Annotated in this window: 52 protein-coding genes and 1 pseudogene (1 of these 53 running past the window's edge); 36 read left to right on the top strand and 17 right to left on the bottom strand. The window is 61.4% G+C overall.

The window, feature by feature from the left end; all coding sequences use genetic code 11:
• A pseudogene (locus tag PKKP23_RS30925) lies at positions 1-116 on the top strand (cytochrome c1) (its annotated part extends 15 nt beyond the left edge of the window); the annotation flags it as partial.
• Between the two features lie 189 nt (positions 117-305).
• On the opposite strand, the gene PKKP23_RS30920 reads toward PKKP23_RS30925, so the two are convergent.
• The 3 genes from PKKP23_RS30920 to PKKP23_RS30910 form a co-directional block, all read right to left on the bottom strand.
• Positions 306-1,613 (bottom strand): hypothetical protein, encoded by a 1,308-nt coding sequence (locus PKKP23_RS30920; protein ID WP_126879696.1) that lies wholly within the window; start codon positions 1,611-1,613, stop codon positions 306-308.
• Positions 1,613-1,846 (bottom strand): DUF2249 domain-containing protein, encoded by a 234-nt coding sequence (locus tag PKKP23_RS30915; RefSeq protein ID WP_126879695.1) that lies wholly within the window; start codon positions 1,844-1,846, stop codon positions 1,613-1,615. Before PKKP23_RS30915 ends, PKKP23_RS30920 begins: the two co-directional genes overlap by 1 nt.
• Positions 1,847-2,037: 191 nt before the next feature.
• Positions 2,038-3,009, bottom strand: coding sequence for an AraC family transcriptional regulator (locus tag PKKP23_RS30910; protein ID WP_126879704.1), 972 nt, complete (start codon positions 3,007-3,009; stop codon positions 2,038-2,040).
• A 94-nt stretch (positions 3,010-3,103) separates the two neighbouring features.
• Between PKKP23_RS30910 and PKKP23_RS30905 the strand changes: the two genes are divergently transcribed.
• Entirely contained in the window at positions 3,104-3,937 is an 834-nt protein-coding gene (locus tag PKKP23_RS30905) for an oxidoreductase (RefSeq protein WP_126879694.1), read from the top strand.
• 31 nt (positions 3,938-3,968) lie between these two features.
• On the opposite strand, the gene PKKP23_RS30900 is transcribed toward PKKP23_RS30905, so the two are convergent.
• From PKKP23_RS30900 to PKKP23_RS30875, 6 genes are all read right to left on the bottom strand, one after another.
• Entirely contained in the window at positions 3,969-4,796 is an 828-nt protein-coding gene (locus tag PKKP23_RS30900; protein WP_017777242.1) for an ABC transporter permease, read from the bottom strand.
• Between the two features lie 30 nt (positions 4,797-4,826).
• A complete protein-coding gene (locus tag PKKP23_RS30895; protein ID WP_126879703.1) occupies positions 4,827-6,080 on the bottom strand; it encodes an ABC transporter permease in 1,254 nt (417 codons plus the stop codon).
• A gap of 40 nt (positions 6,081-6,120) precedes the next feature.
• Positions 6,121-7,167, bottom strand: coding sequence for an ABC transporter substrate-binding protein (locus PKKP23_RS30890; protein WP_017777244.1), 1,047 nt, complete (start codon positions 7,165-7,167; stop codon positions 6,121-6,123).
• 1 nt (position 7,168) lies between these two features.
• Positions 7,169-8,350, bottom strand: a complete 1,182-nt coding sequence (locus PKKP23_RS30885; protein WP_126879693.1) for an ABC transporter ATP-binding protein — start codon at positions 8,348-8,350, stop codon at positions 7,169-7,171.
• Positions 8,351-8,371: 21 nt separating this feature from the next.
• Positions 8,372-9,508, bottom strand: coding sequence for an SRPBCC family protein (locus PKKP23_RS30880; RefSeq protein WP_126879692.1), 1,137 nt, complete (start codon positions 9,506-9,508; stop codon positions 8,372-8,374).
• 136 nt (positions 9,509-9,644) lie between these two features.
• Positions 9,645-10,571: a LysR family transcriptional regulator gene (locus PKKP23_RS30875; RefSeq protein ID WP_026121940.1), complete on the bottom strand. Its 927-nt coding sequence runs from the start codon at positions 10,569-10,571 to the stop codon at positions 9,645-9,647.
• 166 nt (positions 10,572-10,737) lie between these two features.
• Here PKKP23_RS30875 and PKKP23_RS30870 point away from each other — a divergent pair, with 166 nt between their 5' ends.
• The 16 genes from PKKP23_RS30870 to PKKP23_RS30795 all read left to right on the top strand — a co-directional run bounded on the left by PKKP23_RS30870 (position 10,738) and on the right by PKKP23_RS30795 (position 29,371).
• Positions 10,738-12,048, top strand: a complete 1,311-nt coding sequence (locus PKKP23_RS30870) for a flavin-containing monooxygenase (RefSeq protein WP_126879691.1) — start codon at positions 10,738-10,740, stop codon at positions 12,046-12,048.
• Positions 12,049-12,102: 54 nt separating this feature from the next.
• A complete protein-coding gene (locus PKKP23_RS30865) occupies positions 12,103-12,540 on the top strand; it encodes a RidA family protein (RefSeq protein ID WP_126879690.1) in 438 nt (145 codons plus the stop codon).
• Between the two features lie 10 nt (positions 12,541-12,550).
• Entirely contained in the window at positions 12,551-13,228 is a 678-nt protein-coding gene (locus PKKP23_RS30860; protein WP_126879689.1) for a DUF1028 domain-containing protein, read from the top strand.
• Entirely contained in the window at positions 13,221-14,378 is a 1,158-nt protein-coding gene (gene argE, locus PKKP23_RS30855) for an acetylornithine deacetylase (protein WP_126879688.1), read from the top strand. The genes PKKP23_RS30860 and argE overlap by 8 nt, the downstream gene beginning before the upstream one ends.
• Before the next feature lie 225 nt (positions 14,379-14,603).
• The gene (locus tag PKKP23_RS30850) at positions 14,604-15,875 is read left to right on the top strand and encodes an ABC transporter substrate-binding protein (RefSeq protein WP_017777252.1); all 1,272 of its coding nucleotides are present in this window, start codon (positions 14,604-14,606) and stop codon (positions 15,873-15,875) included.
• Between the two features lie 54 nt (positions 15,876-15,929).
• Entirely contained in the window at positions 15,930-16,808 is an 879-nt protein-coding gene (locus tag PKKP23_RS30845; RefSeq protein WP_126879687.1) for a carbohydrate ABC transporter permease, read from the top strand.
• Positions 16,796-17,608 (top strand): carbohydrate ABC transporter permease, encoded by an 813-nt coding sequence (locus tag PKKP23_RS30840; protein WP_026121941.1) that lies wholly within the window; start codon positions 16,796-16,798, stop codon positions 17,606-17,608. Before PKKP23_RS30845 ends, PKKP23_RS30840 begins: the two co-directional genes overlap by 13 nt.
• A 13-nt stretch (positions 17,609-17,621) precedes the next feature.
• On the top strand, positions 17,622-18,656 hold the full coding sequence (locus tag PKKP23_RS30835) for an NAD(P)-dependent alcohol dehydrogenase (protein WP_017777255.1): 1,035 nt from the start codon (positions 17,622-17,624) through the stop codon (positions 18,654-18,656).
• A 3-nt stretch (positions 18,657-18,659) separates the two neighbouring features.
• Positions 18,660-19,844, top strand: coding sequence for an ABC transporter ATP-binding protein (locus PKKP23_RS30830; protein WP_126879686.1), 1,185 nt, complete (start codon positions 18,660-18,662; stop codon positions 19,842-19,844).
• Between the two features lie 47 nt (positions 19,845-19,891).
• Positions 19,892-20,785, top strand: coding sequence for a helix-turn-helix domain-containing protein (locus PKKP23_RS30825; RefSeq protein WP_126879685.1), 894 nt, complete (start codon positions 19,892-19,894; stop codon positions 20,783-20,785).
• A 66-nt stretch (positions 20,786-20,851) separates the two neighbouring features.
• The gene (gene xylB / locus PKKP23_RS30820) at positions 20,852-22,321 is read left to right on the top strand and encodes a xylulokinase (protein ID WP_126879684.1); all 1,470 of its coding nucleotides are present in this window, start codon (positions 20,852-20,854) and stop codon (positions 22,319-22,321) included.
• A gap of 144 nt (positions 22,322-22,465) precedes the next feature.
• On the top strand, positions 22,466-23,839 hold the full coding sequence (locus tag PKKP23_RS30815; protein WP_126879683.1) for an alpha/beta hydrolase family protein: 1,374 nt from the start codon (positions 22,466-22,468) through the stop codon (positions 23,837-23,839).
• A 275-nt stretch (positions 23,840-24,114) separates the two neighbouring features.
• The gene (locus tag PKKP23_RS30810) at positions 24,115-25,467 is read left to right on the top strand and encodes an MFS transporter (protein ID WP_017777260.1); all 1,353 of its coding nucleotides are present in this window, start codon (positions 24,115-24,117) and stop codon (positions 25,465-25,467) included.
• A 138-nt stretch (positions 25,468-25,605) separates the two neighbouring features.
• Positions 25,606-26,391: an IclR family transcriptional regulator gene (locus PKKP23_RS30805; RefSeq protein WP_126879702.1), complete on the top strand. Its 786-nt coding sequence runs from the start codon at positions 25,606-25,608 to the stop codon at positions 26,389-26,391.
• Positions 26,392-26,449: 58 nt separating this feature from the next.
• Positions 26,450-28,174, top strand: a complete 1,725-nt coding sequence (gene dld, locus PKKP23_RS30800; RefSeq protein WP_126879682.1) for a D-lactate dehydrogenase — start codon at positions 26,450-26,452, stop codon at positions 28,172-28,174.
• A gap of 18 nt (positions 28,175-28,192) precedes the next feature.
• Entirely contained in the window at positions 28,193-29,371 is a 1,179-nt protein-coding gene (locus PKKP23_RS30795) for a fumarylacetoacetate hydrolase family protein (protein WP_126879681.1), read from the top strand.
• Positions 29,372-29,392: 21 nt separating this feature from the next.
• Here PKKP23_RS30795 and PKKP23_RS30790 read toward each other — a convergent pair whose 3' ends face one another.
• The 3 genes from PKKP23_RS30790 to PKKP23_RS30780 form a co-directional block, all read right to left on the bottom strand.
• Entirely contained in the window at positions 29,393-30,814 is a 1,422-nt protein-coding gene (locus PKKP23_RS30790) for a DHA2 family efflux MFS transporter permease subunit (RefSeq protein ID WP_126879701.1), read from the bottom strand.
• Between the two features lie 38 nt (positions 30,815-30,852).
• Positions 30,853-31,416, bottom strand: coding sequence for an isochorismatase family protein (locus PKKP23_RS30785; RefSeq protein WP_126879680.1), 564 nt, complete (start codon positions 31,414-31,416; stop codon positions 30,853-30,855).
• Between the two features lie 85 nt (positions 31,417-31,501).
• The gene (locus tag PKKP23_RS30780; protein ID WP_126879679.1) at positions 31,502-31,969 is read right to left on the bottom strand and encodes a MarR family winged helix-turn-helix transcriptional regulator; all 468 of its coding nucleotides are present in this window, start codon (positions 31,967-31,969) and stop codon (positions 31,502-31,504) included.
• Between the two features lie 307 nt (positions 31,970-32,276).
• Here PKKP23_RS30780 and PKKP23_RS30775 point away from each other — a divergent pair, with 307 nt between their 5' ends.
• Genes PKKP23_RS30775 through PKKP23_RS30735 form a run of 9 tightly spaced genes read left to right on the top strand, consistent with a single transcriptional unit; the run spans position 32,277 to position 42,272 of the window.
• Entirely contained in the window at positions 32,277-32,945 is a 669-nt protein-coding gene (locus PKKP23_RS30775; RefSeq protein WP_338120186.1) for a GntR family transcriptional regulator, read from the top strand.
• A gap of 30 nt (positions 32,946-32,975) precedes the next feature.
• Entirely contained in the window at positions 32,976-33,782 is an 807-nt protein-coding gene (locus tag PKKP23_RS30770; protein WP_126879677.1) for an SDR family oxidoreductase, read from the top strand.
• Positions 33,783-33,802: 20 nt separating this feature from the next.
• Positions 33,803-34,735: a 3,5-dioxohexanoate:acetyl-CoA acetone transferase gene (gene kce / locus PKKP23_RS30765; RefSeq protein WP_126879676.1), complete on the top strand. Its 933-nt coding sequence runs from the start codon at positions 33,803-33,805 to the stop codon at positions 34,733-34,735.
• A gap of 53 nt (positions 34,736-34,788) precedes the next feature.
• Positions 34,789-35,535 (top strand): MBL fold metallo-hydrolase, encoded by a 747-nt coding sequence (locus tag PKKP23_RS30760; protein WP_126879700.1) that lies wholly within the window; start codon positions 34,789-34,791, stop codon positions 35,533-35,535.
• Positions 35,536-35,576: 41 nt separating this feature from the next.
• A complete protein-coding gene (locus PKKP23_RS30755) occupies positions 35,577-36,716 on the top strand; it encodes a sugar ABC transporter substrate-binding protein (protein WP_126879675.1) in 1,140 nt (379 codons plus the stop codon).
• Between the two features lie 26 nt (positions 36,717-36,742).
• Positions 36,743-38,260, top strand: a complete 1,518-nt coding sequence (locus PKKP23_RS30750; RefSeq protein ID WP_126879674.1) for a sugar ABC transporter ATP-binding protein — start codon at positions 36,743-36,745, stop codon at positions 38,258-38,260.
• 10 nt (positions 38,261-38,270) lie between these two features.
• The gene (locus tag PKKP23_RS30745) at positions 38,271-40,370 is read left to right on the top strand and encodes an ABC transporter permease subunit (protein WP_126879673.1); all 2,100 of its coding nucleotides are present in this window, start codon (positions 38,271-38,273) and stop codon (positions 40,368-40,370) included.
• Between the two features lie 30 nt (positions 40,371-40,400).
• A complete protein-coding gene (locus PKKP23_RS30740; protein ID WP_126879672.1) occupies positions 40,401-41,342 on the top strand; it encodes a 3-hydroxyacyl-CoA dehydrogenase in 942 nt (313 codons plus the stop codon).
• Between the two features lie 27 nt (positions 41,343-41,369).
• Positions 41,370-42,272, top strand: coding sequence for an SMP-30/gluconolactonase/LRE family protein (locus PKKP23_RS30735; RefSeq protein ID WP_126879671.1), 903 nt, complete (start codon positions 41,370-41,372; stop codon positions 42,270-42,272).
• Here PKKP23_RS30735 and PKKP23_RS30730 read toward each other — a convergent pair.
• From PKKP23_RS30730 to PKKP23_RS30710, 5 genes are all read right to left on the bottom strand, one after another.
• Positions 42,213-43,166: an MBL fold metallo-hydrolase gene (locus PKKP23_RS30730; RefSeq protein WP_126879670.1), complete on the bottom strand. Its 954-nt coding sequence runs from the start codon at positions 43,164-43,166 to the stop codon at positions 42,213-42,215. The genes PKKP23_RS30735 and PKKP23_RS30730 overlap by 60 nt on opposite strands.
• Before the next feature lie 39 nt (positions 43,167-43,205).
• Positions 43,206-44,582 carry an MFS transporter gene (locus tag PKKP23_RS30725; protein ID WP_240659210.1) on the bottom strand — a complete coding sequence of 459 codons (1,377 nt, stop codon included), beginning with the start codon at positions 44,580-44,582 and terminating at the stop codon, positions 43,206-43,208.
• 65 nt (positions 44,583-44,647) lie between these two features.
• Complete coding sequence (locus PKKP23_RS30720) at positions 44,648-45,658, bottom strand: succinylglutamate desuccinylase/aspartoacylase family protein (RefSeq protein WP_126879669.1); 1,011 nt, start codon at positions 45,656-45,658, stop codon at positions 44,648-44,650.
• Positions 45,659-45,783: 125 nt separating this feature from the next.
• A complete protein-coding gene (locus PKKP23_RS30715) occupies positions 45,784-46,674 on the bottom strand; it encodes a LysR family transcriptional regulator (protein WP_126879668.1) in 891 nt (296 codons plus the stop codon).
• Between the two features lie 18 nt (positions 46,675-46,692).
• On the bottom strand, positions 46,693-47,994 hold the full coding sequence (locus tag PKKP23_RS30710; RefSeq protein ID WP_126879667.1) for an NRAMP family divalent metal transporter: 1,302 nt from the start codon (positions 47,992-47,994) through the stop codon (positions 46,693-46,695).
• Between the two features lie 409 nt (positions 47,995-48,403).
• On the opposite strand from PKKP23_RS30710, the gene PKKP23_RS30700 reads away from it, so the two are divergent.
• The 9 genes from PKKP23_RS30700 to PKKP23_RS30660 all read left to right on the top strand — a co-directional run bounded on the left by PKKP23_RS30700 (position 48,404) and on the right by PKKP23_RS30660 (position 57,191).
• Complete coding sequence (locus tag PKKP23_RS30700; protein WP_126879665.1) at positions 48,404-49,144, top strand: response regulator transcription factor; 741 nt, start codon at positions 48,404-48,406, stop codon at positions 49,142-49,144.
• Positions 49,145-49,912: 768 nt separating this feature from the next.
• Complete coding sequence (locus PKKP23_RS30695) at positions 49,913-50,623, top strand: response regulator transcription factor (protein ID WP_017777282.1); 711 nt, start codon at positions 49,913-49,915, stop codon at positions 50,621-50,623.
• A gap of 529 nt (positions 50,624-51,152) precedes the next feature.
• Complete coding sequence (locus PKKP23_RS35015; RefSeq protein WP_161978170.1) at positions 51,153-51,311, top strand: EAL domain-containing protein; 159 nt, start codon at positions 51,153-51,155, stop codon at positions 51,309-51,311.
• Positions 51,312-51,502: 191 nt separating this feature from the next.
• Positions 51,503-52,273, top strand: coding sequence for a YadA family autotransporter adhesin (locus PKKP23_RS30685; protein ID WP_240659209.1), 771 nt, complete (start codon positions 51,503-51,505; stop codon positions 52,271-52,273).
• 111 nt (positions 52,274-52,384) lie between these two features.
• Positions 52,385-53,533 carry a DUF2827 domain-containing protein gene (locus tag PKKP23_RS30680; protein WP_126879664.1) on the top strand — a complete coding sequence of 383 codons (1,149 nt, stop codon included), beginning with the start codon at positions 52,385-52,387 and terminating at the stop codon, positions 53,531-53,533.
• A 2-nt stretch (positions 53,534-53,535) separates the two neighbouring features.
• Positions 53,536-54,690 carry a DUF2827 domain-containing protein gene (locus PKKP23_RS30675; RefSeq protein WP_126879663.1) on the top strand — a complete coding sequence of 385 codons (1,155 nt, stop codon included), beginning with the start codon at positions 53,536-53,538 and terminating at the stop codon, positions 54,688-54,690.
• 27 nt (positions 54,691-54,717) lie between these two features.
• Positions 54,718-55,020 carry a hypothetical protein gene (locus PKKP23_RS30670; protein WP_126879662.1) on the top strand — a complete coding sequence of 101 codons (303 nt, stop codon included), beginning with the start codon at positions 54,718-54,720 and terminating at the stop codon, positions 55,018-55,020.
• An 88-nt stretch (positions 55,021-55,108) separates the two neighbouring features.
• Positions 55,109-56,236, top strand: coding sequence for a DUF2827 domain-containing protein (locus tag PKKP23_RS30665; RefSeq protein ID WP_126879661.1), 1,128 nt, complete (start codon positions 55,109-55,111; stop codon positions 56,234-56,236).
• Between the two features lie 700 nt (positions 56,237-56,936).
• The gene (locus PKKP23_RS30660; protein ID WP_126879660.1) at positions 56,937-57,191 is read left to right on the top strand and encodes a hypothetical protein; all 255 of its coding nucleotides are present in this window, start codon (positions 56,937-56,939) and stop codon (positions 57,189-57,191) included.
• The last annotated feature ends 480 nt before the right edge of the window (positions 57,192-57,671 follow it).

The following is a 57,671-nucleotide window of genomic DNA, read 5'->3' as shown; positions in this document are numbered from 1 at the left end:
CCGAGCCGCAGCAGAAGGCGCGCCGGCAGATCGGGGTGTGGGTGCTGCTGTTCCTGGGCCTGCTGAGCTTTTTTGCCTGGCGACTGAACGCCGCTTACTGGAAAGAGATCAAGTAATGGCCCAGTCGTTTCCACGGCGACTGGCCTGACCTCCGTCTTGACGACTGCCCCCGCAACGTGCTGGAATTTTCATGAAGCGACTCGCATGAGTTGCACATGAAGGTGTGGGGGCAGCTGTTCGATTGTTTGCATCGCGAACTATCACCAGCACGTGCCAGCGATACCTGGATAACAGATGCCGCCTGTTCAGCGAGCGTTCGATTCGATCGATGCGATCTGACGCTTGGCACGCAAATACAGCCGGATAGCGCCGATCACGTTGATGCCCAGCCATACCGCTGAGCCCCCCGCCGCCAGCGCACCCATGCGTGCAAATGCGATAGGCCGAACACTGGCAGCCAGCAGGAGAAGCAGGGCGAGCAGATGCGCCCAGAATTGCCTTTGTGCCATGCGATCCGGAATCGTGTCTTTGACCTTGGGCACGACGGCTATGGGAGCGGTCCTGAGCGAGTTTTGTGCGTGATACCAGAGCAGAAACGGAATGATCTTGTACAGCATGCCGTTGATTGATGACCACGCCACGCCGAAGATGAACAACACACCCAGCGTGATGGACCCCGGTGGATTGCCGATTGCGGTCTGCACCATCCACAGCGGCGCACAGCACACGAGACTCACCATGGCCGTGCGCCAGAACAGCGTAGTGGCGTCATATCCCGAACGTTTTCGTGCCCACAACAGGTACAGGGTAACGGCCGCAAATATCGCGTAGGCGAAAAACAATAGAAACCCTAACGATTTTTCAACCCGGGGGAATATCGCGGCATTGAAAGAGATCGCCACAAGCAACACGAAGACAAAGGGTGCAAGTCCGCGTGCAAGCGTTCGGGGATAGACATCCGTCACCTGAAACATGGGAATCAGCTGGTAAGCAATGCCCATCGTCAGCAATCCCACCCAGCCTGATAGACCCCACATGGCATGAAGGTCCGTGAGCATGATCAATGGGAGCGGCACAGGCCAGACTTGCGAGCCAGCCAGAATGGCGCCCAGGACCGTGGTTGCGAGCAAGGCGATGAGTGCCAGCCGGGTGGCATTGAGCACGTCGCCGGAACCCTTGAATGCTTGGTCGCGATGTTGCCAAAAGCCCGTGAAGCATGCGGCAAGCAACCAGAGAAGCGCGGCTGAAAGCAGCAGCAACGCCGGCAGGAAGAGCCGTTGTAAGGAAAAGAGGAAAGCCGCCGAGAGCGTCAGCGTGCCCAGCGTAAGTAGCGCATGGACGGCCATGGCGGTCACGTGCGTCCATGCAATTCGTACGCCGGTGGCTACAGGAAGTATCTGGATCAACGCACCTGTCATCACGCTGGTGAGGATGCCCAGTGTGAAGAGGTGCGTGAGCGCGAGAGAAGCGGGCGACCAGCGCGACGTGAATGCATCGGGCCCGTCCCACAGCAAAAGGCCTGCCGCCAGCAATGCAAATAGCGGCGCGTTGAGAAAGAACCGCAGCGGCACGGAAAGCGTCGGCGAACTGTCGAGAGAAAGCTGACGCCGCATCACTGCCCCTGCCAGATACAGATTTCCCGGCAGCCGTCGACCATCACGTCGACGCTGTACTCGAAGCCGTTCCTCCTGAGTATGCCGTAGAGCGGCACCGGTTCGCGATCGATCACCATGCGCAAGTAGCGATCTCGCTGCAACGACCCTAGCGCATCCAGAACGCGTTCCAGCGGCTCTGGCGGGTCGAGGCCGCGAAGGTCGAGAGTCGTCTCGCAAACGGATGGTTTCATCGGAAATGCTTCATGTGTAGCGCTGTTTCGCGCAGTATGCGCGGCGGGACTCAGCCACGTAACAGTACCCGAGTGTGCAAAAGTTTCGCCAGATAACCTTATCCGCGTCGCATGTAAAACGTTCATAGTTTCTGTTGCGGCGTGAACTCCTAAGCCCTGGCCTTGGCGAGAGACCTCACGGCTACCGGTGCTTAGTGCGACGAGACGTAGGTTGCGTGCGGGAACGCAGGCGCAATCGCGAAGTTCTCGCGCATGCGCTTCGTCTCCGCCGCAGGGGTCAAGCCGAACAGGCGCTTGAACTCTCTGCTGAACTGGGACGGGCTCGTGTAGCCCACCGCGAGGCTCGCGGCTTCCGCGGTCAGGTCTTCGCGAACCATCAGGAGCCGGGCTTGATGCAGACGTGTCGATTTCACGTACTGCATCGGCGATACCTGCGTGATGGTCTTGAAATGATGGTGGAAGCTTGGAGGGCTCATGCCCGCTTCGTCGGCAAGCAGCTTCACGTCGAGCGACTGCGCGTAGCGCGCGTGAATGAGGCGCAGTGCCTGGCCGATCTTCCCGAACTGTCCTCGCATCGACAAGGCCTCACGCATCGAGCCTCCCTGAGGCCCGGTGAGTACGCGGAAATACAGCTCGCGCAGCAGCCCAGAGCCCAATACGGCGGCTTCAAGCGGCTCGCGCATCGCGTCGAGGAGGCGCAGTACGGACGCTGACATCGTGTTGTCCATCGGCGTCGACATCATGCTCAATGGTGGTTGTGCACTCGCTGTTCCACCTTCGCTGTCGAGCTGCGCCGCGAGTTCGGCAGCCATGGCGAAGTCGAGATGCAAATACAGCGCAAGCAGCGGACGCTGCGCCGTTGCGTCCGTTTCCATGCTGAACGGAACGGGCACCGAAACGGCCAGATAGTGATGCTCGTCATAGAGATAGAGTTGGTCGCCGAAGTAACCTCGCTTGCGACCCTGGCAGACGATCACGATGCCCGGGTCGTAAAGGACCGGCGTGCGTGAAAGCGGGCGATTCGAACGCAGAATGCGCACGCCCGGTAGCGGTGTCAGGTTGTAGCCTTCCTCGGGCGCCAACGCGTGCAGCAAGGCAACCAGGCGCTTGCGGTCGCTCCGGGAGCGCTCTGGACCAGATGTCGAGGCACGCTTCGTGCTCATAGTTTTGTGCAAGAAAAACAGGGGAATTTGGCTTATACCGTCGTGGTTGAAAGAGTAGCATGCATTCTCCAATTGACATCCGGGAGAAGCTTCCGTGGCATCCAGCAAAATCTTGCTCATCACTGGCGTCAGCAGCGGTTTTGGCCGCGCGCTCGCCGAAGAGGCCCTGGCGGAGGGCCACACAGTTGTCGGCACTGTACGCAGTAACGAGGCAAAGCGTGATTTCGAGTCTTTGTCTGCGAACGCCGCATTTGCGCGCGTACTTGACGTGACCGACTTCGATGCGATCGACGGCATTGTGCGGGACATCGAAACGTCTGTCGGCCCCGTGGACGTACTCGTGAACAATGCGGGTTATGGGCACGAAGGTATCGTGGAGGAATCGCCGTTGTCGGAACTGCGCAGGCAATTCGACGTGAACGTGTTCGGCGCAGTCGCCATGATCAAGGCCGTGCTGCCATTCATGCGTGAACGCCGACGCGGTCACATCCTGAACATCACGTCGATGGGCGGCTTCATTACGATGCCGGGAATTGCTTACTATTGCGGGAGCAAATTCGCCCTGGAGGGCATCTCCGAGGCGCTCGGCAAAGAGGTCAAACCGCTCGGCATTGCGGTGACGGCCGTGGCGCCCGGCGGGTTTCGCACCGACTGGGCGGGCCGCTCGATGACACGAACACCGCGGTCGATTCCGGACTACGACGAAGTTTTCGATCCTGTGCGCAAAGCGCGCGCGGAGCGAAGCGGCAAGCAGCCGGGGGACCCGAAGAAAGCGGCGCGCGCAATGCTCACCGCGATTGCTTCGGATCATCCGCCTGCGCATCTGTTGCTTGGCACCGATGCGATCGGGTTGGTGCGAAACAAGCTGTCGGCATTGGCCGAAGAGATTCAGGCGTGGGAGGCCGTTACTGTCTCGACGGACTGCTGAAAACCGCAGACGTTTCCGATACCGCGGGCGGTCAGACCAACGCCTGACTGGCCGCGGCCGCGCGCCCGCGCAGCCAGTTGATGCTCGCGAACAGCAGCACGGCAAAAACAATGAGCATGGTTGCCACGGCCAGAATCGACGGATCGATCGAATCGCGAATGCCGCTCCACATCTGGCGAGGAACGGTCTTTTGTTCCGGGCCTCCAATGAAAAGAATCACGATGACTTCATCGAACGAGGTGGCGAAAGCGAACACACTGCCCGTTGCCACAGCGGGCGTAATGAGCGGCAAGGTGACGCGACGAAACGCGGTCCACGGTGCTGCGCCAAGACCGGACGCGGCACGCAGCAGGCTTTGATCGAACGAAAGCAACGAGGCCGTCACCGTGATGACGACAAACGGCGTGCCGAGCGCCGCATGCGCGAGCACGACCCCTGGATAGGAATTGACGAGCCCTAGCGGCGCGAAGATCAGGTAGAACCCCGAAGCAACGACGACAATCGGCACGATCATTGGCGATATGACGATGGGCATGATGACCGCGCGCAACGGGAATTGCGAACGCGACAGGCCCAACGCGGCGAGCGTGCCGAGGCATGTCGCGATTAACGTGGAAGCTGCGCCAATGCCAATGCTGTTTAGCAACGCGCGTTGCCAGTCCGCGCTCGTCAGGGCCTGTTCGTACCAGCGGAACGAAAAACCCTGCAGTGGATAGGAGAAGTACGAGCCCGAGTTGAACGAGAGCGGGATGATGGCGAGAATCGGCGCGACCAGAAAGAACAGCACGATCGCGGAGTGCACGCGCACCCAGCGTGCGGCAATGCGCTCCGTCAGCACCGTATTGCGTTTGTCTTGCATGAGTTTTCCTTCCGGGCGGAGCGACCTCGATCAACCGAACCGCAAGCGGTCGATGCCGACAATACGGTTGAAAAGAAAATAGAAAATCGCCGTAAAGATCACGAGATAGGCCGACAGCGCACCCGCGAGTCCCCAATTGAGCTGCGTGTTGGTTTGAGTGGCGATGAGCTGGCTGATCATCTCGTCCCCGGCACCACCGAGCAGTGCGGGCGTGATGTAGTAGCCGAGCGCGAGCACGAAGACGAGGAAGCATCCCGCACCGACGCCAGGCAGCGTCTGCGGCATATAAACCCTCACGAACGCCGTGAACGGATGTGCACCGAGTGACTTCGCGGCGCGCACATAAACAGGCGGCACGCTCTTCATCACGGAATAAATGGCGAGAATCATGTAAGGCAATAGCACATGGGTCATGCCGATCAACACGCCCGTGCGATTGAAGACGAGCGGGATGGGATGCGATGCAATGCCGAGTCCGGACAGCACGCCGTTGACCACACCGCCGGGTTGCAGCAACACGTACCATGCTGTCGTGCGCACGAGCAGTGACGTCCAGAACGGGACGATGACGAGAAGCATCAAACGGTTGCTGCTTTTTGCGGGAAGATTTGCGAGCAGCCATGCCACCGGATAGCCGAGCACGAGGCAGAACAGCGTAACGGTTGCGCTGATCCCTATCGTGCGTCCGAAGGCTTCCCGATAGACGGACGCATTGGCGGGCATCGATGCGATCGAGCCCTGCGGCGTGACCTGTGCATCGACGGCGGCAAGCAGATAGTCGGGCGTCGGGGATTCGGCGGCCCGCTTCAGCAAGCGCCATATTTCAGGCGAATTCCAGCGTTCGTCGATCTCGATCAGCGCGGGTTTCCACGCGGGCGGCGTATCGTCGTGAATGTTGCGGGCAGTGCGCATCAACAAGCTGCGAAACTCGGGCAGCGCGAAGTTCAGCCGCCGCGCGACCGTGCCGAGCCGTTCGTTTTCCTGCGCTTCTTTCAAACCGGCTGCAAGCAGCGCAAAGATGTGCTCGTCGGGCACGCCGTGGCCGTCCCACGCATTCAATGCATGCGTGAGCGCAGGCATACTGTCGGCGAGTTCGTGGTTCTGCACGCTGCGTGAAAGCAGCAGCAGAATCGGGGCAATGAATGTCGAGAGGAGAAATACGATCAGCGGCAATGCGAGTAGAAGCGCCCGCATCGATGCGCGCCGTTGCGCCTTGTTATAGGACGCACGTCCATCGGCTCTCGTTCGAGAATCGGTGATCGAAGCGTGTATCGATGCGGGCATGTTGGTCATCTCGCCTTGCTTGAGTCTTATTGCTTGGGTCTTATTGAGTCAGCCAGACCTGGAAACGCTTGTTGATCGCGTCGGCGTTATCGGCCCAGAAGTTTGCGTTGATCTGTACCGCGCGCTTGAAGTTTTCCGGCGCGGTCGGCATGTCGGCGAGTCGCTGCTTGTCCACCAGCGCTACCGCGTCTTTGCGAGGCGGTGCATACGCGATGTACTTCGCCAGATCTGCGGACGCCTTGGGTTGAGCCTGCGAAACGATGAATTTCGCCGCAGTATCCGCGTGCTTCGCGCCATTCGGAATGCCCCACCATTCGAAGTCGTAGACCTGCGCATCCCAGACCGTCTTGAACGGCTTGTGGTCGTTCTTCACTGCGCCGTCGATGCGACCGTTATAGGCTTGCACCATGACGACCGCGCCGTCGGCGAGTAGCTGCGGCGCCTGCGCGCCCGACTCCCACCATACGATGTCTTTCTTGATGGTGTCGAGCTTCTTGAAGGCGCGATCAACGCCAGCGGGCGTGCCGAGCACCTTATAGACATCCTTGGGCGCCACGCCATCGGCAATCAGCGCCCATTCCATCGCCACCTTCGGCGACTTGCGCAAACCGCGCTTGCCGGGGAATTTCTGCACGTCGAAGAAGTCGTTGACGGTGGTCGGTGCGGTTTTCAGCTTGCTTGTGTCGTAGGCATAGACCGTGGACCACACCATGCTGGCAACCGCGCAATCGCTGATGGAGCCCGGAATGAAGTCGCTGGTCTTGCCGAGCGATTTCTTGTCGAACTTCTTGAGCAGCCCCTCGTCGCAGGCGGTGATCGCGTCGTTGGTTTCCAGATCGATCAGGTCCCACGTCGTGTTCTTCGCCTGCTCCATTGCGGACAGCTTCGCGAGGCCGCCGTCATACGATTCGAGCGAGAACTGCGTGCCGGTGGATTGGGTGAACGGATCCATCCACGCCTTTTTGGCTGCGGCTTCGAATGCGCCGCCGAATGTGACAACGTTCAGCGTTTCTGCAGCCTGCGTGGTCACGGTGGAAAATGCGAGTACGGCAAGTGCGGCGCATTGTGCTTTGAGTCGGGTGCGCATGTCAGTTGGCTCCTGCGGGTGCGGTCGTGATGAGGGAAGGTGAGGGAGTGGCGGGAGAACGGATGGCGGGTGCACGCGCGGGCGCGCTCGTTGCGAGAATCTTGCAGTCGTCGTGGCGCCATGCGACTTCGATGGTGTCCCCGGGAGCCGGCAAAGTGTGGCGCTGCGTATTAGGCACCTTCACGACGATGGAATCGCTCGCGCCAAGCGTCAGATGCACGCGGTGATGATCGCCGCAATACACGAGTTCTTCGACGCGAGCGCGCACGACGTTGTTATGTTCATCCGCATGCGAGCCTTCCACGGCCGGGATGTGCGCGCGTTCGGGGCGCAGCGCAAGCATGGCTTCGTCGCCAACGCGCAGGCCGCGCTCGCATCGTCCGCGAATGATGCTGCCGTCGGAGAGCGCAAGCGTGGCCCAGTTGTCGTCGCAACTCACGACGCGTCCCGCCAAACCGTTGTTCTCGCCCACGAAGTTCGCGACGAACGCATTCTGCGCGTTCTCGTAGAGTTCGCTTGGCGTTGCCGCCTGTTGAATGCGACCATCGGAGAAAACGGCAACGCGGTCGGACATCGTCAACGCTTCGGCTTGATCGTGCGTGACATAGACGATCGTCAGCGACAACTCGCGATGCAGCCGCATGATTTCGTATTGCATCGTTTCGCGCAGACGCTTGTCGAGGGCGCCGAGCGGCTCGTCCATCAGTACCACGCTGGGTTCGAACACGAGCGCCCGGGCGAGTGCGACGCGTTGTTGCTGTCCACCTGAAAGCTGCGCAGGCCGGCGATTGGCGAGATGCGGCAACTCGATCATGTCGAGCGCGCGCTTGACGCGCGTTTTTTGTTCCGCGCGGCTCACGCGCCGAACGGACAGCGGAAACGCCACGTTCTCGGCGATGGTCAGATGCGGAAACAGCGCATAGTTCTGAAACACCATGCCGATGTCGCGCTGATGCGGCGGCTTGTCGTCCAGCCGCTTGCCATCCAGGCGGATCTCGCCTTGCGTAGGCGATTCGAAGCCGGCAAGCATCATGAGCGTGGTCGTTTTGCCCGAGCCCGATGGCCCCAGCAGCGACAGGAATTCTCCCTTGCGCACGTCGAGGTTCAGATCGTCGACGACGTAGTTCGCGCCGTCGTACGATTTGCTCACGCCCGAGAACGAAATGAAGGAGGGGTTTGACATCGTGATTGCGTCCTGTCTTTCTTAATGCGATTGCAGCTTGCCCGCGAGATAGCGTGCGAAGTCATAGTTGGGGCGTTCGAGATGGCTCAGGTGCCCCGGCTTCGCGAGCGGCGCGTGCACCCCGCGAAACACGGCTTCTACACCGCGTCTGTCTTCGGCATTGACTTCGTCGAGTAGCTTCTTGAGCGTGACCATGTGCGTGTTCGCTTCGGTATCCGAGATAAACTCGGGCGCAAGGCCGCCGCCGAAGCGGATGTGCACCTGCCCGACGCCTTGCGGCTGGAGCGCGAGATACCAGAAATAGCCTGGCGTCAGCGTGACGAGATGCGTCGGATAAATCGCGAGCAAAGCCGTGGTCTTGCGCCAGTGGCCCGTCAGGCGCGTGTTGTCGGGGTGTGCATTGCCAATGGGCAGCGATGCCTCTTTCGTGATCCAGTGATAGTTGAAGGCTGCTTGACCGGGCGGGCATTCCATCTCTTCGAGCTTCGAATGCGGACCGACCGTGGCGCGATGCAGCATCGGCAGGTGATAGCTTTCCATGAAGTTTTCCGCGAGGATCTTCCAGTTCGTGTCCCACACGTGTTCTTCATAGAACGTCTCGACGTAATCGCTCATGCCGTACGGCTCGATCAGCGTAGTCAGCCCGGCGAGGTGCTCGCGCACCGAAGGCGCCGCGGCATCGAGCGTCACGTAGATCCAGCCCTGCCATTCCTCGCAGCGCACGGCGGGCAGTCTGTAGTGCTCTTTGCAGAAGCCTTCCTGGCGGTCCATCATGGGCGCGCCCTTCAACGCGCCGTCGAACGCGTAGTTCCACCCGTGATAAGGACAGATGACGCGACGCACATTGCCGCGCCCTTCGAGCAGTACCGACATGCGATGCAGGCACACATTGGACATCGCTTTGAGCTGCATGTGCTCGTCGCGCAGGACGACGACCGGTTGTGCGCCGATTCGCGCCGTCAGGTAATCACCAGGCGCCTTGAGGGCGCTTGCGCGCCCCAGACATTGCCATTCGCGCCCAAAGATGTGCTGCTCTTCTAGCGCCAGAAAATCGGCCGACGTATAGACACCGGGCGGCATGGAGCGAGCATCGCTGAACGGGCGATCGCATCCGTCGCGCAGGGCATTGATCAGCTTGTTCAGTGCCGCGTTGTCCATGACGTGTTCCTTGCATGCCTTTCGAAACAAGCGCTTGCCGCAACGCGCTCGACATGGACGGAATCTATCAAGCCAATATGCCAGTCAAAATATTGTTTTTGGATACAAGGCAAAGCTTTTGGCTATGCAGCGGCCTTCAAGGGTCGAGGTGCAGCCGCCGAATGTAGTTCTCGCAGAACGACGCAAAGCGATGTACCACTTGCCGTGGCTTCATGGTGCGCGATTGCGCGATGCCGAGCGTCGTCGCGTTGACGTTGTCTTTGAAGCGCTTGATGACGAATTCCTCGCCGTCCACGGTGCGAGTGGACTTGAGCGGGAAGTTCAACAGGCTATAGCCGAGCCCGTTGGCTACCATGCCGCGCACCACTTCCGGTTGCGACGAGCGGAACGCGGGCACGGGGCGGCTGCCCACAGCATCGAAAAGCGCGGCGAAATATTCGCGACTATGCGGCAGATCGAGCATTACGTAGGGCTCATGCAAGAGATCGGCCAGCGAAATCTTGCGTGCACGCGCGAGGCGATGGGTGCGCGGCAGGATCGCGTAGGGCGGCAGGGAAAGCAGCGGCGTGAAGGCGATGTCTTCGGTCAGATCGAGACTATAGGTCAGCGCTATATCGAGCGAGCCGTCGTGCAGGCCACGCAGCAGGGCATCCTGGTGCTCCTCCACTGTGCGAAATGAAATGCCTGCATGGGCTTCCGTAAAGCGGCTGATGAGTCCCGGCATCAAAGGCGGCGCAAGCGACACGAGGCAACCTAGCGCAATGGCGCCCGTCATGCCGCCATCCATTTCCTTGGCGGCCATCTGCAGTTCTTCGGCGATCTTGAGCAGATTGCGCGCCTGGCCCAGCAGATCACGCCCCGCTTGCGTAAGCGACAGGCCGCTTGCGTGGTGCCGGATAAAAAGCTGCACGCCGAAAGACACTTCGAGATCCGCCAAAGCGGTCGAAACGGAAGGCTGCGAAATATGCAGTTCCTTGGCCGCGGCGGTGAAGGACAAGGTTTCCGCTGTCACCACGAAGTACCGCAACTGGCGCAGCGAGTAGCGTAACGGAAGGTTTTCCATCGGCGGCGCTCCACGGTTCAGGGCTCGAATGCGGCGCATTGTGGCGTCGACAAAAAAGCTTGCATAGGAAATTCCGATGCCATGCATTTTTTGAAAATATTTTGTCGATCCTTCCCCGGCGCGTAGATTCCGACGACGACATTCGGCCTCCCGGAAGGACATAGCCATGACAGTGGAAACAATATCGATCGATACGCTGGTAGTCGGCGCAGGCCAGGCCGGCGTCGCCATGAGCGAGCATTTGAGCCGGCACGGCGTGCCGCATCTCGTGCTGGAACGCGCGCGCATTGCGGAGCGCTGGCGCACGGCGCGATGGGATTCGCTCGTTGCCAATGGTCCGGCGTGGCACGACCGCTTCCCCAATCTGGAGTTCGCCGAGACAGCGCCCGATGGCTTTGCGCCCAAGGAAGAAGTGGCGGACTATTTCGTTGCTTATGCCAAAAAATTCGATGCGCCGATTCGCACCGGCGTGGAAGTGAAGAAGGTCGTGCGCAACAACGGGCGGCCGGGTTTTACCATCGACACGTCGGACGGCGTGATTGAAGCGAGGCGCGTCGTGGTCGCCACGGGGCCGTTTCAGAAGCCGGTGATTCCACCCATCGCGCCGCAAGAAGCAGCGCTTCTGCAAATTCATTCCGCCGACTATCGCAACCCGCAGCAATTGCCCGAAGGCGGTGTTCTCGTCGTGGGCGCGGGATCGTCGGGCGTTCAGATCGCCGATGAATTGCAGCGCGCCGGCAAGCGCGTGTTTCTGTCGGTGGGTGCGCACGACCGGCCGCCGCGCGCGTATCGCGGACGCGACTTCTGCTGGTGGCTTGGCGTGCTTGGCGAATGGGATGCCGAGGTCATGAAGCCGGGGCGCGAGCACGTGACCATCGCCGTGAGCGGTGCGCGTGGCGGGCAAACCGTGGATTTTCGCCGGCTGGCACATCAGGGCATCACGCTGGTCGGTCTGACGACATCATTCGAGGGCAACGTCGCGCATTTCAACGCCGATCTTGCTGAAAACATTGCACGCGGCGACGAAAACTATTTGTCGCTGCTCGATGCCGCGGACGCCTATGTCGTGCGCAACGGTCTTCATCTTCCCGATGAACCCGAAGCGCGCATCCTCCCGCCGGACCCCGAATGCATGACCCGTCCCCTGCTGAAACTCGATCTTCCGCAAGCGGGTGTGACGTCGATCATCTGGGCGACAGGCTTTGCAACCGACTTCGGATGGCTGCAGGTCGATACCTTCGATGAGAAGGGCAAGCCCAGGCATCAGCGTGGTGTATCGAAAGAGCCGGGCGTGTACTTCCTCGGCTTACCGTGGCTGTCGCGACGCGGTTCAGCGTTCATCTGGGGCGTGTGGCATGACGCGAGGCATATTGCGGACCACATCGTCATGCAACGCAAGTATCAGACGTATTACGACGGGCCGGAATCGCAGGTGAGGAACGAACAGCTTGAGCAGAAGGTTCAAGCAACCGCGTGATACGAGAATCAGGCAGACCCCCAGGCAGATCCCCAAGACAACGAAGGTGAATCGATGAGCCAACCGATGCATACCCGCATCCGCATGTTCAACACGAAGGATACATACCCGAACCAAACGCTCGACAACGATCTTTGCCAGGCTGTGCGTGCGGGCAATACCGTTTATGTCCGCGGCCAGGTGGGCACCGATTTCGATGGCAATCTCGTGGGCCTGGGCGATGCGCGCGCGCAGGCCGAGCAGGCCATGAAGAACGTGAAGCAATTGCTGGAAGAGGCGGGCAGCGACCTGTCGCACATCGTCAAGACGACGACGTATCTGACCGACGTGCGCTATCGCGAGTCGGTCTATCGGGAAGTCGGCAAATGGTTGAAAGGCGTGTTCCCGATTTCGACCGGTCTCACCGTCGTCGCACTGGGCCAGCCGCAATGGCTGATGGAAATCGACGTCATCGCCGTCATTCCGGATGGTTGGACGCCGCCGAAGGCATAAAGGAGGGCGCATGACTTTTTCTATCGTCGGACGTTGCGAGAAGACGGGACAACTGGGTATTGCGATCAGCTCGTCGAGCATTGCAGTGGGCGCACGTTGTCCGTGGCTGCGTGCGGGCGTGGGTGCGGTCGCGACGCAGAACGTTACGTTGCCCGCGCTTGGGCCGCGCGTTCTCGACCTTCTTGACAGCAAGAAGATTGACCCATCGCAGGCCTTGAAACAGGCGCTCGATGCAGATGAATGGCGCGAGTATCGCCAGGTGACGGTTATCGATGCACAGGGTCAAACCGCATTCTTCAGCGGCAAGGAAGCACTTGGAACGTATTACGCGCTCGCAGGCGAACAATGCGTCGCGGCGGGCAACATGCTTGCTGGCGTTCACGTTATCGAGGCGATGCCGGTTGCGTTTTCCAACGCGCAGGGCATGCTCGCTGACCGTCTGCTCGCAGCGATGCAGGCGGCTATGGCCGCAGGCGGTGAAGCCGGCCCTGTCCATTCGGCGGCGTTGAAGATCGTGAGCAACTTGAGCTGGCCGCTCGTGGATCTGCGGGTCGATTGGGTCGACAACGATCCCATTGGCCAGCTCGGCAGCCTGTGGGCCGCATACAAGCCACAGATGCAAGACTACGTCACACGCGCCCTGAATCCGACCACCGCACCCAGATACGGAGTGCCAGGCGATGAATGAGATGTCGAGTCGCGCGCTGCTCGAAAGGCTGGTGAGCTTCACGACAGTTAGCCGTGACTCCAATCTCGCGCTGATCGGATTCGTTCGCGACTTCCTCGCACAACATGGCGTCGAATGCGAACTTTTCTACAACGACGAGCGCACCAAGGCGAATCTCTTCGCGACGATCGGGCCGCCGGATCGCGGCGGCATCGCGCTGTCGGGTCATACGGACGTGGTGCCCGTGGAGGGGCAGGCGTGGACCGTCGATCCCTTCCGTCTCGTCGAAAAGGAGGGCCGCCTGTATGGACGCGGCACCGCGGATATGAAGGGCTTTCTGGCATCGGTGCTCGCGGCGGTGCCTATGTTCATTGAACGCGATCTGCGGATGCCCGTGCATCTCGCGTTCTCGTACGACGAAGAGGTGGGATGCCTGGGCGTTCGGCCGATGCTGGACGAACTTGCACGGCGTGAATATAAGCCGGTGCTGTGTCTGATCGGCGAGCCGACTGGGTTGAAGCCCGTGCTGGGACACAAAGGCAAGCTCGCGATGCGGTGTTGTGTGAAGGGTGCGGCGTGCCATTCCGCCTACGCACCGTACGGCGTGAACGCGATTCAGTATGCGGCACGCCTGATCAATCATCTCGAAGAAATCGGGCAGGCACTCGCGCAGCCCGAGCATCACGACGAACGCTTCGATCCGCCGTACTCGACCGTGCAAACGGGCGTTATCCGGGGTGGACGGGCGCTCAACATCGTGCCCGCCGAATGCGAGTTCGACTTCGAAGTGCGCGCGCTGCCGGGCTTCGATGCCGACACGGTTGCGCATCGATTGCAGCGGTACGCCGAATCCGAACTGCTGCCGAAGATGCGCGCCGTGAAGCCGGATACCGACATTACCCTTCAATCGCTTTCAGCCTATCCAGGATTGGCGACGTCGCCGCAGAGCGAGGCAGCGCGCCTGGTCGCACTGCTTTCGGGCTCGACAGAATTCGGCACGGTCGCGTTCGGCACCGAAGGTGGCTTGTTCGAGCAAGCTGGAATTCCAACGGTCGTATGTGGGCCGGGCAGTATGGATCAGGGGCACAAACCCGATGAATTCGTGAGCGTCGAGCAACTGCACGCTTGCGACGCAATGCTTGTTCGGCTGGCCGACTACCTTTCGGTGTGACCTCACGCGCCCCATCGGGCGTACGGACCGGTCGCCGCGCCGGTCCTTCCCGGTAATACAAATTTCCGCACCGCACACAAACATTGAGAAAAAAGTATCGATGGCGGCGCCGCTTTGGCGTGGCTGACGCGATAACGCGGGTGGTACTGTGCACACGCTATCCGCTGGGATGCATGGAGGTCCGGCTGATAACGAGAATTCCAATCAAGATTCCAGGAGACAGCTGTGAACAGATTCCACCATAGCGCACTGTGTGCGCTCATCGGCGCGACCGTGCCGGTCATATCGTTCGCGCAATCGTGCAATGTGCCTGTACTGAAGGTCTTGGGACAGAAAACGCTAGGCCTGGCGGTGATGGAGAAGTCGCTGCCGGACTATGAAAAGAAGAGCGGCACGAAGATCGAGATCAGCTATTTCGGTGAAAGCGACCGGCGCGCAAAATCGCGGCTCGACGCTTCGACAGGCGCGGGTTCGTACCAGATCTATTACGTGGACGAAGCCAACGTCTCGGAGTTCGCGCAGGCGGGCTGGATCGTTCCGCTGCTCAAGTACTACCCGAAGGAAGCCGACTACGACGACTTTCTTCCGGCGCGTCGCGCGGTGGCAAGCTACAAGAATGTGGCGTATTTCGCACCCCTGATCGGTGGTTCGGATTTCCTGTTCTATCGCCGCGACCTGCTCGAGAAGGCCCACATGCCCGTGCCGCGCACGCTCGACGAACTCGTTGCGGACATCAAAAAGCTCAACGCACCGCCCAATCTATACGGGTGGGTGGCACGCGGCCAGCGCGGTTCAGGCATGAACGTCTGGCGCTGGGCGCCGTTCATGTTGGGTGAAGGCGGTACGTGGACAGACAAGTCGGGCCAGGCCGACTTCAACTCCCCGGCTGTCGTGAAGGCGACACAGCTCTATACCGATCTGTTCCGCTACGCGCCGCCCGGTTCGACCACGTATGACTGGAGCAACGCGCTCGAAGCGTTCCGTTCCGGCAAGGTGGCGTTCATGATCGAATCCACGCCATTTGCGGACTGGATGGAAGACCCGACCAAGTCGAGCGTCGTGGACAAGGTGGGTTACGCGCGACCGCCCGCACCGCTGCCCTCGGCGGCTTATGGGCACGGGCTGGCCATCTCCGCGGTGGGTGCGAAGGACGAGTGCACGCGCCAGGCGGCGGGCAAATTTATCGCGTGGGCAACGAGCAAGGAACAGGAGCAGGCGCGCCTGCGCGCGAACGTGTTCAGCGACTACAACCGCACGAGCACGATTCAGAGCGACTACTTTCAGAAGCATGTGAAGCCGCAGATTCTAGCCGGCCTGAAAGATACCGGTCCTGTCTCTCAGGTCACGTTCTGGCGCACGCCGCAGTGGCCTGATATCGGCGACAACCTGGGCGTCGCGCTCGAAGAGGTCTTCACTGGTACGCAGAAAGACATCCAGGGCGCGTTGAACGACGCCGTGCAGTACGCCCAGGATGCGATGGAACACGGGCGCAAGTGACCTGTCCCCGGGGCACGGCAACGTGCCCTGTCCCGATGCATGCTGGAGCAGGCAATGTTCAATCGCGGCAAGACCAGTCTTCCGTTCGTGTTTCTCGTGCCGCCGCTCGTCGTGATGGCGGTGCTGGGTCTCGTACCCACGGTGGCGGCCATCAATCTCGCGCTCAAGAACCGTGTGCTGCGGTACCCGGATAGCGAGTACGTCTGGTTTCGCAATTTCCTGCGTCTCGCAGCAGATCGGCGCTTCATCAATTCCATCGAGGTCTCCGCGATCTGGGAGATCGTCACGGTGTTAGGCGCCGTCGCGGTGGGTGTCGTGATCGCTGTCTACCTGTTCGAGAACGTGCATGGGCGCATGCGCAACCTGATCGGTGTCCTGCTGATTGTGCCGGTTCTGCTGCCCCGCGTTTCGGCTGCGTTCATCTGGAAGTTCATGTATTCGCCGTTGAGCGGCGTTTTGAGCTGGCTGCTCGGTGTGGTCGGCGTGCCCAATACGGCGTTCCTGTCCGACCCGGCCGTGGCGCTCTACGCTGTTGCGCTGGTCGACATCTGGCAATGGGGCCTGTTCTTTGCCGTGGTGGTGCTGAAGCTGCTGGAGACGCTGCCGCCCGAGCCGCTCGAAGCCGCGCGGCTCGACTATGCGAAGACCTGGCAGGTCTACGCGTGGATTGCGCTACCCATGCTCAGAGCGCCCATCATGAGCCTTGTTTTCATCAAGATGGTCGAGTCGTTGCGTTCGTTCGACCTGATCTACGTGATGACCAAAGGCGGCCCCGGCGTTTCCACCGAAACGCTGGACATGTATGCCTATTCGCAAGGAATCGGCCTTTCCGGAAAAGTCTCGTACGCGTCGAGCATGGCAGTCCTGATGATGATCGCGACCACCCTCATCTTTACCTTGATCTGGAAGCGGGTGAACAAATGGGAAGACTGATATCCCGCAGCACGGTCTTGCTGTTTGGCGCCGCGCTCGTGCTGGTAGCGGCATTTCCGCTCTTCTGGGCAGTGCTCAACTCGCTCAAGCATTTGCTCGACATCGTTACACCCACGCCGCGTTTCATCTTCACGCCGACGCTCAGCAACTACCGTCAGGTCATCTCGAGCCCTGAAGTGCTCATTGCGCTGCAAAACAGCGCGTTGATCGTGGGGACGGCCGTCGTGCTGGGGACCGCGCTCGGCGTGCCGGCGGCCTACGTGATTGCGCGTTTTCATGTGCCGGCCAAGCGCGACATCCAGTTCTTCCTGCTGTCGCTGCGCTTTTTGCCGCCTGTCGCGGTGGCGATTCCGCTCATCGCGATCTGGATCGACCTGGGGCTCTACGACACGCGGCTCTCCATGATCGTGACGTATCTGCTGACCACGCTTTCGACCATCACATGGCTTTCGATTCCCGTGTTCCAGCGCATGCCGCGCGAGATCGAGGAGGCCGCGACGCTGGACGGCTACGGTCCCTACGCCGTGTTCTGGCGCATCGCGCTGCCTACCTGCGGCAGCACGCTAATGGGCGGCATCGTGTTTAGTTTCGTACTGGTCTGGAACGAACTGATGATTGCGCTTGCGCTCACGTCTTCGCGCAGCGCGACGCTGCCTGTCGTGGCGTCCGCTTTCACGTCGCTGGGGCAAGAGGTGCCTTGGGGCGTCATCAATGCCTCAACGGTGTTGCTCGCCATCCCGCCCATCATTTTCGTGGGCGTGCTAAGCCGCCTGTTGAACTCAATGCTGAAAGGAAAGTAAGGAGAATGCTCTGATGAAGGCCCTTGTACTCGAAGAAGCACGCCGCCTGAGCTTGCGCGACATCGACCTGCCGCTGGCGGTCGGGCCGCGCGACGTCAAGATTCGTATCCACACCGTTGGTGTCTGCGGGAGCGACGTTCACTACTTCACGCACGGTCGTATCGGGCCGTTCAAGGTGGAGCAGCCGATGGTGCTCGGGCATGAGGCTTCAGGTACCGTGGTGGAAGTGGGCGCAGAGGTGAGTCACCTGAACGTGGGCGACCGCGTCTGCATGGAACCCGGTATTCCGCAGTTCGATTCGCCGGCCACGATGCGCGGCCTCTACAATCTGGACCCCGCTGTGCGCTTCTGGGCCACGCCACCCATTCACGGTTGCCTCACGCCGTATGTGGTGCACCCGGCGGCTTTCACGTATCGCCTGCCCGATAACGTGACGTTCGCAGAAGGCGCGATCGTCGAGCCGCTTTCCATCGGTCTGCAGGCCGCCAAGAAGGCGGCCATGAAGCCCGGCGACGTGGCAGTCGTGATCGGCGCCGGCACCATCGGCGCGATGACCACACTCGCCGCACTTGCAGGCGGCGCATCACGCGTGATTCTCGCCGACGTGGTGAAGGAGAAACTCGCGCATTTCGCAAATCATCCTGCAGTGGTCACCGTGCACGCGGCCGAACAGTCGCTGCTCGACGTGGTACGGCAGGTCACGCAGGGCTGGGGCGCCGACGTCGTGTTCGAAGCGTCGGGCAACGCCGCCGTGTTCGAAACGCTGCTCGATCTTGTGTGCCCCGGTGGTTGTGCGGTACTCGTAGGCATGCCGGCCAAGCCCGTTGCGCTTGACGTTGTCGCGATGCAGGCCAGGGAAGTGCGGCTCGAATCGGTATTTCGTTATGCCAATATCTTCCCGCGGGCGCTTGCACTGATCAGCTCGGGTGCGATTGACGTGAAGCCGTTCATCTCGCGCAAGTTCGCGTTCTCGCAGGGCGTGAAGGCGTTCGAGGAAGCTGCGGCCGGACGCCCCGAAGACGTCAAGATCCAGATCGAGATGGATTGAGCCATGGCCAATATCGTCTGCAAGGGGCTGACCAAGCAGTACGACAGCGGGGCGCCCGTGCTGCATCCGCTCGACCTGCATATCGACGAGGGCGAGTTCGTCGTACTGCTGGGTCCGTCGGGTTGCGGGAAATCCACCATGCTGAGGATGATCGCAGGGCTTGAAGAGATCACCGGCGGCGACCTGCTGATAGGTGGCGCCGTGGTGAACCAGGTGCCCGCGCGCGAGCGCAACGTCGCAATGGTGTTTCAGAACTACGCGCTCTATCCGCACATGAACGTGTACGACAACATCGCGTTCGGTCTGCGGCGGCTCAAGACGCCGAAAGACGAAATCGACCGGCGTGTGCGCGAGGTGGCCGCCATGCTCAACCTCGACGCACTGCTCGAGCGCAAGCCGCGGGCGATGTCCGGTGGCCAGCAGCAGCGCGCGGCCATTGCGCGGGCGATGATCAAGACACCTGCCGTGTTCCTCTTCGACGAACCGCTTTCGAATCTGGACGCGCAACTGCGGGCGCAGTTGCGCACCGACATCAAACGCCTGCATCAACGTCTGAAGACGACGACCGTCTACGTGACGCACGACCAACTCGAAGCAATGACGCTTGCCGATCGCGTGATCCTGATGCGCGGGGGCCGCATCGAACAGCAAGGTACGCCGACGGAACTGTACCGGTACCCTCGCACGTCGTTCGCGGCAGGCTTTATTGGTACGCCCGCCATGAACTTTCTGGATGGCGTGGTGGAGCGCAGCGGGGACGTGGTTGCGGTGCGAGCGAAGAGCGAACGCTGGGAATTGCACGGTCAACGCTTCAACAGCCTATCCGATGGGCAGGCGGTGAAGCTCGCGATCCGGCCAAACTACGTGCGCGTCAGAACGGCGCCACGCGCGAACGAAACGCTGGCGTTGCATGGCACGGTAGAACTGGTCGAGATGCTGGGCGCAGAAGCGCTCATCACGGTGGATTGCTCGGGCGAGCGGGTAGCCGCGCTGATTCCATCCACCAGCGTGCCAGCGCCTGATGCAAACGTGATGCTCGAGTTCGAGGTACAAGACCTGCACGTGTTTGACGCGAAGAGCGGCGAAAACCTCTCGCTCGATCTGCAGTACGATTCCGCAGGCCGACAGCACGAGCACGCCACCCCTAACGCCATCCATCACGCGGCGCCCACGCTGGGTGTGCAGTAGCAACGCCAGGAGGAGCGCCGCGTAGCGACATGTGAAGGAGACGACGCATGAATCCGGATCTCGAACTCGTTCATACCCGGCAGGACGAATCGTTCCGTGCGTGGGTGCACGACTATCCGCACAGGGTCGCGAAATGGCATTTCCATCCGGAGTACGAGATTCACGTCATTCGCGAATCGTCGGGCAAGTGTTTCGTCGGCGACTATATCGGCGACTTCGCGCCGGGCAATCTCGTGTTGACGGGTCCGAACCTGCCGCACAACTGGGTGAGCGACGGCGGCAACGAGATAACCGTGCCGTCGCGTGACCTGGTGCTGCAGTTCTCTCGCGACGCGGTGCAACGCATGGTGTCGGCGTTCGCGGAACTGGGACCGGTGCTTGCGCTCATCGACGACGCCTCGCGTGGCATCCAGTTTCCCGATTGTCTCGGTCTTTCCATCGCGCCGCTGATCGAAGCGCTTTGCGATGCGCACGGCGCGCGCCGCGTGGCACTGCTCATGACGATTCTCGACGAACTCACACACTGCGCGGATAGGAAAGCGCTGGCGGGGCCGGCGTACGACGTCAACGCGCAGCGTTACATGTCGTCGACGATCAATCAGGTGCTCTCCTACATACGCCAGAACCTCGCGGGCAATCTGCGCGAGATCGACGTCGCAGAACTGTCCGGCATGAGCATCAGCACGTTCACGCGGTTTTTCAAGCGACATACCGGCTGCACCTTTGTGCAGTACCAGAACCGGCTGCGCCTGAACGAGGCGTGCGAGCTGCTCATGTGCACGAGCCTCGGCGTGACGGACATCTGCTACCGCGTGGGCTTCAACAACGTGTCGAATTTCAATCGGCAATTTCTGGCGCAGAAAGGCATACCGCCATCGAAGTTTCGCGCACTGCACCGGCTCAACGAACCGTCGGCGCACGCACAGAAAGCGGCAGCCTGAAAACGTCTCGCAACGCGTAGCGGGCAATCTCCGCTAACCCTGCCCGCCTTTCAACAGGATCGAACTTTGAGTTATATCGGCATTGATCTCGGTACTTCGGAAGTCAAAGCAGTTCTGACAGACGATTCCTCCAACGTCGTGGCGAGCGCCGGCATTGCACTGCGCGTCGATCGTCCTCATCCTCACTGGTCGGAGCAAAGCCCGCAGGACTGGTGGCAGGCCACCCTCGATGCCATCGATGCGATTCGCGCGGCACAGCCTCACGCATTTGCCCGGTTACGCGGTATCGGCCTTTCAGGGCAGATGCACGGTGCGACGCTGCTCGACCGCGGTGGAAACGTGCTGCGCCCCGCCATTCTCTGGAACGACACGCGTGCCTATGCAGAGTGTGTCGAACTGGAAACACTCGTGCCCGACTCGCGTGCGATTACGGGCAATCTGGCGATGCCCGGCTTCACTGCCCCCAAGCTGCTGTGGCTCTCGAAGTACGAGCCGGCCGTATTCGCCTCCGTGCAGAAAGTCCTGCTGCCGAAGGACTACGTTGCGTGGCGCTTGACGGGCGAGTTCGTCTCCGAGATGTCCGATGCGTCGGGCACCCTGTGGCTCGACGTCGGCAAACGGGACTGGTCCGAACGCATGCTGGAGGCCACGGGCCTGACACGGGAGAACATGCCGCGGCTCGTTGAAGGCAGCGAGCCGGGTGCGCCGTTGCGCGACGATTTGCGGCGTGAATGGGGGCTCAGCGAGCGCGTGACGGTGTGCGGCGGAGCGGGCGACAACGCAGCGAGTGCGATTGGCATTGGCGTGGCAAAGACAGGCGATGCGTTTCTTTCGCTCGGCACATCGGGCGTGCTGTTTGCGGCTACCGGCCGTTACGCGCCGAACCCCGCGCAGGCCGTGCACGCGTTCTGTCATTGCGTGCCGGGGCAATGGCATCAGATGAGCGTGATTCTTTCCGCCGCGGCAAGCCTGCACTGGTTGTCGCGCGTGCTGAAAACGAGCGTGCCCGAACTGGTCGAAATGGCACCCACGGCGGATGCGGCGACCGCACCGATCTTCCAGCCGTATCTCAATGGCGAGCGCACGCCGCATAACGCGGCCGACGCGAAGGGCGTGTTCTTCGGCATGACGGCGTCGCACAGTGCGGCGGATTTCGCCTATAGCGTGATGGAGGGTGTGGCGTTTGCGATGACCGACGGTTACGCGGCACTGCAAGGTGCCGGCACGGTGCTGGAGCGTGCATCGTTCATCGGCGGCGGCTCGCGCAGCGCAGTGTGGGGACGGCTCTGCGCAACGGCGCTCGGCTTTCCTCTCGATCTTCACGAAGGCAGCGAGGTGGGTGCGGCGCTGGGAGCGGGACGACTCGCGCGTCTTGCCTGCACAGGGGAGGCCCTTGACGCAGTATGCGTCGCGCCGCCAGTGGTCGAGCGATACGAACCGTCCCTGTCGACACGGGCGATGCTGGACGATCGGCTCGCGCGTTATCGGCGCCTGTACTACGCGTTAAAAGACGAATTTCGCGCTTCAACGAGGTAATCGATAAACGCCAACGTCCCGACGTCTTGAGATAGCTCAATATCGCCGCCGCAATTAACGACCAGGATTTTCCGGTTGCAGACCGAGGTGAGTATTGCCGCGGTCTGCTCTGAAGCGCCTTTCAGCTATCACGGAGTCTTCCACATGTCGTTTATTGCAAGCGTTCTGGCCGCTACGTCCAGAGACCGGGAGGTCAACGAGCCACGACGTACTCTGTTACGGGGTGCGGCCGCAGTAGCGGCAATCGCGCTAACCGACGCACCTGCGGTTGCGGCGGGCGGCGGTCATGCTGGCGCATCGGGTATCGACCGCTCATGCCGCGTCAGCGCCGGGCGGCTCGACGAACTCGTGGCGGCGGCTTATCCGCTTTTCAACAAGCCGGCCATCCTCCCCGCGTTCGATGCAAAAACGCATGGCGCGCGTTTCGATGTCGATCTGCATCGCGTGATCACCTTCACGGTGAATCCCGAAAGCGGAGAGAAGCTCAAGGTGAGCGGGCTTCTTGCGCTTCCCGTTGGGGCAAAGGGCGAGATTCCATTGGTGTCGTGGCAGCACGGCACGATTCTTTCGTTCGACCAGGTGCCGTCCAATCTCACGCTTCTCGCCGATGCCGACCGCCAACTGACCGATGCTGCGGACTCCCTGGAAACGCTCTTCAACGTGCACCGTTTCGCGGGGCAGGGCTATGCCGTCATCGCGGCCGATTATGTCGGCAAGGGCCCTTTTCGCGAGGGACATGGCGAAGCCTATGCGGTGAAAGACGTTACCGTTCGCACGTGTCTCGATATTCTCGCGGCCGGTCAGGCGGCCATGCGCAAGCTGGGCGTCACACCATCGAAGCTGTTTCTCCATGGCTGGTCGCAAGGCGCGGTCAATACGCAGTGGCTACATCAGGCATTGCGCAAACAGTCTCGGCCGATTGCGGCAACGGCTGTTGCGAGTCCTTTCAATGACCTGAATGAAGCATGGCGCTTCTGGGCGGGGGCGCAGACCTTCGCTTTGCCCCAAGGCGTGACGACCTATCCGGCGCTTCCGGACTGGATTTCTCTTTGCATGATCGTGACGCTGGGGAGCTACGAACTGCAGTACGGTTTGAAGGGTTTGATGAAAAGCACGGTGCGGCCTGAGTTTCACGAGTTCGCCACGAAGTTCTGGGCAGACTACAAGCTGGATTTCGATCAGTCGAAGCCCACGCCGACGGGTTCGAACCTGCTCGTCCCCGATTTTTTCGAACGCTTCACGGCAACGCAAAACAGCGCGTTCCTCCAGCATCTCGCGGCCAATCGCGCCACGTACTGGAATTACGATTGCCCCATCCGCTTCGAGTACGGTCTGGCCGACGAAGCGATTCACCCAGGCATGGTTTACCCGGCCCTGGCAGCGGGAGGACGGTTCGTGACCGGCGTTCCGGTTCAGGGCGGCAGCCATCGGGCGACCTTTCTCGCCGGTCTTTACGGCGACGGCGCGACGCTCGGCGGTTCGAACAACGTCGTAGCGTGGTTCGACAGCGTGCGCTGATACATCGGGTACGCGCTTCATCGGGAGGAACGGATACTGCTCGAGAGCCGTGGCCGGCGCGAGGCGGCGGCTCTAAGACGAACACGGCTTGTACAACCGCCTGGAAAATCCCTCAGTCTGTTGGACCTCGTTTGCGGGCGCTCTTACGATACGGCGGTCCAGGTTTCCGCCGTGCGCGGCTCCCGCGCCTGACCGCGAGACCGACATCAAAATGGGTCCGGCCCGTTGCCCGCAGCCGCGAGGCAGCGAGACGCCGGCCTGAAAAGGAGACATCGATGGAGCTCGAAGCACGCACCATGGCGCGCGTAACGGCACGGCTCGTCCCGTTCCTGATCGTTTGCTATTTCATCGCTTACCTTGATCGCGTCAACGTCGGTTTTGCGGCACTGCAGATGAACAAGGCGCTCGACCTGTCGTCGAGCGCTTTTGGTTTTGGGGCGGGCATTTTCTTCATCGCCTATTTCTTCTTCGAGGTTCCGTCGAATCTGTTGCTCGAACGCTTTGGTGCACGCCGCTGGATTGCGCGAATCATGTTCACGTGGGGCATTCTGGCCGGCGCGATGGCGTTCATTCCGCATCTCTCGCGCATGACGGGCATGTCGAACGCGCACGTGTTCTACACGCTGCGCATCCTGCTCGGCGTGGCGGAGGCCGGTTTCTTCCCGGGCATCATCTTTCTGCTGACGCTGTGGTTTCCCGCGAAGTACAGGGCGCGCGTGGTCGGCTACTTCATGGCGGCGATTCCGCTGTCCACCGTCATTGGCGGCCCGATCTCCGGTGCGCTGCTCTCGCTGGACGGCAAGAGCGGGCTTGCCGGATGGCAGTGGTTGTATCTGATCGAAGCGGCGCCCGCGCTGATTCTCTCCATTGGCGTGCTGCTTTATCTGACCGACAAGCCGGCCGACGCTCATTGGCTTACCGACGACGAACGTGCGTGGCTCGTCGCACGCCAGGCGCAGGAGCGCAGGCATCGCGAAGCCGTGCGTTCGTTCAGCGTGGTGGAGGCGCTCTTTAATCCGCGTATTCTCGCCATCGCGCTGATCTATTTCGGCGCGAACGCAACCAACTATGGCCTGAGCTTCTTCCTGCCGCAGATCATCAAGGCGTTCGGCCTCACGAATCTGCAGACCGGTTTCGTGACGTCGCTGCCGTATATCGTGGGCCTTGTGGCCATGCTTTACTGGGGCCGCCATTCGGACCGCAGCCTCGAACGCAAGCGGCATGTCGCGATTGCGCTGGTGATCGCGGCAGCGGGCATCGCGGCGGCGGCGGGGCTGGATAATCCGGTGCTGAAAATGATCGCGCTTTCTATTGCCGGCTTCGGCATCTTCGGGTGTCTGCCGATCATCTGGACGCTGCCCGCGGCGTTCCTGTCCGGCGCGGCTGCGGCAGGTGGCATCGCGGCAGTGAACTCGCTCGGCAATCTCGCCGGTTTCTTCGGCCCGTACGCGATGGGCTGGATCAAAGACGCGACGGGCGGTTTCGGCGCCGGGCTGCTTTGCCTTGCAGGCGCGGGTCTTGTCGGCGCGGCGGCTGCGCTGCTGCTGCATCACAACCGTGCGCTCGAAACGCTGGCCGAACCCGAACGGGGCGAGCCACAGGAAGGCGCCAAGGTCGCAAGGTCATGACGCTCCGCAGTCGTTGTTTGCCTGGCGTCGAGGTCTGCCGCCAGGCCCCGGTCGCGGGATGGGGAACACAAGGTGTAAGTGGTGTCCGACATAATTGCGAGGATTCCCATCGTGTTGGATAGCCCTCTTACACCCGCCATGCCGAAAGCCACTGCCGCCACCACCGGGGATGGGCCCTCGAGCGTGCCGTACGACGTGCCGGCGCTCAAGCGCATCGACGACATCCTCAAGGCGCTTGCCGGCGCGCCCCTGCCGATACGCACATCGAAGCTTGCGGAGATTACCGGGCTCTCGCGTAGCACGCTCTATTTGCTGCTCGACTCGATGGAGCGGCGGCAGTGGATCGAGAAGCGGGATGGGGGATACATCATCGGCGTCGCGCTGTTCGAGCTTGGCAGTGCTTATGTGAGGCATGACCGCTTGCAGGAGCTGTTCCGGCACGAGGCGGCCAAATTCGTTGCCGCGCATAACGAGGTCGTGCAGCTTGCCGTATTGGACGGTATCGAGGTGGTGTATATCGCACGCGAGGACGCTGCCCGCCCCGTGCGATTGGTCTCCGACCTGGGCGCCAGGTTGCCGGCGCATTGCTGTGCGCTCGGCAAGGCGCTGCTGGCGAGCCTGCCGGACGACGAACTGCGCAACATACTGCCCCAGCGACTGGATGCGCTCACGGCCCGCACGATCACCCGTCGTTCCGACCTGCTGGAAGCGCTGGCCGAAGTACGCGCCACAGGCATTGCCCGCGAACGCGAAGAAGTGACCGAGGGTCTTGCGTGTTTTGCGGCTTTCGTCGGCGTAACCGCATTGGGCAAACGCGTCGCACTGAGCACGAGTGTTCCGCTTGGGCGGTTGGACGAGCGCCTTGAAAAACGCATCGCAGTCCGGATTGTCGATATGGCGGACCGGATCGGCAAGGCGCTGTAATTGGGGGATTGCCGGTGGCGGCGTGCAATCGCAGGGCGAGCAACCACGAATCTGGACCATGCAGAATCTCGTAAACGAGTTCGAGACGATTGTCGGAAGACGGTTTGTATTGACCGGCGAGCTTGAAATGCGGCGCTTCACCAGAGGTTATCGCTACGGCTTGGGCGCGGCGCTGGCCGTCGTGCAGCCCGGCACCCTGGTCGAGATGTGGCGGGTGCTGAAAGCGTGTCATCGGGCGGGCTGCGTCATGATCTTCCAGGCGGCCAATACCGGGCTCACAGGCGGGTCGACGCCGCATGCCGATGGATATGATCGCCCTGTCGTCATCGTCAGCACCTTGCGCCTTCGCAGACTCGATCTGGTCAAGGAAGGCAGCCAGGTCATCGCACAGCCGGGCGTGACGCTGGACCAGTTGGAGAAGAGGCTGAAACCGATCCGGCGGGAACCGCATTCGGTGATTGGTTCCAGTTGTATTGGTGCGTCGGTTATCGGCGGGATATGCAACAACTCCGGCGGATCGCTGATTCGGCGCGGGCCGGCGTTCACTCAACTGTCGCTGTACGCGCAGATCACCGCAGCTGGAGAGCTGGAACTCGTCAATCATCTTGGCGTGCAGTTGGGCAGCACGCCCGAGCAAATTCTGGATCGCCTGGATCGAGGCCAGTTTTCGGAGGCGGACGTGGCGAGTCCGCCATCTATGCAGGCGTCGGACCATCAGTACTGCAATCACGTGCGCGACATTGCTGCGTCAAGCCCCGCCCGATTCAACGCCGACCCTCGCCGCTTGTTCGAAGCCTCGGGGTCGGCCGGGCGCATCGCGGTCTTTGCGGTGCGGCTCGACACATTTCCCGTCGATGAAAAGACACAGGTTTTCTATATAGGAACCAATGATCCGGACGAACTCGAGCAGGTGCGGCGCCATATTCTGCGCGAATTCGACAGTCTGCCCGTTGCGGGCGAGTACATGCATCGCGGCGCCTATGATGCCGCGAAGCGCTATGGCAAGGATCTTTTCCTGTTCATTCGCGCCTTCGGCACGCATCGCGTTCCCACGGCATTCAAGATCAAAAGTCTGGTGGATGGCTTGACCGAGAAGCTGGGCATCGGGTCGGCAATCAGCGATCGGCTGCTGCAAGCCTTTGCGACCGTGTGGCCCGAACATCTTCCCAGGCGGCTGAACGACTATCGGAACCGGTACGAGCATCACCTGCTGCTGAAGATGGGGGATGCGGGGATAGACGAAGCGCGCCGGTATCTGGCCACGCGGTTCCCTTCGCCACACGGCGACTATCTCGAATGCACTGCGGAGGAAGGTTCTTCCGCATTTCTGAACCGATTCGTGATCGGCGGCGCGATCGTGCGTTATCGGTCGATCCATGCGAAGACAGTCGAGGACATCGTCGCGCTCGATATTGCGTTGCCGCGAAATGCGCATGACTGGTTCGAGCGACTGCCGGCGGATATAGACGACAAGATCGAATTCAAGATGTACTGCGGCCATTTCTTCTGTCACGTACTCCATCAGGAATACCTGGTGAAGAAAGGCGAAAACTGCGACACGATCAAGGACGATATTCTCGCGCTACTCGACGAGCGGGGCGCAAAGTATCCGGCCGAGCACAACGTTGGCCACCTTTATGCCGCTGACGAATCGCTGCGTTCGTTCTACAGGACGCTGGACCCTACCAACTCATTCAACCCGGGCATTGGAAAGACGTCGAGACGCGTCAAATGGGGCGAGGCGGAAGAGGTCGTCAGCGATTCGAATGAATACGCTAAATAAACTGGAGGTAATTTCGAAATGACCCCGCAACCCGCAACCTCGTATTTGCCGGAGGACTTTCAGCAGGCTCTGCTGGTGGGCCGCGTGTGGCGAAGAGCCGGCCGGTACGAAGGGCCTTCTGTCGTGATCGTCCGAAATGGCGAGGTGGTGGACGTCACGGCGAGCGTGCCCACCACAGCCGACCTGTTCGACCGTGACGATCTCGTTCAGTTTGCGCGCACGGTAAAGGGCGAAGCGCTTGGCTCTGTCGTGAAGCTGATGGAAGCCATGCTCCGCGATGGAGAAGGCGCGGCCTTGCGATTGCTGGCGCCGAATGACGTGCAGGCCATCAAGGCATGCGGCGTCACGTTTGCCGTCAGCCTGATCGAACGCGTTATCGAGGAGCAGGCGGGCGGTGACCCAGGCAAGGCTAAAGAGGTTCGGGAGGCCATTACGGCAACCATCGGGACGGATCTTTCGAAAATCAAACCGGGATCGGATGCGGCCATGCGGCTCAAGGCCGAACTCGAGCGACGCGGTGCGTGGTCCCAGTACATGGAAGTGGGGATCGGGCACGATGCCGAAGTGTTTTCGAAGTCGCAGCCGATGTCCGCCGTCGGGTTCGGCGCGGAGATCGGACTGCTACCGGTGTCGAACTGGAATAACCCGGAGCCGGAGATCGTCCTCGCCGTGAACGGCCGTGGCGAGATTGTTGGCGCAACGCTCGGCAATGACGTCAATCTGCGCGACATCGAAGGCCGGTCTGCGTTGCTGCTCAGCAAATGCAAAGACAACAACGCGTCGTGCGCCATTGGGCCATTCATTCGTCTGTTCGACGAATCATTCGATCTCGACTCCGTTCGCAAAGCTCACGTGTCATTGCGCGTGGAAGGCGAGGATGACGGATTCGTGCTCGAAGGCGTGAGCCATATGAGCGAGATCAGCCGCGACCCGGCGGACCTCGTTGCCCAGACCTGCGGTCGCCATCATCAATATCCGGACGGCTTCGTGCTGTTTCTCGGCACCATGTTCGCTCCCACCGCCGATCGCGATAACGAAGGCGGTGGCTTCACGCATCACCTGGGCGACAGGGTGACCATCTCGGCAGCGCAACTGGGCTCGTTGATCAACACTGTGCAACTCAGCACGGAAATCACTCCGTGGACTTTCGGCGTGCGTGCGCTCTATCGCAACCTCGCATCGCGAGGGCTGCTTTAAAGGGCGGGGCGGGTTCGCACTTTAGTCGCACCCGCTCATCGTCGCTCTTCGTGGGAGGCCCGTCGCCGCGACGGCGGCGAGCCCGTGCAGGGCAGCGAGCAGCAGGAATGCAAGCGTCCACGCATTCGGACCCGCAGGACCAACACGCGCTTCCAGCATGCGATCGAGAAAGGCCGCGCATAGGGTGGTGAGCGCCGGACCTCCCAGGCGCTGAACGATGTTCAGCGTGGTGGCGGCCATTGGCAGATTGCGGGGCTCGACTGACGCATAGGCCGACGAAAGGACGGGAAGTCCCACCGCGCCTTGTCCCATCCCCCGAAGGAAGAGCGCCGCAACCAGGACAAGAACATCGAGTGGATGGTTCGCCAGCCAGGCAAGCACCAGCGTTGCGCAGACGGCGACGCTGGCGCCTCCCACAGCCACCGCGCGTTCACCAAAACGGGTTGTCGGGAATCCTAGCGAAGGAAACGTGATCATCATGCCAAGCCCGAGCGGGGCGAGCATCCATCCCATCGCGGCGGGAGAACGGCCGCACGCCTGAATCAGGAATAGCGGAATGAGCATTTGCCCTGCGAACAACACGCCGTTCGAGAGAAACTGCGCGGCTGATGCGACACGAAACACCTTGCTGCGGAACTGGCTCAGATCGATTAACGCGCGTGCGGCCCTGCGACTTTCGACGCGCAGGAATACGGCAAGCAGAAGGCCGCCCGCTATCAGCGCGACGAGGCCCGGGCGCTGAGCGATACGCTCGAACCCGAGCAGCACGAGCGCGAGGGCGGGCGACAGCAGAAGCAGTCCGACCCAGTCGAGTCCGCGCGGCGTGTGCTGTGGAATGTCGTCGGGCAGAAAGAGTTTCGCGAGCAATAGCGCGAGCAAGCCCACCGGCAGGTTCACGAGAAACAGCCAGCGCCACGAAGCGTAGTGCAGTATCGCGCCCGCAATCACAGGGCCCAGCAGCGGCCCGAGCAAAATGGGCAACGCGGCGTAGCCCGCGATGCGTGTGAACTGGTTTCCCGCAGCCCGTTTCATCATCATCTGCGCCATGGGTGCGAGCAGGCCGCCGCTCACGCCCTGCAGAATGCGAAAACCAATCAGCGAGTTCGCCGACCATGCGAAGCCGCAGAGCGCCGAACTTGCCGTGAATAACGAGAAGCACCAGAGATACACGGCTTTTCCGCCGATGCGCTCCACAAGCCAGCCATTCAACGGCAAGACCAGCGTGAGTGCGAGCAGATACGCGCTCGTGACCCACTGAATGGCCGGCAGCGTGGAGCCGAGATCCTTTGCCAGGCTGGAAAGCGAGACGTTCACGATGGTGGCGTCCAGCTGCGTGAGCAATGATCCGAGCACTGCGACTGCCGTGATTTTCCATATCGAAGGGGAGGGCGCTTGTACCGCGCGTTCCTCGCGCTGGAGAATTTGCCCGTTGTCGTCGGCCATGCGTTTCATCGAACTGTTTCCGCGCTCCGTTTTGCCTCTCAGGCGTGCTGCGTTTCCAGCAGCGCAATGATTTCCTGCGTCGTACCCGTTTCGCCCAATCGCGGAAAGATGCGCGACACGCTATTGGCGTGAGCGTCGGCGCTCATGTCCGTCATCGCGTCGATGGCAAGCGTGACGTTGAAGCCGAGCGCATAGGCCTCGCGCGCGGTCGACTCCACGCCGATGCTGGTCGCCACGCCGGCCAGAACGACTTGCGTCACACCCTCCGACTTCAGCCAGGACTCGAGGCTCGTGCCCATGAACGCGCCCCACGTGTGCTTGGTGACGAGATGATCCTGCGGCTGCTGCCCGAGAGCAGGCAGCAGCTCTGTCCAGTCCGGAGCAAGCGGCAGGGCGCCGCGTGATTGTTCCGTGCGCCCCGCAGCGCCGCCAGCAACGTTGACCAGCACGACGGGCAGAGCCCGCTCGCGAAAGGCCGCGGCAAGCAAGCCGGCTTTCTGCGTCACGACTTCAATCGGGGCGGCGGCAGGGAGTGCTGCTATGCCTTTCTGAAGGTCCACGATGATCAGGGCCGTGCGCGGGTCGAGGGTGGTTGCGCTCATGTTAGTGATCCTAAATGGTTGCAGGGATAAGACGCGTGTTTCATCAGCGACTCACCGCAGGACGTACTGCCCGCGGCGCGTTGCGTCAGGACGAGCCGAGCCGCTTGAGAAGCGGAATAGCAGCGGCCAGAGTCTGAAGCTCCGTCTGATCGAATTTCGACAGCGCGTCGACCAGCCATTCGCGCTTGGCTGCGGTGCGCTGCCGTCGCTCTTCAAGGCCCTTCGGCGTCAGCGCGAACAGGATCTGGCGGCCGTCCGTGGGATGTGGCTGGCGCTCCACGCAGGCTTCTTCTTCGAGGCTCGCCAGAATCGATTTCATCGACTGCGGTTTCATCGATTCGGCGCGCGCAAGATCGGCAGTCGTCATGGGGCCACCGTGTTCCAGCCGTGCGAGCGCGCTCGATTGGGACAGGCTGAGTTCGCCCGGATTACCCACGGAGCGAAGCCTTCGCACGATTTGGCCGATTGCAGGCGTCAGTTCGGCGATAACGGCTTCGAGCGATGCGTTAGGGGCACCTGACAAAGACCCCGAGGAGATGCGTGAACTGGTCATGGCCGCAGCATAGGTTAAGACAGTTTAACTTGCAAGTTAAACTGTCTAGTTTGTTTGGGGCCTCGTGAAACCCTAATGTGGCCCATGACGCCCGAGGCGCTCGTACCTCGCGTTTTCCCCTAGCGATTCCCGGTTGACTCCTCATGCAGGGCGAATCAAACTTGGCTCAAGAGATCTGTGATCACAGGTCACAGAGGCGCCAGAAACGTGAAAGCGTGGCCGTAGCTGGATGAAAGAACGGAGGTTGAAGGTGGCAACCCGCACGTCAACGGATTTACCCGAACTCGAACTGGTCGCGCGCGAAACCATGGCGGGCCGCGTCTACGCCCAGTTGAGGGAAGCGATCATGACCGGCCGCTTCGCGCCGGGCCAGTTGCTGAGCCTGCGCAGCGTGGCCGAAGCCGTGGGCTCGTCCACGATGCCCGTACGTGCCGCGCTCACGCGGCTGCAAGCCGAAGGCGCGTTGATCGACGGTCCGGGCCGCGCGCTGATGGTGCCGCCCATGACGCTTGAATTGCTCGACGAGTTGCGCGACGTGCGTATCGCGCTTGAAGGCACCGTCGCTAAACGAGCCGCGGCGCGCATGTCGCGCGAGCATCTCGAAGCATTACAGGCCGTGTTCGACACGATGGACGCACACGTCGAAGCTGGCGACGTGCCGGCCTATCTGCGCAGTAATTTCCAGTTCCATATCGCGATTTACACGCACGGTGCGAGCGACCTCACGCTCGCCACGATCCAGAACCTCTGGATGCGTATCGGCCCTTTCCTCAATCTCGTCGCGCCCGACATTCCCCACATGCGCCGCTCCATGGTGGCGCATCGCCACATCGTCGAAGCGCTCTGGCGCGGCGACGGTGATGGCGCACGCGCAGGCATCGAGGAAGACATCGGCGACGCCGCCGCGGACCTGCAGGAGCGATTGCAGGCCGCGGAGCCGAGCAAGGCAGACAGCGGCGACCGGGCCACCGCCTGAAGCTGACGCACAAGAAAACGGAGAAAGGCAATGACGGTTCTGCAGATGCTGAAACCGCACGCGGGCTTGCGCGTGCTCATTACAGGCGGCGCATCGGGCATTGGGCTCGTAATCGCGCGGGCCTTCGTTGAAACGGGTGCGCGCGTGCATGTCTGCGATGCGAGCGCCGATGCGATCGATGCGCTTGCCCAGTCGCAAGCCAACGCTGACTCTAGCCGCATTAGTGCAACGCTCGCGGACGTATCCGATCGCGATGCCGTCGAGCGCGTGTTTGCCGACGTGCAGAAAGAACTGGGCGGACTCGACGTGCTCGTCAACAACGCGGGCATTGCAGGTCCAACAGGCGGCATCGACGAATTCGACGTGAAAGAGTGGGAAACCACGATCGACGTCAATCTCAATGCGCAGTTCTATTTCGCGCGCCGCGCGGTGCCGCTGCTGCGCAATGCGCAAAACGGCGGAACGATCATCGCGCTCTCGTCGGTGGCGGGCCGGCTCGGCTACGCGTTTCGCACGCCGTATTCGGCGACCAAGTGGGCCGTGGTCGGACTCACGAAGAGCCTTGCAATCGAACTGGGCCCATCGAACATTCGCGTCAATGCAATTCAACCGGGCATCGTGAAAGGCCCGCGCATCGAGCGCGTAATCGCCGCACGTGCGGCGCAATTGAATCTCTCTTACGAAGAGATGGAGAAGCAATACCTCGAGAAGATTTCGCTGCGCCGTATGACGACGCCGGAGGAAGTGGCCGCCACCGCGCTCTTCCTCTGTTCGCCGGCGGGCAGCGGTATCTCGGGGCAGGCCATCTCCGTCTGCGGCAATGTCGAAGTGCTCTGAGAACAGCGAGGACCGAACACATGGCAACGAAACGCAAGGTCATCATCACGTGTGCACCGACGGGCGCGATCCACACGCCGTCGATGTCGCCTTATCTTCCCGTCACCCCGCAGCAGATCGGCGACGCGGCGCTGGCCGCCGCGAAGGAAGGTGCCGCGATTCTGCATCTGCATGCGCGCGATCCGGATGACGGCCATCCCACGCAAGACCCTGCTGTATTTCAGGCCTTCCTGCCGCGCATCAAGGCGGAAACGGACGCCGTCATCAACATCACGACGGGCGGCAGCCCGCATATGACGGTAGCCGAGCGTCTCAAGCCCGCGCATCACTTCAAGCCCGAAGTGGCGTCGCTCAACATGGGGTCGATGAACTTCGGCCTTTATCCGATGCTGGAGCGTTTCAAGGACCTCAAGTACGACTGGGAGCGCAAACATCTGGAAAACAGCCGCGATCTCGTATTCAAGAACACTTTCGCGGACATCGAATACATCCTCACGTCGTGCAGTGCGAACGGCACGCGCTTCGAGTACGAGTGCTACGACATCTCGCATCTCTACAACCTCGCGCATTTCGTGGATCGCGGGCTCGCGAAACCGCCGTTCTTCGTGCAAAGCGTGTTCGGTCTACTGGGAGGCATCGGGCCGCATCCCGAAGACCTCGCGCACATGAGGCGCACCGCCGACCGTCTGTTTGGGAACGACTACGTGTGGTCCATTCTGGGCGCAGGCCGCAATCAGATTCCGCTGGGTTCGATCGGCGTTGCGCAGGGATCGAACGTGCGCGTCGGGCTGGAAGACTCGCTGTGGCTCGGACCGGGCAAGCTTGCCGAATCGAGTGCCGCGCAGGTCCGCAAGATCCGTCAGGTGATCGAAGGGCTTTCGCTCGACGTCGCGACGCCCGCAGAGGCACGCGAAATGTTGCAACTCAAGGGCGCAGCACAAACCAACTTCTGACACGCGGAGGCATCGTGAACGGCAGTGCGCGCAGCAAACTGAAAGTGGTCGCGATGCCGACGGGCTGGCTTACCGTGGACCGCTCGTCGCAGGTCTATGGCCGTTACTTCGGGCAACAGATGAAGGTGCCCGTGTGGTCCACGGCGATCGTCGGGGCGCAGAAAAAGATCGTGGTGGATACCGGCATTCACGACCCGGGCTGGGTCTCGAACTTCGTATGTCCCTGCGATCAGGCACCGGAGGAGAAGCTGGAGCGCGCGCTGAAGGAATACGTTGGCTGGCGCGCGGACGAGGTCGATATCGTCATCAACACGCATCTGCATTACGACCACTCGGGCGGCAACACGCTCTTTCGCAATGCGCGTTTCGTGGTGCAGGAAAAGGAGTGGGACTACGCCTGTCACCCGCTGCCCACACAGGCAACGTATTACCAGGAATTCCTGATTGGCCGCGAGCCGCTCGCGTATTTCCGCTGGCACTTCGTGAACGGTGTGACCGACATCGTGCCCGGCGTGCGTGTAGTACCCACGCCAGGACACACGCCAGGCCATCAGTCTGTTGCGGTCGATACGGAAGACGGTGTCGTGCTGATTGCGGGCGATTGCGCGAACTGCATGGAAAACATCGTCGACCTCGTGCCGGTAGGCATCGTGCACGAAACGCTGGCGGAGATGAACACGCTTGCGCGTATCCGGCAGATCGCGGACTTCGTCATACCCGGGCACGACCCCAACGTCTTGCCCGGTAGCGCGGGAATCGTATTGCCGGCGAACGCTCGCCTGCCGCACGTCGCGAAGTAAAAGCGCAGTCACACATCAATAAAGAAGCATCGGAGGAAGACATGAAAGCATTGACGCACAGCATCCGTCATGCGGGCCGGGTTGCATTCAGCCTCGCACTCGGCCTCGCATTCACCGCCGCGCTCGCCGTTTCGGGTCCTGCCGTGGCGGCCGGCAAATACAAGGTGTTCCTGTCGATGAGCTATGTGGGCAACGACTGGCAGACCGAGGCCGCGAACATGGTCAAGGCAATGGCCAATACGCCCGCGCTCAAGGACAAGGTGGATCTCGAAGTACAGGTGGCGGGCACGGACGCACAGAAACAGATCCAGCAGATCAACTCGATGGTGCAGGCGGGCGCGAAGGCCATCATCATCTACCCGATCTCGCCCACGGCGCTCAATCGCGCCATCAAGAACGCGTGCTCGAAGGGTGTGGTGGTGGCCGCCTACGACGGTGAAGTCACCGAACCGTGCGCGCACAACGTCACCATCGACCAGCACCAGGCCGGCACCGTTACCGCCGAATGGCTCGCGAAGACGATCAACGGCAAAGGCAATGTCGTGATGATTACGGGCGTGCCGGGCACCTCCGTGGACCGCGCCCGCACCGAAGCCGCCAAGGCCGTGTTCGCGAAATACCCCGGCATCAAGGTGATTGCGGAAGGCACTGGCATGTGGAGCCAGGCCACCGCGAAGACCGAACTCTCGAAGATTCTCGCAACCCATAGCTGGGACAAGATCGACGGCCTGTGGATGCAGGTGGGCTGCTTCACGGCGGCATCGATGCAACTGGACGCGGGCATTGCCGACGACAAGATCAAGCCGTGCGCGGGCGAATCGTCAAACGGACACCGCGTGCAGATGCTGCCGCCGGGCACCGTGAAGGGTGAGGGCGCCTATCGTGCCATCGGCTATCGCTCCATCTCGTACGGTGCGCCGCCGTATTCGGGCGCGATGGCGCTCAAGCTCGCCGTGCAAAAACTGGAAGGCAAAGACTTTCCGCCGCATGTCACGTTGAAACTGCCGCTCGTGCAGACCGCAGACTCGAAGCTCTGCAAGACCGGCAGCATCGACGAACTGAAGGCGGGCTGTACGGCGTTCCCGCCCGACAAGGTGCCCCCGGGCTGGTTCGCGGACATCTATTCCGACGACACGAAGGAAGTGGGCTTCAATGCGGCGCTGACCGGCAACCAGGACTGACTGCGGCACAACGAGGAGGTGATTCGATGACATCGCTTGCGATCGATATCGAGAAGGTCACCAAGCGCTTCGGCGCGACGGTTGCGCTGGACGGCGCATCGTTTCAAGTGAAGCGCGGCGCCGTGCATGCGCTGCTCGGCGAGAACGGCGCGGGCAAGTCCACCACGGTCAAGCTGCTTTCGGGGCTCATGCAGCCCGATGCGGGGAGCATCCGCGTGATGGGCAGCGAGGTCGCGATGCGCGGGCCGAAAGACGCGCATCGCGCCGGCGTGCAGACGGCGTTTCAGGAAATGACGCTGGTGCGCGATCTCACGGTTGCGCAGAACCTGCTCATGTCGTACGAGCCTACGGGCTTTCTGGGGCGAATCAGAAAGCGCGAGGCGCAGCGTAAAGCGGCTGAATGGCTCGATCGTCTCGAACTCGCGGACGTGCGGCCTGGCGCCTACATTCGCGACCTTTCTCTGCCCGTTCGGCAGAAGATCGAAATCGCGAAGGCGATGGTGCGCGCGCCGCAAGTGCTGCTGCTCGACGAGCCGACCTCCGCGCTTTCCGGCCGCGACGTCGCCTGGCTTGCGAGGCGCATCGACGAACTGAAGGAACGCGGCGTGACCTTCGTGTTTATCTCGCACCGCATGCAGGAAGTGCGCGAGTTCTGCGACAGCCTCACGGTGTATCGCAACGGGCGCGACGTGGGCGCATTCGATACGGCCGACATATCGGATGACGAAGTGATTCGCCTCGTGATTGGCCGCTCGATGGAAGCGAAGTATCCGCCGAAGGTTGCGCCGCCCGCGCAGGCGCAAGGTGCAGCGCAGGTGCCGGCCATCGAGGCCCGAAGCGTCCGCGTGGATAGCGTCGTCGAAGATTTCGATCTTGCGCTCATGCCCGGCGAGGTGCACGGCATTGCCGCGCTGCAGGGCATGGGCCAGCGCGAGCTGTTCGAGGCGCTCTTCGGTGCGACCTATATCGACGACGGCGAGATTCGCATCGACGGCCGGCCGGTCACGCTGACCTCCACGGCGGATTCGCTGAAGGCCGGCGTATCCACGAGCTTCCTGCCCGAAGACCGCAAGACCGAAGGGCTCTTCCTGCGCCTGCCCGGCGGCGAGAACGTGTCGCTGCCGGTGATAGGACGCTACTCGCGTTTCGGGCTGATCGACCGCAAGCGCGAGCAGGCCGCGATCCGCCGTTCGCTCGCGCAGATGGAAGTGAATCCGCGCGCACTCTACAAACCGTGTCTGTCGTTCTCGGGCGGCAATCAGCAGAAGATCGCGATGGCCAAGTGGCTGCTCACGCAAAGCCGCGTCTGGTTGATGTTCGACCCGACGCGCGGCATCGACGTGGGCACCAAGCATCAGATCTTCGTGCTGATGCGCGCCTTCGCGGCGGCGGGCGGCGCGGTGCTGTTCTATTCGACCGATGTGCCCGAACTCGTCAACGTGTGCGATCGCGTTTCGGTGATGTACCGCGGCCGCAATGTCGGCGAACTATCGGGCGATGCGCTCACCGAAGAGAACGTGATGCGCAAGATGCTTTCCAGCTGAGAGGTTGCTCATGAAAATTGCCATTGCGTCGCCCGACAGCGAGATCGTCCGCCCCGGTGCGCGCGTGGGATGGGGCGCGCGCCTCGATCATCATCGCGGGCTCATCATCGCCATCAGCGCGCTCGTGTTGATGCTCGTGGCGTGGGTCGCGTTATCCGCCACGCCGGTCGGATTCTATGACGTCGGCTCGGTCATTTCGAGTGCGTCCACGCTGGCGCTCGCGGCTATCGGGCAGACCATCGTTGTGCTCTCGGGCGGTTTCGATCTGTCGGCGTCCGCTGTCGTATCGCTCGCCAACGTGCTTGCCGTGCGCTTCGTGCAGGGTTCTCCCGTGGAGCAATGGGGCGGCGCGGCGCTGATCCTCGCGATTGGCGGCGGCATCGGGCTCATGAACGGTGCGCTGATTGCGTGGTTCCGTCTGCAATCCATCGTCGTTACGCTCGCCACCATGTTCATGGTGCAAGGCCTCACGCTGCTCATCCAGAACAAGCCCGGCGGCAGCGTGGGCGATCAGTTCGGCGCCGTGCTCACGGCAGATCTGATTCCCGAGAAGGTGCCGATGTCCGCCGGCGTGTTGATCGTCGCGCTGCTTGTCTGGGCGTTCATCAAGAGCACACGGTTGGGCGTGGGCATCTATGCGCTGGGCAGCGACCCCGACAGCGCCTACGCGAACGGCATGCCGGTCACGCGGTATCGCATTGCGACCTATGCGCTCGCAGGCATGTTCTACGCGGCGGCTGGCCTCTATGTGTCGGCGCAAACGGGTTCTGCCGATCCGCTCGTTGGCCGTCCTCTGCTGCTTTCCATGTTCACGGCTGTCGTGCTGGGAGGCACGCTGTTGGGCGGTGGCCGTGGCGGTTGCGTGGGCACTGTATTTGCCGCCATGACGCTGATGATCACCGTGAACATCCTGCTGGTTCTGAACGTGTCGGCATTCTTCACGACGATCGCCGAAGCGGTGATCCTGATTCTTGCGGTGCTGGGCTCGTCCATTGGCAAACAGTCGGCCGCGCACGAATGCGCGCGTCACGCGGCGCAGTGGCTCAAGGCGGTGCGAACCGGCACGCGTGCGCGAAACGACAGGAACGCGCGGCGTGTGTCGTTCGAAGTGAGCGACTTCCGTCCTGTCGAAAACACTGAATTGAAAGGCCGGGTGATCGGCGACTGGATCGAGCGCAATCGCGAGTGGACCAGGTACGTCGTGCCGGCATATCTGCTCTTCTTCGCCGTGGTGGTCATCACAGGCTTCGTGTATGGGCCGCGCGTGCTTGTCAGCGCGAACTTTTACAGCAGCCTGCTCACGCTGACGCTGTTTCTTGCGATTCTCGGGCTGGGCCAGGGCGCGGTCATTCTCACAGGCGGACTCGATCTCTCCATGCCGTGGCTCATTACGCTATCCGGTGTGTTGTTGACGGGGCTCACGCATGGCCTCAACGAAGCGGCGGTGTGGGCCGTTCCGATCGTGCTCTGCGTGGGATTGCTCGTCGGCGTGTTCAATGGCGTGGGCGTAGTGATGCTCGGCTTGCCGCCCATCGTGGTGACGCTCGCCGCCAATGGTCTGTTGCAGGGCCTCACGCTCATCTACTGCAACGGGTCGCCACAAGGCTGGTCGCCTCCGGCGATCAGCGAATTCGCGAACGGCAAACTGGGTCCGCTTTCGCTTGCGGCGTGGAGCGTGCCGGTGTTTCTCGTTATCGCGCTGCTCTTGCTGCATCGCACGCCGTTTGGGCGCCGCGTGTACGCGGTGGGCAATTCGCCGATTGCCGCGAAGCTTTCGGGCGTGCGTGTGGGCACGACGCTAATCGCGGTTTATTGTCTTTCGGGTCTCTGCTCGGCGCTCGTCGGGTTGCTGCTGGCGGGCTTCAGCTCGCAGGCGTTCCTCGGCATGGGTGACCCGTATCTGCTGCCTTCCATCGCCGTGGTGGTGGTGGGCGGCGCGCTCATCACGGGCGGGCGCGGACACTATCTCGGCGTATTCGGCGGCGCGCTTCTGTTGACCGCGCTTGGCACGCTGCTCGCGGGCACCACCGTACCGCCCGCGGTGAGAGACATCATCAACGGGCTCGTCGTGCTGGCGGCGGTTATCACGTTGCGCGACAAGCGCGCCTGATCGTTGCAACCCATAGCGAGGACAAAGCGTATGCAAGCAAGAACAATCGCGGTGATCGGGGCAGGGCGCATCGGGCGCGCGTGGGCCATCGTGTTCGCGCGCAGCGGCTTCGAGGTGCGCATTTACGATGCCGACGCCGGCATGCTGGCGGGCGCGATTCCCGCAATCCGCGAGAGCGTGCAGGACCTGGCCTCGTTCGGTCTTATCGATGAGCCGGTGGAGACTGTCGTGTCGCGCATCGGTGCGCGCTCAACGCTTACCGAAACAGTCGCGCAAGCGGAACTCGTGCAGGAGAACATCGCGGAAGTGGTGGAAGTGAAGCGCGCGATGTTCATCGAACTCGATCGGCTCACGAAGCCCGATGCCTTGCTGGCAAGTTCCACGTCGGGGCTGCCTGCGTCCACCTTTACGGAAGGGCTGCAAGGCCGTGCGCGATGCCTCGTGGCACACCCTGTGAACCCGCCGTCGCTCGTGCCGCTTGTGGAGCTGTGCGGCGCGCCGTGGACCACGCCGGCAGCTTTGGAACGCGCGCGAGCCCTTTACGAGGAAGCGGGGCAGAAGCCCGTAACAGTCAATCGAGAGATCTCGGGGTTTTTGCTGAACCGGTTGCAAGGTGCCGTGCTGGACGAAGCGTTGAGCCTCTATGAACAGGGCTATGCGAGCGCGGCCGATCTGGACACCGTGATGCGCGACGGCCTCGCCATGCGCTGGTCGTTCATGGGCCCGTTCGAAACCATCGATCTGAATGCGCCGGGCGGCGTGGCCGATTACGCCGCACGATATGGCGGCACGTATCGCAGCATCGCGGCAACGCGCGTGCCGTTCACGTGGTCTGCCGAGACGCTCGGCAAGCTCGATGAAGCGCGGCGCGCCATGCTGCCACGCGATCGCATCGAAGCACGCAGCCGCTGGCGCGATCGGCGTTTGATGGCGCTGCTCGCGCATCGACGATCGCTGGAAGACGAGGACTGACCCACCCGAAGCCGGAAGGAGACGACGATGCCCGAAGTACGCTTGCTCGTGGATGCCAACAACCACCTGGGCGAAGGTCCGCTGTGGGACGTGCAGGAAGAGCGGCTCTACTGGATCGACAGCACCGCTGCGGAGATATACAGTTGCCGCGCCGACGGCGCCGACGTGAAGCGCTATTTCGTGCCGCGCCATATTGGTTCGATGGCGCTGCGCGAGCAGGGCGGCGCGGTGGTGGCGCTCGCGAACGGCCTGCATTTCTACGACTTCGACGCGCAGACGGTGGAGTTCATCGCAGACCCCGAAGCCGACGACCCCGAGACGCGTTTCAACGACGGCAAGGTGGACCGCCGCGGCCGCTTTATCGCAGGCACCATGTCCTACGATTTCGACCGCTACGATGCGGATCGCGGCCAGCGGTCCACCCGCAGCGGCGGGTTGTACCGGCTCGATGCCGATGGCAAGCTCGCGCGTCTCGACAGCGGCATCAGCTGCTCGAATGGGCCCTGCTGGAGTCCCGACAATCGCACGCTCTATTTCACGGACACGTACAGCAAGGAAATGTACGCGTACGACTACGACATCGAGACGGGCGCGGCAAACAACCGCCGGCTGTTCGCCTCGGCGCACAACATGGCGGGCACCTTCGATGGCGCAACCGTGGATGAAGAGGGCTACGTGTGGTCAGCACTCGTATTCGGCGGGCGCATTGTGCGGTTCGCGCCTGACGGTACGCTCGATCGCATCGTGCCATTCCCCGTGCGTAATCTGACGAGCGTGATGTTCGGCGGCCCGAATCTCGACACGCTTTACGTCACGACGATGGGCCGCCCGATGTGGGGTATTCCACAGAAGGAACGCGACAAAGGCGGGCTATTCGCAGTGACGGGACTGGGCGTGCGCGGACTGCCCGAGCCGCGGTTTGCCGGATGATTCGGATGCCTCAGTGAGATAGCGCCATTCGAAGCCTTCGCGTCCCTCGCGCACCGTGCCGGCCGATGTTTCCGGGAAATGCGCAGCGAACACGGTTGCGCCTGTTTTCGCGGCATGCGCGAGCAGCCATTGCCGCGATGCGCGCGCCTGCTCCTGATCGAGGCAAAACGTGGAGTTCCACTGCGGCCGATAAACCTGCAGTGGGCTGTGCATGACGTCGCCGGAGAACAGCGCGGTTTCTCCTTGCGATCGGATTTCGATGGCTATGTGCCCGACGCTGTGCCCCGGCGTCGGCAGAAAGCGGATGCCGTCGATTATTTCTTCGCCTGCGTCGGGCACCGCACGAGTCTGATTCGCTTCGATAAGGGGCAGTACGCTGTCCTCGAATACCATGCGCCGGGACTCGCCCTGAGGCGTCGAAAAGTAGTCGCGCTCTCGCTCGCCGAACACGTACGTCGCGTTCGGAAAGAAGGGTAGCCAGCGGTCGTCACACCAATGGGTGTTCCACCCCACATGATCGACGTGCAGATGGGTGAGCAACACATAGTCGATTTGCTCGGGACGAAGCCCGGCCGCTTCCAGGCGTGCCGGCACGGGATGATCGAGACGGTCGAACAGCGCGCTGAACGGCCGCGACTTTCCGTTGCCGATCCCCGTATCCACCACGACAGTCAGATCACCCGTTTCGACCACCCATAGATGCGTTCTGAGCGGAATGCGTCGATTCGTGAGGTCCAGGCTCGTCGTTGCGAAATGGACTTCGAGGGCGTGGCCGCTCTCGTCGTTCCAGTCGGGAAACAGGATGTCGGGTGCGAGTGCGAATTCGGTCTCGTCCACGCGGGTAATGGTCGCGCCGCCTACACGCCAGCGCCAACTGAGGGAAATGTCTTTCATAGCCGTTCTTGCGTCCAGTTCGTTTGTCGCTCTCTGCAATCAAGCCGGCATGCGCGCAACGGACACGCGTCGGGCGGCCAGGGCATAGAGGGCCGCGCTGAGAAGCGCGGACACACCGCCCACCCAGGCGAGCGCCACGCCCAGGCTGTTGGGCACCTGCCCCATGTGTTCGTTCAGGTAACCGACAGAGAGTGGCCCAATGCCCCCACTGATTGCGTTGGTCATGAACACGAGCAACGCGAGCGAGCGCCCCCGCATGCGGTTGGGCACGGCGATCTGCAGCGGCACGGGCGCGAGTCCCATCGCGATGCTGGCAGTGAACGCGCACGTGCCATATAGCACGATGGCAAGCGTGCTATTGCCCACCAGCGGCATGGCGATGCCCGCGGGAACCAGTAACGCCGCCGCGCTCGCGGAAAAGCCCAAGACTTTACGCAGCGCGCTCTCATTGGTAACACGCGTTGCGAGCACGCCCGCGCAGGCCACGCCGAGTACTCCGCCAATCATGTAGGCGGGCGCGGCCATCTGTCCGACCGCCTTGGGCGAGAGATGAAAATGTCGCATGAGCAAGGTGGGAAACCACGCGGAGTGCGAGTAGAAGAGCGTAATCAATGCCACGTAGGCCGCGAAATAGGGTAGGCAAAAGCGGTTGCGCACGAACAGTTCGATCATGACGTCCCGCAGTGACGGCACCACGTCCTTTGGCTGCGATGCGTGCGCGAGCGTTTCGACGCGCATCGGTTCGCGAACCGTCGACGCGACCAGCGCCGCGAGCACGAGACCAGGCAGGCCGACCACCACGAATACCGCCTGCCAGGCTTGCACGCCGTGCGTGGTCAGCCACGCCGCGCCGTCGCCGTGCGCTGCCGAAAGCAGCATGCCGCCGCCGAACAGCGCCACGCCACCGCCCACATACGGCCCCAGCATGAACACGCTGCTGGCACGTGCCACCCTGCGCGGCGCGAACATGTCGCCGAAGATGGAGAGGGCTGCCGGGCTCAATGCGGCCTCCGCAATGGCGGTGCCTGCACGAGCCGCCAGCAGTTCCCCGAAGTTCGAGGCGAAGCCGCACAACGTGGTGGATATGGCCCAGATGGCGATGCAGACGGCAATCAGCTTCACGCGGTTTGCGCGGTCCACGAGTCGTGCGACGAAGACGCCCGCCGTTGCGTAGCACATCGTGAAGGAAAAGCCTTGTAGCAGGCCGATTTGCGTATCGGTAAGCGCGAGCGACTGCTTGATAGGCAAAACCAGAATGCTGACGATCTGCCGGTCGAGATACGAGAACGCGAAGCAGACGAAGAACAGCAACACGATGTAGGTCGGATGCCGCACGTTGCGGTCGGCGCACGCGGACGGCTCGCCGGGGCCGGCGGTGGCTTCGGGAAAAGGCGGCAAAGGGGGATGGGCACTCATGTAACGTCTCCCGGGTCATGAGTCACAGCACACGGGCTGCGGCAATCGTTGTGGTTTTTCTCTGGTCAATCTGCGTGCGTTTCGGACGCCAGCAGTGCGATGCAGTCGCCGGGCTCCACTCGCGCGAAAGTGCGTAGGCACATCACGGTGCCGTCGCCGCGAAAGTGAATGTCTTGAGGCGCCTGCCATGGCCGGTGCGGATCGAAGAGACGGCCTGCCAGTTGTCCTTCGCGAACCTCGTCGCCCAATGCGAAGGCAGGTTCGAATACGCCGGCGAGCGGCGAATACACATAATGGCGCGCGCCTTCCACGCGAAGAAAGCGCGTGGCGGCTGCGCGGGGCACCGAGGTTTCGAAGGTTACGCCGAGCTGGTGCAGCATGCGATCAAGTCCCTGCTCCACGATGGCGAGATTCGCCGCATCGCAGCCCGCGTGGCCGCCAAATTCGCCGCAAAGGAACAGCTTGCCGTGGCGTTCCGCTGCCGCCGCAAAGGTGCGGTCTTCGCCCAACAAATCCATGATCATCGTGTTCGGTGCACCGAACGCGCGAACAAGTTCGAAATATCGGGTGCGCTGTTCGCCGTGTGGGGGCGGCGAGGCGAGCAGCGTGGGCAGGTGGTCGAACGACGCGCCGCCCGCATGGAGATCGATCACGATGTCTGCGCGTGGCAGCAGTTCCGTTTCGACGTAGTGCGCAATCATCTCCGTCGGTTGGCCGTTGCGCGCGCCGGGGAAGAGCCGGTTCAGATTGCCGCGGTCGATCGGCGAGGTACGTGAGCCGTTGATGAACGCGGGGAAGTTCAGCGCCGGAATGACGATGAGGCGGCCGCGAATGGTCATCGAAGGCAGCCGCTGAAGCAGTTTCATCAGCGCCACGGGACCTTCGTATTCGTCACCGTGGTTGCCGCCGGTGAGCAAGACGGTTGGGCCTGTGCCCGCGTTCAGCACGGCAAGCGGAATGGGCACGTGGCCGTACGCCGACGTGTCGTGCGACCAGGGTAGCCGCAGCGTGCCTGTCTGAAAACCCGGGCGGTCGAAGTCCACGTCGGTGGCGATAAGAGAGGGGAGGTTGGACATGGTGCGATCAGTAAGCGTGCGAGACGGCGCCCCGCGTATCTTTACTATCGCCGACGACAAAACCCGTCGCCAATGCCGTTTTCTGAGGCTGGCGATGCTTTCCAGGCATCACCGTGCGCGCCCGCTTACCTGGGTGCAGCCTGCCGCAACAAGTCGACGAACCGTTGCAGCGCCGCGTTCGCACCGTTTGCCATGAAGCAGAATTCGAGCGGCAGCGGCACGGACAGATCCTGCAATTCGACGAAACGCACGCGGGCCGGCGGGCGTTCGCGATTCGCGGCGTTCACGATGGCCGCGCCCATTTCCGCGGAGACGAGCGAAAGAATCGCGGTTTCCGTGGTGGCCTCCTGCCGGATGTCGAGCGTGAGGCCGCGCTCCGCGCACGCGGCGAGCAAACGATCGTAGTACGACGGGTACACGCGCCGGGGAAACGCGATGAACGGAATGCCCGTGAGTTCGGCGGCTGCCACCGCCCCCGCTTTGCCGAGCAGCCAGCTTTCGGGCACGGCCAGCACGACGTTCTGTTCCAGCACCGGCACGCCAGCAATGCCGTCCGGCGGCACGCCCACGCGATAGCAGAAGCCTCCGTCCAGCCGACCTGCTGCAATGGCGTCGAGTTGCTCCGGGGTATTCATGGGCTGGAGTTCGAGCGATACGTGGGGCACTTTCTGTTCGAAGGTGCGCAAGGCAGCGGAGACAATGCCGCTCCACGCTGCGTTCTCCACGAACCCGATACGAAGATGGCCGCGCAGGCCCGCGGCGATCTGGCGGGCGAGGCGATTGGCGGCGTCCACGCGGGCCAGAATCTCGCGCGCCTCGTGCAGATAGGCTTCTCCTGCGGCCGTGAGCTTAAGGCCGCGCGGCGTGCGTTCGAACAGCGCCGCACCAATGGCGTCTTCCAGATCCTGAATTTGCCGCGATATGGCGGGCTGCGTGACGTGCAACTGTTCAGAGGCCGCGCGCACGCTGCGCAATTCGGCGACAGCGATGAAATAGCGGAGATGCCGAAGCTCCATGGCGATGTGCGACGCGAGTCAAAGCAACACGAACATCGCAACCGCTGCCGCGCCCATTACCGCGGTGGCGATGCCCCCGAGTGCGAGTATCGGACGGCTTGCCGTGAACGGTCCCATCACGGAATGCTTCGAAACCAGGATGAGGATCACCACCATCAACGGCACGGCCACCACGCCGTTGATGACCGCGCTCCAGAACAGCGCGCGCATGGGGCTGATGGGCGAATACTGCAACGCGAGGCCCACCAGTACGCTCACCGCGATGATGCCGTAGAAGCCGCGCGCCTCGGTCACGTTGCGCTCGAGTCCTTCTTTCCAGCCCATGGCCTCGGCAAGCGCGTAGGCGCCCGAGCCCGCCAGCACAGGCACGCCGATCAGGCCGACGCCAAGAATACCCGCGGCGAACAGCAGCGAGGCAAAGTTGCCCGCCAGCGGCTTCAACGCACTGGCGGCCTGTGCAGCCGTGTCGATGCTCGTGATACCGCCCGCGTGAAGCGTGAGCGCGGTGGCCAGCATGATGAACCAGGCGGTGAGGTCCGAATAGAGCATGCCGCTCCAGGTGTCCCAGCGAATGCGGCGCAATTCGGCCGGCGCGGCACGCGGGTCGCGCACGAGCGGTGCGCTGTCGTGATTCGCGTGCATGTCTTCAACTTCTTCGGAGGCCTGCCAGAAGAACAGATAGGGGCTGATCGTGGTGCCGAACACGCCGACTACCACCGCAGCCGCTGATGCATCGAACGTGACGTTAGGCCATACCGTGCGCAGCGCTACCTCTCGCCATGGCACGTGCACCGTGAACAGTACGGCCGCGTACGCGAGCAGCGAAAGCGTGAGCCATTTCAAAAAGAACACGTAGCGGTGATACGGCACGAACATCTGCAGGAGCAGCGTGACGAACACGAAGAGCGCCGTCATCAGGTGACGGTTCATGCCGGTGACCAGCTCCGCGACTTCGCCCATGGCGGCTACGTCGGCGGCGATGTTCAGCGCGTTGGCCACCAGCAGCAGCGAAACGAGGCCATACAGCACGACAGGAGGAAAGGCCGACTTGATGTTGGCGGCCAGGCCTTTGCCGGTGACGCGGCCGAGATTGGCGCACATCGACTGCACAGCGGCCATGAGCGGAAAGGCGAGCGGCATGGTCCATAGCATGCCGAGGCCGAACTGCGCGCCGGCCTGCGAATAGGTAGCGATGCCGCTGGGGTCGTCGTCGGCCACGCCTGTAATGAGGCCGGGGCCGACCCGCGCGAGCGGGTGTTCCTTCAAACGGTCGAGGAGCGTTCGAAAGAAGCTGGGCTGCGACGGACTGCCAACGCGCATCGACTCACCTCGCGAGGGGGAAAACGGTAGGTACGCCGGTATGGAAAACCGGACGGAATGGGTGGACGGGAACGGGAGGAGGATACACTGCGCGGCGCCGACGGACACGGATTTCGGCTGCGCGCGGTTACGCGACAGCCGGGTCGCGTCCTGCTGCTGTGCGGACGTAGCGACTATCGCGCGCACGTCGACAGAATGGCGGGCTGCCGTGGTCAGCCCGCCGAGGTGTTCACGCGCCTGACGGTCGCGGCCGAGCCATGTGGGACCTGCAACACCGCGTCGACCACTCGTTGACATACATCAAATTGTGTACGGCGCGCGTGCTTAACGTTTTCAAAAAAATGCCGATTCGATTTTGCCGCCATACAAAGATGGCATTTTTTGATTGGTTTCGATGTGAAGAACGGTTATGAGAATACTTGCACTGGAAGACGACGACGCCCAAGCCGAACTGATTGAATCGGCACTGACGAGTGCCGGCCATCAGGTCGAAATCGTCAATAACGGACGGCTTGCGGTACGCCATCTCGAGAGCGCCACGGCGGATCTGTTGGTGCTCGACTGGTCTGTGCCTGATCTTTCGGGGCTCGATGTACTTGCGTGGACACGCTCACGCATTGGCGGTCATCTTCCGATCCTGATGTTGACTTCGCGCGGGAGGGAAGACGACGTTGCCAAGGCGCTTGAAGCCGGCGCGGACGATTACATGATCAAGCCTGTGCGCCGCCGTGAACTTACCGCTCGTGTGGGGGCGCTTCTGCGCCGCGCCTATCCAGGCGTAAGACGAGAATCGAGTCGTATTGAATTTGGCGACTATGTGATAGACATTCGCGACCGGACGGTTACCGTGGCCGGGCAACCGCAGACGCTGACACCTCGCGAGTTTGACCTCGCCAGCCTTCTGTTTCGACATCCGGGCCGAATTTTTCCTCGTGACGAACTGTGCAAGGCCGTGTGGGGAAAAGACGTGCGGTCAGACTCGCGCACGCTGGATACTCATATATATCGTCTGCGCCGGAAGCTCGATCTGACGTCGAAACACGGTGTGCGGCTACGCTCGGTTTATCAGCACGGCTATTGCCTCGAGGAGGTTGTGCCTGAAGGAGGTGTGGCCGCCGCGGACGTTGATCAGCCGCAGCCTCATCTGTAATGGTTCGCTCGGGCCCCTGTCTGTCGTTCTGCCGTCGCTTGTCTCCAGCGGCTCATCGTCGCTGGGATGAGCTGCGGTCCTGCGCAAATTTGCACGGCGTCGGCCGTGCGCTTCTATTGGAGACAGAGTACTCACCGAGTCGCTTACTGCCTGTGGGCCGCGTAGGCCGCTTCGTCAGCATCAGGTGGAATATCTCTTTCATCCAGCGCTTGGGTATGTGCCCGGATGCTCAATGGCCGGAATTATAAATTTGTGATGTTAAAGTTTGTAGATAGTATTTAATAGCATTAATTTATGATGAATGCATTTAATGAGAGCTTCCCATCGCGAGGTCAATATTTGTCGAATCCCGCTTCGGTTTGACCGGCGTTGACGATTTTAGAAATCGCTTATAGTGAATATCGATCGGACAGTATGTTGGTGAATCACCGTATTTCGTCTCAGTTCCGGCGGAAAGGTGCATTTCCAGTTTTCGCAATTTTCTCCAATCCCCTTCCATCTTGCGAATAAACGTGTCGACGTGTGCCTCATTAGGGGTGGTCAGAAAATTTAGAATTGTTCACAAACGCCGCCCGGCGAAATGCGATCATTTCTTCGCAGGCAAAGCAGGCGTGCTGATGAACCGGGGCATCTGCCTCGCTCAATACACGTGTGAAGACGAAGAAGGCGCTCTGAAGATCATGGGCGCCTGTGTTCCAGAAACATCAAATCCTCAGGGGCTCACGGGGTGGCCTTAGTGCCGAGCAGATTGAGCCTTGAGGGGGTATTGTGCGCATTCTCTTACTCGAAGACGACGACGCTCAGGCGGAACTCATACAGGCCACGCTCGAGCATGCGGGCCACACGGTTGTTAATGCACGCGAGGGTGTGGAGGCGATTCGCATCGTCGAACAATCGTCGGTCGACCTGTTGATTCTGGACTGGATGGTTCCTGGCATATCGGGAATGGACGTTCTCGGGTGGGTCCGCGAGCGCATGGGCCGTGCCTTGCCGGTGCTGTTTCTATCGGCCCGTGTACGCGAAGAGGAAATGGTTACGGCGCTACAAGCCGGCGCCGACGATTACATCGTCAAGCCCATTCGGCGGCGTGAGCTGGTTGCGAGGGTGGAGGCCCTCTGGCGCCGTGCCTATCCGGAAGACGGTCGGAATGTCACGCGTCTTGTGGTGGGGCGATACGTCGTCGATTTGCGGCAAAGAATGGTGAGCTTCGATAATCGCGAAATCGAGCTAACGCCGAAGGAATTCGATATCGCATCGGTTCTCTTCCGTAACGTCGGGCGAATCATGTCCAGGGAATTGCTATTCCGTCTGATATGGGGGCGCGGCATAGATGGCGTCTCGCGAAGTCTGGACACACACATCTACCGGTTGCGAAACAAATTGAAACTTGGCGACGTAACCGGGGTTCGGTTGCGCTCGGTGTACACGCATGGCTATCGCCTGGAGGCGGTCGAAGACCATTCGGACGATTGCGACTGATGACCGCCTGACGGTGTAGGCATCAGAGATGGAAGGGTAGAAGTGGATGTCCAGGCAACATTAGGCCGTCCGAGGCCTGATACGGACAGACCTGCTATCGCGTCGAGCAGCTTTGTTCTCGTGGTAGCACCCGACCAGATATCTTCCGACTCGATGCAGAAAGACTGTGGATCGGGATGGCGCTTTGAGCGGGTAGCATCGGTGGCCGAGATGGCTGAGATGGCCGACGCGATGCGCGGTGTAAGGTTTGACGCGATCGTGCTCTATCCCGACCAGCCCGATGGCCGATGCTTCGAAGCCTGATGTTCTTGTCGGAAACTTCGACCGGGATACCCGTGTGGTTGGCTGGTGATGCGGCGTCGCCTTTGGTGAAGTGCGCCGCGATTGCGGCTACGTCTAGCGGTTTTGCTGTGAGTGTGCATCATGCCGGAGACCGAGGCGCCGCGGACGGATATTCGTCGGCCATCGACATAGGGCGGCAGTCTGAAAAAAAGCTGCCAATAGCGCACCACTGCTTGACGAGCAAACGGTGCGCGAAGCCGTCGAGCAGGGGCAAATCGTTCCTTATTTTCAGCCGATCGTCGACTACCGAACTGGCAACGTTCACCGTCTGGAATTACTCGCACGATGGCCAAACGCCCCCGGCCCCATTGGGCCAGACGTGTTCATGCCAGTCATCACGCGCTGAATCTGGAGGGCCGCCTGATTGAGGCGATGCTCCGAAAGGCGCAGGCATTGGCCGTTTAAGCAATGGTCGCGGCGGGCACCTCTCTGTCCATTAACGTTTCCGCCGGGTTGATATTGTCCGAAGCGTTTTCTGACCGTCTCGCGAAGGCGCTTGGACGTTACTGGCTATAAAACCTCATTATTGAAATTACCGTGGCGCAGGCGCGTGAATTTGAAGATGCGCGTCACATCATCAAGCTATGCGTTTGCCTCGCGAAACGGTTGGGTATGCGGACCGCGCTTGAGGGAATTGAGACGGCTTGCGATCTCCCGCTGGCGCGTGCGGCTGTGAACGCGAGTGCCGCGGGCGCGAACGCCGTTGCATTGGGTGTCAGTACGACGGCGGCCGGACGCGGTGCGGCAGCGTTGGGTGGCGAGGCCGTTGCCCAAAGCAGCAACACGACGGCAATCAGCTACAAGGCGACAGAGATCGCGACAAACGCGATGGCGGTTGGTGCGAATGCTCGGGCAATTGGCAGCGATGCCACCTCGATCGGCACGGGCGCCGTTGCGTCTGGGGCGACCTCCGTGGCCCTCGGCAGCGGTTCTGTAGCGTCGGAGGCAGACACTGTTTCCGTCGGTTCCTCGGGCAGCGAGCGGCGAATCACCAACGTCGTGGCGGGTGTGAATTCGACCGATGCGGTGAACGTTTCGCAGTTGAGGGGCGTCCAGCAAATCGTCAACGACGTGGCGCGGATGGCCTACGCGGGTGTTGCCATGGCTGGTGCATTGGCCGGTCTGCCGCAGGTCGAACCGGGCAAGTCGTTCACGATGAGCGCAGGTATCGGCACCTACGGTGGCTACACCGCGCTGGCTATCGGCGGCGGCATGCGGTTCACGCCGAACGTCATCGCGAAGATGGGCTTCAGTACAATGAATGGCAGCCGTATGATGTTCAACGCTGGCTTCGGATATTCCTGGTAGCGCGAACGGATGTAGGGTTGCATAATCTGGCTGTTGCCCGCCTTTAATGGCAATTCTCGACCGGCCCCTCCGATTTTGGCGGGGCCGGTTTATTGCATTTCGGAAAAATCAATGCGCATTGGTATTTCGGTCATTACCCACCAAGGCCAAAACATCTGGCAAAACGGCCTTGGGCAGAACGTCGTGTTTCTGTCCTCGCTATTTCAACGCTTGCCATTTGTGCAGTCTGTCGTATTGATTGACGTGGGCGACCAGGGTGTCATGCCGCCACAGGTCGACCTTGGTGCGAATAATCTGCGGCTGATGAGGACACACGAGGCGACAGACGAAGTCGACGTCATCATCGAGATGGGCGGCGCGCTGGATATCGGCTGGCTCGATCTGATGCGTGCACGTGGCAAGAAGGTTGTGTATTACTGTTGCGGGCAGCCTTATGTCGGCCTCGTTGAATCACCGATTTTCAACAAGCCGAGCCATGCGCCGCGGCCCGACCGCTGCGACGAGGTTTGGTATCTACCGAAAGACGCTGCTTACGCACCGATGCTGCGCACGTTGCAGCGTTGCGAAGCCTACGAGATTCCGTATATCTGGCATCCCACGTTTATCGAACACCGCATGCGCGAGGTGGCCGAACAGGGATTCCAGTATGGCTACACGCCGACACAGTTTGCGGCGACGGGGGAGCGCTCCGGACTGCGCGTTGCCATCTTCGAACCCAACATTTCCGTGGTAAAGAGCTCGAGTATCCCCATGCTCGTGTGCGACGAGGCATATCGCGCGGATCCGACGAGTGTCACCGCTATGCACGTGCTCAATACGCTGCATATGAAAGACCATCCCACCATGCTGTATTTAGCCAATTCGCTCGACCTGGTGCGCCAGCACAAGGCGACATTTCACGGCCGGCACGACGTGGTGGGTTTTATGGTGCAGCACGCGAATGCGGTTGTTTCGCACCAGTGGCAGAACGATCAAAACTACAGCTATCTTGACGTGTTGTACGGCGACTATCCTCTCATTCACAATTCGCCCTGGCTGAAAGACGCCGGCTATTACTATCCCGATTTCGAAACTCGACTCGGCTCGGCCCAACTGCTGCGTGCCGCAGCGGAGCACGACAGACAGCTCGACGATTACCGCGCCCGGTCGCAGCGCGTATTCGAATCGGTCGATCCGTTTAACCGGCATAACGTTGACGGTTATGCCGAACGCCTTCTTCATCTGTGCCGCGATGCACGTTTCATGAATCGGACGGTCTAGTCATGAGTACCCGAAACAATCGTGGCTCACGGCCGGCCGGCCTGCGCGTCGGCGTTTCCATCTACGTCCGCAAGGGCGCTCAGTCGCTCTGGGAAAACGGCATCTATCAGAACTGCCTGTACCTCGTGATGCTGCTTGCGCGGTCGCCGCTTGTTTCCGCTACGTATCTGGTGGCGGGCGGCGGCGACGGCGGGCCCGAAGACGCCAAAGAGTTCCTGGCCGATTCACCTGTGCCGCTAATCGACATGAACGAGGCGGCAAACACGCTCGACGTGATGATCGAGATGAGCGCGCAACTGGATCGCGACTGGGCCGTGGCGTTTCGCGAGCGCGGCGGCAAGATCGTGTCGATGCGGGTCGGCAACGACTACGTTATCGACATCGAGCGCATGATCTTCGACAAGCCGCACGGTCTGCTGATCTCGGGCGCGCCTTATCACGAAGTCTGGACGCTGGCCGAGTACGAGCGAACCTGCGTACCGTATTTCGCCAGCACGTTCCGTGCGCCCGTCCGCATGATGCCGCATCTGTGGAGTCCGCTTGCGCTCGACCGCGAGGCCGCCCGCTTGCCGGAAGGGCGTACGTTCGGCTATCAGCCGGGGCGTCGGCGTTGGCGCGTTGGGATATTCGAGCCCAACATCTGCATGGTGAAGACAAGCTTCATTCCCATGCTGTGCTGCGAGACTGCGCACCGCGCCAATCCCGACATGCTGGAGCACGTGTGGGCGTACAACACACTTCAGCTGAAGGAGCACGTGACCTTCAACGGTTTTGCCCGCAGCCTCGACATCGTGAAACACGGGCTTGCATCGTTCGAGGGACGTTATCCGTTTTGCCAGGTCGTGGCGGCCGATGTCGATGCGGTCGTCTCGCATCATTGGGGGAACGGCCAGAACTACGTCTATTACGAGGCGCTTTACGGCGGCTATCCGCTCATTCACAACTCCCACCTGATTGGGAACTGCGGCTACCGCTACCACGACTTCGACTGCGAAGAGGGGGGGCGTGCATTGCAGCGTGCGTTCGCTGAGCACGATGCCAATCTCGACGAATATCGTCGCAACGCAAAGGCGTTTTTGAGCACGCTCGATCCCGAGAGCGAGGCCAATGTCAGGGTGTACGGCGATGCGCTCGCCGCGTTGTACGACGGGCAGTGAGGTGCAGGCGTAATGAAATTCTCTTCCATGCGTAACCGCATTTCGTATCTGATATCGCTGGCGTTAACGGCGTTCTTGGCATCGGGTGCTTTTGCCCAAGGCGTGCTGGCGCCGCATGCGAACGCGGCTGTGCCGGAGGCCGACGGCTCGTGCTCGGTGCCGGCGGAACGCATTTCCGTTGCTCCCGTGGCGTGCAAGACCGTTGCGCAACGTGAGCAGGGCGGATATCACGCGACGCCTTTGTCGTTGATCGAATCTCCGCCGGGTTGTCTCGCGATCCGGCGTTACATGAAATTTTCATCGGTTGCGTCGAGCGGAGGCATTCAATGATCGGCTTCGTGAAGCACAGCACGCATTGTGACGAAGCGGTTTTGGACCGCTCATTGGCCGTTCCGGCGCAAACGGGGAGTGCACAGTCATGAGCGGGCTGCGTATAGGCATTACCATCGGCCTGCATCATCCGGCGGAAACCCTCTGGAACAACGGTATCAAGCAGAACGCGGCATTTCTTGCGGAGGCGTTGCGGCATTGTCCGCAAGTGGCGAGCGTCGTTCTGGTCAATACGACTGATATACCGGTCACCTCGGCGCTACCGTGGGACCTCGAGCGCTTTCCGACCGTGACGTTCGAGGCGGCGAAAGACACCGTCGATGTGATGATCGAACTCGGTGGTCAGGTCGATCCGACCCGGACCGACTATCTGAAACAGCGCGGCGCGCGACTAGTGTCGTACTGTTGCGGCTTTGAATACATTCACGCGATGGAATCGGTTTTGTTTCGCAAACCGATGTGGGGCGTGAATCTGTTCATCAATCAGCGCTACGACGACATCTGGATCATTCCCCAGGTCGACAATATCAGCCGATCGTATTTCGAGGTGCTGCGGCGTTTGCACGGACGCGTGGTGCCTTTCGTCTGGAGCCCAATGTTTCTCGATGAGCGCGTGAAGACGCTGCCGAATGGAGGCGTCTATCAGCCTCACGCCGGCTCGAAGCGTTTGACCGTCATGGAACCGAACATCAACGTGGTGAAGTTTTGTCTCTATCCGGCGCTGATTGCCGAAATGGCGTACCGTGCGCGTCCCGATAGCATCGCGTTGCTGCAGGTGACGAATGCAGAGCAAATCGCGCGCGAAAGCATGGAATTTGTCGCGCTGATGAACCAGCTCGATATCGTGCGTAACCACAAGGCGGTGTTCATGGGGCGCCATGAGACGCCGGTGTTTCTGGCGGAGCAAACGGATATCGTCATATCACATCAGCTCGAGAACCCGCTCAATTATTTCTATCTCGAGGTGTGCTGGCAGGGTTATCCGCTGGTGCACAACGCAACGCTGTGTCCGGACCTGGGCTACTACTACCATGCGAACGATGTCGACGGCGGCGCGCGACGCGTGATCGAAGCGATCGAGACGCACGACGCACAAGCCTCCTGGTATCGCGAGCAGCAACGCACGTTGATTGCCCGTTATCTGCCGGATGATCGGCAACTGGTGGCCACGTACGGCGCGCTGCTCGATGACCTCTTGAGACGGCCAATACGCTAACGTGTCCCAGCAGCTACATTCTCGCGGTTGGCACTTCGCTGCGACTCAATGTTGAAACCCGCTCACACGACGACGGCCGTCGATACACCATTCGCGCGTATCGAGCGGCGGCTGCTTCGGCACTCGGAAGCAACTATGCGCCCGCGTTGCTGGCTCACAGTAACGTGCTGAGAGAGTGTCAGCGCTGCGCGTCTACCGACAGCAGCAGTATCGCGGCTGACAACCCGCGCTCGAACAAATGACTGCCGATCTCGCTGCTCTGGCTCAATCTGCCGCCGAAGGGCGATAGCCCCCGATCAATTCTGTCGTGAAGCGCGGACCGACACTCACGTCGGCTAGACAGTATGCAAAGGAACGCTAAAGGTGCGTGCGCTCTGGGCAGCTGTACCGCTGTACCACCTCAGGCTCTGGGCTGAACAAGATTCGGCGTCCCGGAATCCATCGGTTGCTTTCCCGTCGTCGGCCTATCGATCGAAAAACCCCAAAGCCACGAGAGCACGTGGCGTTCTCGCAACAGCTTCCCCCTCATCGGCGACACTCAATGCCGATCGCATGGGGATGTGAACAGGCGGGCGATATCGATCAACAAGTCGACGTTGCGACCGCATCACGACGTGTTTCGTTCAGAAAGCGTGACTTTTACTCTTTTGGTTAAGAGTATTGTTCTATCTTACGATTCGCTTCGTCTGTGGTCATTTCAATGCAGATACTCATCTACGTTTATCGCGGCTTTGAATTGACGATAGAACTCGAAGCCGTTTGCTATCGCGCAGGCAATGTCGAATTCAAATGGTTGCCTCCCCGTGCCTTTGCCGCTGCCGTCAACATCAAGGGGCTAGACGCGCAGGGTGAGCCTGTATCGCCAGTTGAGGTCACACGGGACAGTGCGGCAGCCGCAGTCGAGGCTGCCGCTATGCAGGCGCAGGTAATCGTCGACTATATGCTGCGTGCATAGCAAAGTTGGATCGTTACGGTTTTCGAGTTTTTCGCGCTGGTATAAGCGATCTTTATTCGCTCTCCGGGTGTCGCTGAGGGCCCATTTCGGACTATTGGTTTCGCTGTTCGTTATCTGTCTCGCCTCGCGTCGTGAAAGAAGCGATCGGAGGTGCCGTGGTAATGCGTGATTGCTTGAAGAGAGCTACTCAAGCGAGCGGGAGAAAAAATGAGCTATGAGGCGAACACTGGGCTGCGGGATGTCAAGGCGTCGCAGTTGCAGGGCGTACGGGCCGATTTGTGTGGGCCAACTCCGCGACCTTATTCGGTCCGGGAGCTGACGGGGGCGCTCGCTGTAGTCCCCTTGGCGTTGCTTGTTGATTTGCACGGAAGCCTGACCCACGATTTGCATTGAATTCTGACCCACCCGTTGGACCAGCTTTGCGGGTTATTCGGTGGGTATCTGGGTCTTCTTTCGCTCCTTCTTTGGCTGTGTCGTGCT

This window comes from Paraburkholderia kururiensis JCM 10599 = LMG 19447 (genome assembly GCF_003986935.1).
Lineage (GTDB): Bacteria > Pseudomonadota > Gammaproteobacteria > Burkholderiales > Burkholderiaceae > Paraburkholderia > Paraburkholderia kururiensis.
This window is presented reverse-complemented; position numbering and strand designations above follow the sequence as displayed.

Bases quoted from the DNA above. Each gene is read 5' to 3' on its own strand.
- PKKP23_RS30920 (WP_126879696.1), bottom strand. From the start codon at position 1,613: ATGCGGCGTCAGCTTTCTCTCGACAGTTCGCCGACGCTTTCCGTGCCG.
- PKKP23_RS30915 (WP_126879695.1), bottom strand. From the start codon at position 1,846: ATGAAACCATCCGTTTGCGAGACGACTCTCGACCTTCGCGGCCTCGAC.
- PKKP23_RS30910 (WP_126879704.1), bottom strand. From the start codon at position 3,009: ATGAGCACGAAGCGTGCCTCGACATCTGGTCCAGAGCGCTCCCGGAGC.
- PKKP23_RS30900 (WP_017777242.1), bottom strand. From the start codon at position 4,796: ATGCAAGACAAACGCAATACGGTGCTGACGGAGCGCATTGCCGCACGC.
- PKKP23_RS30895 (WP_126879703.1), bottom strand. From the start codon at position 6,080: ATGCCCGCATCGATACACGCTTCGATCACCGATTCTCGAACGAGAGCC.
- PKKP23_RS30890 (WP_017777244.1), bottom strand. From the start codon at position 7,167: ATGCGCACCCGACTCAAAGCACAATGCGCCGCACTTGCCGTACTCGCA.
- PKKP23_RS30885 (WP_126879693.1), bottom strand. From the start codon at position 8,350: ATGTCAAACCCCTCCTTCATTTCGTTCTCGGGCGTGAGCAAATCGTAC.
- PKKP23_RS30880 (WP_126879692.1), bottom strand. From the start codon at position 9,508: ATGGACAACGCGGCACTGAACAAGCTGATCAATGCCCTGCGCGACGGA.
- PKKP23_RS30875 (WP_026121940.1), bottom strand. From the start codon at position 10,571: ATGGAAAACCTTCCGTTACGCTACTCGCTGCGCCAGTTGCGGTACTTC.
- PKKP23_RS30870 (WP_126879691.1), top strand. From the start codon at position 10,738: ATGACAGTGGAAACAATATCGATCGATACGCTGGTAGTCGGCGCAGGC.
- PKKP23_RS30865 (WP_126879690.1), top strand. From the start codon at position 12,103: ATGAGCCAACCGATGCATACCCGCATCCGCATGTTCAACACGAAGGAT.
- PKKP23_RS30860 (WP_126879689.1), top strand. From the start codon at position 12,551: ATGACTTTTTCTATCGTCGGACGTTGCGAGAAGACGGGACAACTGGGT.
- argE (WP_126879688.1), top strand. From the start codon at position 13,221: ATGAATGAGATGTCGAGTCGCGCGCTGCTCGAAAGGCTGGTGAGCTTC.
- PKKP23_RS30845 (WP_126879687.1), top strand. From the start codon at position 15,930: ATGTTCAATCGCGGCAAGACCAGTCTTCCGTTCGTGTTTCTCGTGCCG.
- PKKP23_RS30840 (WP_026121941.1), top strand. From the start codon at position 16,796: ATGGGAAGACTGATATCCCGCAGCACGGTCTTGCTGTTTGGCGCCGCG.
- PKKP23_RS30835 (WP_017777255.1), top strand. From the start codon at position 17,622: ATGAAGGCCCTTGTACTCGAAGAAGCACGCCGCCTGAGCTTGCGCGAC.
- PKKP23_RS30830 (WP_126879686.1), top strand. From the start codon at position 18,660: ATGGCCAATATCGTCTGCAAGGGGCTGACCAAGCAGTACGACAGCGGG.
- PKKP23_RS30825 (WP_126879685.1), top strand. From the start codon at position 19,892: ATGAATCCGGATCTCGAACTCGTTCATACCCGGCAGGACGAATCGTTC.
- PKKP23_RS30815 (WP_126879683.1), top strand. From the start codon at position 22,466: ATGTCGTTTATTGCAAGCGTTCTGGCCGCTACGTCCAGAGACCGGGAG.
- PKKP23_RS30810 (WP_017777260.1), top strand. From the start codon at position 24,115: ATGGAGCTCGAAGCACGCACCATGGCGCGCGTAACGGCACGGCTCGTC.
- PKKP23_RS30805 (WP_126879702.1), top strand. From the start codon at position 25,606: ATGCCGAAAGCCACTGCCGCCACCACCGGGGATGGGCCCTCGAGCGTG.
- dld (WP_126879682.1), top strand. From the start codon at position 26,450: ATGCAGAATCTCGTAAACGAGTTCGAGACGATTGTCGGAAGACGGTTT.
- PKKP23_RS30795 (WP_126879681.1), top strand. From the start codon at position 28,193: ATGACCCCGCAACCCGCAACCTCGTATTTGCCGGAGGACTTTCAGCAG.
- PKKP23_RS30790 (WP_126879701.1), bottom strand. From the start codon at position 30,814: ATGGCCGACGACAACGGGCAAATTCTCCAGCGCGAGGAACGCGCGGTA.
- PKKP23_RS30785 (WP_126879680.1), bottom strand. From the start codon at position 31,416: ATGAGCGCAACCACCCTCGACCCGCGCACGGCCCTGATCATCGTGGAC.
- PKKP23_RS30780 (WP_126879679.1), bottom strand. From the start codon at position 31,969: ATGACCAGTTCACGCATCTCCTCGGGGTCTTTGTCAGGTGCCCCTAAC.
- PKKP23_RS30775 (WP_338120186.1), top strand. From the start codon at position 32,277: ATGGCGGGCCGCGTCTACGCCCAGTTGAGGGAAGCGATCATGACCGGC.
- PKKP23_RS30770 (WP_126879677.1), top strand. From the start codon at position 32,976: ATGACGGTTCTGCAGATGCTGAAACCGCACGCGGGCTTGCGCGTGCTC.
- kce (WP_126879676.1), top strand. From the start codon at position 33,803: ATGGCAACGAAACGCAAGGTCATCATCACGTGTGCACCGACGGGCGCG.
- PKKP23_RS30760 (WP_126879700.1), top strand. From the start codon at position 34,789: ATGCCGACGGGCTGGCTTACCGTGGACCGCTCGTCGCAGGTCTATGGC.
- PKKP23_RS30755 (WP_126879675.1), top strand. From the start codon at position 35,577: ATGAAAGCATTGACGCACAGCATCCGTCATGCGGGCCGGGTTGCATTC.
- PKKP23_RS30750 (WP_126879674.1), top strand. From the start codon at position 36,743: ATGACATCGCTTGCGATCGATATCGAGAAGGTCACCAAGCGCTTCGGC.
- PKKP23_RS30745 (WP_126879673.1), top strand. From the start codon at position 38,271: ATGAAAATTGCCATTGCGTCGCCCGACAGCGAGATCGTCCGCCCCGGT.
- PKKP23_RS30740 (WP_126879672.1), top strand. From the start codon at position 40,401: ATGCAAGCAAGAACAATCGCGGTGATCGGGGCAGGGCGCATCGGGCGC.
- PKKP23_RS30735 (WP_126879671.1), top strand. From the start codon at position 41,370: ATGCCCGAAGTACGCTTGCTCGTGGATGCCAACAACCACCTGGGCGAA.
- PKKP23_RS30730 (WP_126879670.1), bottom strand. From the start codon at position 43,166: ATGAAAGACATTTCCCTCAGTTGGCGCTGGCGTGTAGGCGGCGCGACC.
- PKKP23_RS30725 (WP_240659210.1), bottom strand. From the start codon at position 44,582: ATGAGTGCCCATCCCCCTTTGCCGCCTTTTCCCGAAGCCACCGCCGGC.
- PKKP23_RS30720 (WP_126879669.1), bottom strand. From the start codon at position 45,658: ATGTCCAACCTCCCCTCTCTTATCGCCACCGACGTGGACTTCGACCGC.
- PKKP23_RS30715 (WP_126879668.1), bottom strand. From the start codon at position 46,674: ATGGAGCTTCGGCATCTCCGCTATTTCATCGCTGTCGCCGAATTGCGC.
- PKKP23_RS30710 (WP_126879667.1), bottom strand. From the start codon at position 47,994: ATGCGCGTTGGCAGTCCGTCGCAGCCCAGCTTCTTTCGAACGCTCCTC.
- PKKP23_RS30700 (WP_126879665.1), top strand. From the start codon at position 48,404: ATGAGAATACTTGCACTGGAAGACGACGACGCCCAAGCCGAACTGATT.
- PKKP23_RS30680 (WP_126879664.1), top strand. From the start codon at position 52,385: ATGCGCATTGGTATTTCGGTCATTACCCACCAAGGCCAAAACATCTGG.
- PKKP23_RS30675 (WP_126879663.1), top strand. From the start codon at position 53,536: ATGAGTACCCGAAACAATCGTGGCTCACGGCCGGCCGGCCTGCGCGTC.
- PKKP23_RS30670 (WP_126879662.1), top strand. From the start codon at position 54,718: ATGCGTAACCGCATTTCGTATCTGATATCGCTGGCGTTAACGGCGTTC.
- PKKP23_RS30665 (WP_126879661.1), top strand. From the start codon at position 55,109: ATGAGCGGGCTGCGTATAGGCATTACCATCGGCCTGCATCATCCGGCG.
- PKKP23_RS30660 (WP_126879660.1), top strand. From the start codon at position 56,937: ATGCAGATACTCATCTACGTTTATCGCGGCTTTGAATTGACGATAGAA.